At 66.1% G+C, this 51,311-nt stretch carries 43 protein-coding genes; 20 read left to right on the top strand and 23 right to left on the bottom strand.

What is annotated here, in order from left to right:
- Positions 1–73 precede the first annotated feature (73 nt).
- Positions 74–964, top strand: coding sequence for a polysaccharide deacetylase family protein (locus ABDB81_RS18120; protein ID WP_346812642.1), 891 nt, complete (start codon positions 74–76; stop codon positions 962–964).
- 90 nt (positions 965–1,054) lie between these two features.
- Here ABDB81_RS18120 and ABDB81_RS18115 read toward each other — a convergent pair whose 3' ends face one another.
- Genes ABDB81_RS18115 through ABDB81_RS18105 form a run of 3 tightly spaced genes read right to left on the bottom strand, consistent with a single transcriptional unit; the run spans position 1,055 to position 5,668 of the window.
- On the bottom strand, positions 1,055–3,448 hold the full coding sequence (locus ABDB81_RS18115; RefSeq protein ID WP_346812639.1) for a heavy metal translocating P-type ATPase: 2,394 nt from the start codon (positions 3,446–3,448) through the stop codon (positions 1,055–1,057).
- Between the two features lie 56 nt (positions 3,449–3,504).
- Positions 3,505–4,980, bottom strand: a complete 1,476-nt coding sequence (locus ABDB81_RS18110) for a heavy metal sensor histidine kinase (protein ID WP_171020491.1) — start codon at positions 4,978–4,980, stop codon at positions 3,505–3,507.
- A 10-nt stretch (positions 4,981–4,990) separates the two neighbouring features.
- A complete protein-coding gene (locus tag ABDB81_RS18105) occupies positions 4,991–5,668 on the bottom strand; it encodes a heavy metal response regulator transcription factor (protein WP_137927531.1) in 678 nt (225 codons plus the stop codon).
- Positions 5,669–5,900: 232 nt separating this feature from the next.
- Here ABDB81_RS18105 and ABDB81_RS18100 point away from each other — a divergent pair, with 232 nt between their 5' ends.
- The 4 genes from ABDB81_RS18100 (at position 5,901) to ABDB81_RS18085 (ending at position 9,512) form a co-directional block, all read left to right on the top strand.
- Positions 5,901–6,365 (top strand): hypothetical protein, encoded by a 465-nt coding sequence (locus tag ABDB81_RS18100; RefSeq protein ID WP_160473887.1) that lies wholly within the window; start codon positions 5,901–5,903, stop codon positions 6,363–6,365.
- Positions 6,366–6,472: 107 nt separating this feature from the next.
- On the top strand, positions 6,473–6,817 hold the full coding sequence (locus tag ABDB81_RS18095; RefSeq protein ID WP_346812635.1) for a hypothetical protein: 345 nt from the start codon (positions 6,473–6,475) through the stop codon (positions 6,815–6,817).
- 8 nt (positions 6,818–6,825) lie between these two features.
- Positions 6,826–8,211, top strand: coding sequence for a TolC family protein (locus ABDB81_RS18090; protein ID WP_237380546.1), 1,386 nt, complete (start codon positions 6,826–6,828; stop codon positions 8,209–8,211).
- Between the two features lie 2 nt (positions 8,212–8,213).
- Positions 8,214–9,512 carry a copper oxidase gene (locus tag ABDB81_RS18085; protein WP_346812631.1) on the top strand — a complete coding sequence of 433 codons (1,299 nt, stop codon included), beginning with the start codon at positions 8,214–8,216 and terminating at the stop codon, positions 9,510–9,512.
- A gap of 14 nt (positions 9,513–9,526) precedes the next feature.
- Here ABDB81_RS18085 and ABDB81_RS18080 read toward each other — a convergent pair whose 3' ends face one another.
- Positions 9,527–9,826, bottom strand: coding sequence for an H-NS family nucleoid-associated regulatory protein (locus ABDB81_RS18080; protein ID WP_137927535.1), 300 nt, complete (start codon positions 9,824–9,826; stop codon positions 9,527–9,529).
- A 362-nt stretch (positions 9,827–10,188) separates the two neighbouring features.
- Between ABDB81_RS18080 and ABDB81_RS18075 the strand changes: the two genes are divergently transcribed.
- The gene (locus tag ABDB81_RS18075) at positions 10,189–10,455 is read left to right on the top strand and encodes a copper resistance protein CopQ (protein WP_137927536.1); all 267 of its coding nucleotides are present in this window, start codon (positions 10,189–10,191) and stop codon (positions 10,453–10,455) included.
- A 27-nt stretch (positions 10,456–10,482) separates the two neighbouring features.
- On the opposite strand, the gene ABDB81_RS18070 is transcribed toward ABDB81_RS18075, so the two are convergent.
- Positions 10,483–12,555 carry an EAL domain-containing protein gene (locus ABDB81_RS18070; RefSeq protein ID WP_346812625.1) on the bottom strand — a complete coding sequence of 691 codons (2,073 nt, stop codon included), beginning with the start codon at positions 12,553–12,555 and terminating at the stop codon, positions 10,483–10,485.
- Between the two features lie 377 nt (positions 12,556–12,932).
- On the opposite strand from ABDB81_RS18070, the gene ABDB81_RS18065 reads away from it, so the two are divergent.
- Positions 12,933–13,115, top strand: coding sequence for a glycine zipper 2TM domain-containing protein (locus ABDB81_RS18065; RefSeq protein ID WP_137927538.1), 183 nt, complete (start codon positions 12,933–12,935; stop codon positions 13,113–13,115).
- Positions 13,116–13,403: 288 nt separating this feature from the next.
- Here ABDB81_RS18065 and ABDB81_RS18060 read toward each other — a convergent pair whose 3' ends face one another.
- The 6 genes from ABDB81_RS18060 to clsB all read right to left on the bottom strand — a co-directional run bounded on the left by ABDB81_RS18060 (position 13,404) and on the right by clsB (position 23,635).
- Positions 13,404–18,554: an AAA family ATPase gene (locus ABDB81_RS18060; protein ID WP_346812622.1), complete on the bottom strand. Its 5,151-nt coding sequence runs from the start codon at positions 18,552–18,554 to the stop codon at positions 13,404–13,406.
- Between the two features lie 96 nt (positions 18,555–18,650).
- Entirely contained in the window at positions 18,651–19,823 is a 1,173-nt protein-coding gene (locus ABDB81_RS18055; protein WP_160473889.1) for an acyl-CoA dehydrogenase family protein, read from the bottom strand.
- 11 nt (positions 19,824–19,834) lie between these two features.
- A complete protein-coding gene (locus ABDB81_RS18050) occupies positions 19,835–20,818 on the bottom strand; it encodes a tripartite tricarboxylate transporter substrate binding protein (protein WP_160473890.1) in 984 nt (327 codons plus the stop codon).
- 81 nt (positions 20,819–20,899) lie between these two features.
- Positions 20,900–21,310 (bottom strand): cupin domain-containing protein, encoded by a 411-nt coding sequence (locus ABDB81_RS18045; RefSeq protein WP_160473891.1) that lies wholly within the window; start codon positions 21,308–21,310, stop codon positions 20,900–20,902.
- 97 nt (positions 21,311–21,407) lie between these two features.
- Positions 21,408–22,394: a YbhN family protein gene (locus ABDB81_RS18040; RefSeq protein WP_160473892.1), complete on the bottom strand. Its 987-nt coding sequence runs from the start codon at positions 22,392–22,394 to the stop codon at positions 21,408–21,410.
- Positions 22,391–23,635, bottom strand: a complete 1,245-nt coding sequence (gene clsB / locus ABDB81_RS18035) for a cardiolipin synthase ClsB (protein ID WP_346812614.1) — start codon at positions 23,633–23,635, stop codon at positions 22,391–22,393. The genes ABDB81_RS18040 and clsB overlap by 4 nt, the downstream gene beginning before the upstream one ends.
- Positions 23,636–23,816: 181 nt before the next feature.
- On the opposite strand from clsB, the gene ABDB81_RS18030 reads away from it, so the two are divergent.
- Entirely contained in the window at positions 23,817–25,067 is a 1,251-nt protein-coding gene (locus tag ABDB81_RS18030) for an acyl-CoA dehydrogenase family protein (RefSeq protein WP_346812611.1), read from the top strand.
- A 309-nt stretch (positions 25,068–25,376) separates the two neighbouring features.
- Here ABDB81_RS18030 and ABDB81_RS18025 read toward each other — a convergent pair whose 3' ends face one another.
- Genes ABDB81_RS18025 through ABDB81_RS18010 form a run of 4 tightly spaced genes read right to left on the bottom strand, consistent with a single transcriptional unit; the run spans position 25,377 to position 29,439 of the window.
- A complete protein-coding gene (locus tag ABDB81_RS18025) occupies positions 25,377–26,441 on the bottom strand; it encodes a VWA domain-containing protein (protein ID WP_346812609.1) in 1,065 nt (354 codons plus the stop codon).
- Positions 26,438–27,451, bottom strand: coding sequence for a DUF58 domain-containing protein (locus ABDB81_RS18020; protein ID WP_346812607.1), 1,014 nt, complete (start codon positions 27,449–27,451; stop codon positions 26,438–26,440). Before ABDB81_RS18020 ends, ABDB81_RS18025 begins: the two co-directional genes overlap by 4 nt.
- A complete protein-coding gene (locus ABDB81_RS18015) occupies positions 27,429–28,442 on the bottom strand; it encodes a MoxR family ATPase (protein WP_346812604.1) in 1,014 nt (337 codons plus the stop codon). The genes ABDB81_RS18020 and ABDB81_RS18015 overlap by 23 nt, the downstream gene beginning before the upstream one ends.
- A gap of 16 nt (positions 28,443–28,458) precedes the next feature.
- The gene (locus ABDB81_RS18010; protein ID WP_160473898.1) at positions 28,459–29,439 is read right to left on the bottom strand and encodes a trypsin-like peptidase domain-containing protein; all 981 of its coding nucleotides are present in this window, start codon (positions 29,437–29,439) and stop codon (positions 28,459–28,461) included.
- A gap of 68 nt (positions 29,440–29,507) precedes the next feature.
- Between ABDB81_RS18010 and ABDB81_RS18005 the strand changes: the two genes are divergently transcribed.
- The gene (locus ABDB81_RS18005; RefSeq protein ID WP_137927463.1) at positions 29,508–30,572 is read left to right on the top strand and encodes a VWA domain-containing protein; all 1,065 of its coding nucleotides are present in this window, start codon (positions 29,508–29,510) and stop codon (positions 30,570–30,572) included.
- Between the two features lie 31 nt (positions 30,573–30,603).
- Here ABDB81_RS18005 and ABDB81_RS18000 read toward each other — a convergent pair whose 3' ends face one another.
- Positions 30,604–32,064: a hypothetical protein gene (locus tag ABDB81_RS18000; RefSeq protein ID WP_160473899.1), complete on the bottom strand. Its 1,461-nt coding sequence runs from the start codon at positions 32,062–32,064 to the stop codon at positions 30,604–30,606.
- 148 nt (positions 32,065–32,212) lie between these two features.
- On the opposite strand from ABDB81_RS18000, the gene ABDB81_RS17995 reads away from it, so the two are divergent.
- The 3 genes from ABDB81_RS17995 (at position 32,213) to ABDB81_RS17985 (ending at position 36,015) form a co-directional block, all read left to right on the top strand.
- A complete protein-coding gene (locus tag ABDB81_RS17995; protein ID WP_346812599.1) occupies positions 32,213–33,502 on the top strand; it encodes an MASE1 domain-containing protein in 1,290 nt (429 codons plus the stop codon).
- Positions 33,495–34,982 (top strand): acyl-CoA-binding protein, encoded by a 1,488-nt coding sequence (locus ABDB81_RS17990; protein ID WP_346812597.1) that lies wholly within the window; start codon positions 33,495–33,497, stop codon positions 34,980–34,982. Before ABDB81_RS17995 ends, ABDB81_RS17990 begins: the two co-directional genes overlap by 8 nt.
- A gap of 130 nt (positions 34,983–35,112) precedes the next feature.
- Entirely contained in the window at positions 35,113–36,015 is a 903-nt protein-coding gene (locus ABDB81_RS17985; protein WP_137927459.1) for a DMT family transporter, read from the top strand.
- A gap of 25 nt (positions 36,016–36,040) precedes the next feature.
- On the opposite strand, the gene ABDB81_RS17980 is transcribed toward ABDB81_RS17985, so the two are convergent.
- The 4 genes from ABDB81_RS17980 to ABDB81_RS17965 all read right to left on the bottom strand — a co-directional run bounded on the left by ABDB81_RS17980 (position 36,041) and on the right by ABDB81_RS17965 (position 39,821).
- Positions 36,041–37,300: a glutamate carboxypeptidase gene (locus tag ABDB81_RS17980; RefSeq protein WP_346812593.1), complete on the bottom strand. Its 1,260-nt coding sequence runs from the start codon at positions 37,298–37,300 to the stop codon at positions 36,041–36,043.
- A 145-nt stretch (positions 37,301–37,445) separates the two neighbouring features.
- Complete coding sequence (locus tag ABDB81_RS17975) at positions 37,446–38,774, bottom strand: HAMP domain-containing sensor histidine kinase (RefSeq protein ID WP_137927457.1); 1,329 nt, start codon at positions 38,772–38,774, stop codon at positions 37,446–37,448.
- The gene (locus ABDB81_RS17970; protein ID WP_137927456.1) at positions 38,771–39,442 is read right to left on the bottom strand and encodes a response regulator transcription factor; all 672 of its coding nucleotides are present in this window, start codon (positions 39,440–39,442) and stop codon (positions 38,771–38,773) included. Before ABDB81_RS17970 ends, ABDB81_RS17975 begins: the two co-directional genes overlap by 4 nt.
- Positions 39,443–39,446: 4 nt before the next feature.
- Complete coding sequence (locus ABDB81_RS17965) at positions 39,447–39,821, bottom strand: PepSY domain-containing protein (RefSeq protein ID WP_137927455.1); 375 nt, start codon at positions 39,819–39,821, stop codon at positions 39,447–39,449.
- Between the two features lie 86 nt (positions 39,822–39,907).
- Between ABDB81_RS17965 and ABDB81_RS17960 the strand changes: the two genes are divergently transcribed.
- Positions 39,908–40,090: a hypothetical protein gene (locus tag ABDB81_RS17960; RefSeq protein ID WP_137927454.1), complete on the top strand. Its 183-nt coding sequence runs from the start codon at positions 39,908–39,910 to the stop codon at positions 40,088–40,090.
- 24 nt (positions 40,091–40,114) lie between these two features.
- Here the strand turns inward: ABDB81_RS17960 and ABDB81_RS17955 are convergent, their stop codons facing one another.
- Entirely contained in the window at positions 40,115–42,121 is a 2,007-nt protein-coding gene (locus ABDB81_RS17955; protein ID WP_346812584.1) for an arylsulfatase, read from the bottom strand.
- Positions 42,122–42,336: 215 nt separating this feature from the next.
- Between ABDB81_RS17955 and ABDB81_RS17950 the strand changes: the two genes are divergently transcribed.
- The 6 genes from ABDB81_RS17950 (at position 42,337) to ABDB81_RS17925 (ending at position 48,508) form a co-directional block, all read left to right on the top strand.
- A complete protein-coding gene (locus tag ABDB81_RS17950) occupies positions 42,337–44,556 on the top strand; it encodes a catalase (protein ID WP_346812581.1) in 2,220 nt (739 codons plus the stop codon).
- Positions 44,557–44,598: 42 nt separating this feature from the next.
- Positions 44,599–45,144 (top strand): CinA family protein, encoded by a 546-nt coding sequence (locus ABDB81_RS17945; RefSeq protein ID WP_346812579.1) that lies wholly within the window; start codon positions 44,599–44,601, stop codon positions 45,142–45,144.
- 198 nt (positions 45,145–45,342) lie between these two features.
- Positions 45,343–46,365: an acyl-CoA dehydrogenase family protein gene (locus tag ABDB81_RS17940; protein ID WP_346812577.1), complete on the top strand. Its 1,023-nt coding sequence runs from the start codon at positions 45,343–45,345 to the stop codon at positions 46,363–46,365.
- The gene (locus tag ABDB81_RS17935) at positions 46,362–46,955 is read left to right on the top strand and encodes a class I SAM-dependent methyltransferase (RefSeq protein ID WP_346812574.1); all 594 of its coding nucleotides are present in this window, start codon (positions 46,362–46,364) and stop codon (positions 46,953–46,955) included. The genes ABDB81_RS17940 and ABDB81_RS17935 overlap by 4 nt, the downstream gene beginning before the upstream one ends.
- Entirely contained in the window at positions 46,952–47,662 is a 711-nt protein-coding gene (locus tag ABDB81_RS17930; protein WP_160473907.1) for a glycosyltransferase, read from the top strand. Before ABDB81_RS17935 ends, ABDB81_RS17930 begins: the two co-directional genes overlap by 4 nt.
- A 117-nt stretch (positions 47,663–47,779) precedes the next feature.
- Positions 47,780–48,508, top strand: coding sequence for a PIG-L family deacetylase (locus ABDB81_RS17925; protein WP_346812571.1), 729 nt, complete (start codon positions 47,780–47,782; stop codon positions 48,506–48,508).
- 251 nt (positions 48,509–48,759) lie between these two features.
- Here the strand turns inward: ABDB81_RS17925 and ABDB81_RS17920 are convergent, their stop codons facing one another.
- Both ABDB81_RS17920 and ABDB81_RS17915 read right to left on the bottom strand, forming a co-directional pair.
- Entirely contained in the window at positions 48,760–49,308 is a 549-nt protein-coding gene (locus ABDB81_RS17920; RefSeq protein WP_346812569.1) for a BON domain-containing protein, read from the bottom strand.
- A gap of 72 nt (positions 49,309–49,380) precedes the next feature.
- A complete protein-coding gene (locus ABDB81_RS17915) occupies positions 49,381–50,484 on the bottom strand; it encodes a flavodoxin family protein (RefSeq protein ID WP_346812567.1) in 1,104 nt (367 codons plus the stop codon).
- 205 nt (positions 50,485–50,689) lie between these two features.
- On the opposite strand from ABDB81_RS17915, the gene ABDB81_RS17910 reads away from it, so the two are divergent.
- Entirely contained in the window at positions 50,690–51,112 is a 423-nt protein-coding gene (locus ABDB81_RS17910; RefSeq protein ID WP_346812565.1) for a PRC-barrel domain-containing protein, read from the top strand.
- The last annotated feature ends 199 nt before the right edge of the window (positions 51,113–51,311 follow it).

Genomic DNA, 51,311 nt, shown 5'->3' with positions numbered 1-51,311 from the left:
GCGCCGGATCTTCGAAGCGTATCGCGACAAGGTGGTGGAAGCGCGCACGCTGGTCGACGGCAACTGATCCGGCATGGCTCGCATTGCCCTGAAGGTGGACGTCGACACGCTGCGTGGCACGCGTGAAGGCGTCCCGGCGCTGCTATCGATGCTGTCGGCCGTGCAGGCCGACGCCACGTTCCTGTTCAGCCTTGGCCCGGACCACACGGGCTGGGCGCTGCGCCGCGTGTTCCGGCCGGGTTTTCTGAAGAAGGTGTCGCGTACGTCCGTGGTGTCCAACTACGGGCTGCGCACGCTGATGAATGGCGTGCTACTGCCCGGTCCGGACATTGGCCGCAAAGCCGCTGCGGAAATGCGCTCGGCAGCGGCAGCCGGTCACGAGTGTGGCATCCACACCTGGGACCACGTCTACTGGCAAGACAACGTGCGCAGCCGCGACGCCGCCTGGACGCGCCGCCAGATGCAGCAATCGTTCGACCGCTTCATCGACATCTTCGGCGCCCCGCCTCCTACGCACGGTGCCGCCGGCTGGCAGATGAACGACGAGGCGTTCCGGCAGATCGATGACTGGGGCATGACCTACGCGTCCGATGGCCGTGGCACGGCGCCGTACATCCCGACCGTGGATGGCAAACCCTGCAAGCATGTGCAGATGCCTACCACGCTCCCCACGCTCGATGAATTGATCGGCGTGGACGATCTGACGGAAGAGAACGCCCACCACGCCGTGCTCAAACTGAGCGAAGGCGACGACGATCATATCTTCACGCTGCACACGGAAATCGAAGGCGGCAAGCTGGCACCGGTTTTCAAGCGGCTGCTGGCCGGATGGCGTGCGCAGGGGCACGAACTGGTGTCGATGGGTACGTACTACCAGCACATCGACCGGAGCCACCTGCCGCAGTTGCCGGTGACGTGGGGAGAGATTCCGGGGCGGAGCGGTGAATTGATTGTGCAGCCGTAGGGCTGACTGTTCCGACTGGGTTATTCCCCTCTCCCGCATGCGGGAGAGGGGAATTAAACAGGCGGAAGGGGAGCCAGCCAGTGGGGATTTCTAAACCGTCTCTTTCCGCGTCAACCGCAACCCATTAAACACCACCAGCAAACTCGCGCCCATATCTGCGAACACGGCCATCCACATCGTGCCCATGCCCATCACCGTCAGGGCAAGGAAGATGGCCTTGATACCGAGTGCCAGCGCGATGTTCTGTTTCAGGATCGACGAAGTTCGGCGCGACAGCAGCACGAACGCGGGAATCTTGCGCAGGTCGTCATCCATCAACGCCACGTCGGCCGTTTCGATCGCGGTATCGGTGCCTGCCGCACCCATCGCAAAGCCGATATCGGCACGCGCAAGCGCCGGGGCATCGTTGATGCCGTCGCCCACCATGCCCACCTTTTCACCACGGCCATGTGCCTGGGTGGCGAGCGCCGCCAGCGCATCGGCCTTGTCCTGCGGTAACTGATTGCCGCGCGCTTCATCGATCCCCACGGCACGCCCAATGGCCTGCGCCGTATGCGGGTTGTCGCCCGACAGCATCAGCGTCCTGACGCCCAGTGCATGCAGTTGCTCGATGGCCTGACGGCTGGTCTCTCTCACGGTATCGGCCACGCCGAACAGCGCCAGCGCTCGTGCCCCGCCATCGGGCGACACAGATGCCAACATGACGATGGTCCTGCCTTGCCGCTCGATGGCTTCGAGTCGAGCTTCGAGCGCAGGAGAGCAGGCGCCCAGGTCGTGGATCATGCGATGGTTGCCCAGGCGGTAAGCGATACCGTCCACGGTGCCGCGCACGCCCTGCCCCGCCACCGCCTCGAAATCCTGCACCTCGAAGCCGGCCACGCCGTCGGCCTCGGCCGCAATGGCCACCGCGCGCGAGACCGGGTGGTCCGAGCGTGCCGCGAGACTGGCCGCGATGGCGCGCGCCTGCGGCACATCGTCCACCAGCATCGCCATATCGGTCTGGGCAGGCTTGCCATGCGTGAGCGTGCCAGTCTTGTCGAGCGCGAGCCATGTCAGCCGATGGCCCTGCTCCAGATAGACACCGCCCTTGACCAGAATGCCCTTGCGCGCGGCGGCCGCCAGCCCGCTGACGATGGTCACGGGCGTGGAAATCACCAGCGCGCACGGACAGGCGATCACCAGCAGCACCAGCGCCTTGTAGATCCAGGCCAGCCACGGCTCGCCCATCCACAGTGGCGGCACCACCGCCACGCCAAGCGCGATGGCGAACACGACCGGCGTATAGATCTTCGCGAACTGGTCCACGAATCGCTGCGTCGGGGCGCGGCTGCCCTGTGCGGCTTCCACGGCATGGATGATGCGCGAGAGCGTGGAATCATCGGCTGGCGCCGTCACCGTATATTCGAGTTCGCCGGACTGGTTGATTGAGCCGGCGAACAGCGGATCGCCCGGCACCTTGTCCACCGGCACACTTTCGCCCGTGATGGGCGCCTGATCGAGCGCCGACTGCCCACGGGTAACGCGGCCATCTAGCGCCACACGTTCGCCGGGGCGCAGCCGCACGGTGGCGCCCACGCCAACCTCGGCCGCCCTGACGCCGAGCCAGCTACCATCCGGCTGCAACACTGTCGCCTGCTCCGGCGTCATCGCCAGCAGGCCGCGCACGGCGTTGCGCGCACGGTCGAGCGACGCGGCCTCGATACGCTCGGCCAATGCAAACAGCGCCATCACCATGGCCGCCTCGGGCCACTGGCCGATCAGCATCGCCCCAGTCACAGCGATGCTCATCAACGCATTGATATTCAGGTTGCCATTGCGGACGGCGATCCAGCCCTTGCGATAGACACCGAGCCCCGCGATCAGCACCGTGGCCAGCGCAAGCGCTGCGGGCAGATACGGCGTGGCAATCCCGAACCATTCGGCCAGCTCGGCGCCCAGCGCTGCCACGCCGGCCAGCGCCAGCGGCCACCAGGGCTTGGCCGGCTCCGCAACGGCAGCGGCTGCGCGGTCGTGGCTCAGCGGCTCGGCCTTCATGCCGAGCGAAGCAATGGCCTGCACGAACCGATCTGCCGACGGCAGCGTGTGATGGACGGTCAGCACGCGCTGCATCAGGTTGAAATCCAGCGCCGCCACGCCATCCATCCCGCCCAGCTTGCCGCGGATCAGCGTCTCCTCGGTGGGGCAATCCATGGCCTCGATGCGGAATGCTGACGACCGCGTGCCGGGCGGCGCTGCCACCGCCGGGGCCGAGACTGTCGTTGACGCGCAACCTCCACCGCTGCAGCAACTATCGATGGCTGGCGCGTGGGCATGGGGATGACCGTGGTCGTGGTGGTGCCCGTGGTCATGCCTGGCGTCGTGGGAATGGTCGTGCGGATCAGCCGCTGCGGGCGGGGCCGCAGCAGCATGAGAGTGTCCTGAGCAGCACGCGTCAGCCTTCTGCGGCGGCAGGGGCGAAGCGTGGTCTGGGGTGGAGCGGGCCATGACGGAATCCTCGAAGCATCTTGCCTGCCATTGAAGACCCTGTAGCCACTCCAGGGTCAAGCCCGGGCCAGGCGTGCTTCGCCGGACTCAGGCAACCCGGCGAGATCGGGAAACGCGAGTTCGAACCGGGTGTCGTCCTCGACGCTTTGCACCGACACGCTGCCACCATGCAGACGCATGATCGTGTCGACGATAGCCAGCCCGAGGCCCGTGGAGCTTGCCGAATTACGGCGCGACGGGTCGGCGCGATAGAAACGCCCGAACAGTTGTGGCAGCGCCTCGGCGTCGATTGCCGGCCCGCCGTTGGCAACCGTGATGGCCGTCCAGCCCGCCTTGGGCCGCGAGACCACCATCCGCACCGTGCTGCCGGTAGGCGCGTGGCGCACCGCGTTGTCCAGCAGGTTGATAATGGCGCGCCGCAGCAGGGTCTGGTCGGCCATCACCGTCGCCACGCCGGACACCGCCAGCGTGAGATTGCGGTCGGCGGCCACGGCCTCGAAATACTCGGCCACCTTGTCCAGCTCGGCGCGCGCGTCCAGCGAGCGGGCGCCGAGCGCCACCTGTGCGTTGTCCGCGCGCGCCAGGAACAGCATGTTCTCGATCATGCGCGACAAGCGCTCGTACTCTTCCAGGTTCGATTCGAGCACGGCCTCGTACTCGGCAGGCGTGCGGCGCTGGGCAAGCGCCACTTGCGTGGTGCCAACAAGGTTGCTGATGGGCGTGCGGAAGTCGTGCGCGAGATCGGCCGAAAATTGAGACAGCCGCGTAAAGCTGTCCTGCAGACGCGCCAGCATGGCATTGAGCGCACCAGCCAGCTCACGCAGTTCCTCGGGCGCGCCGCCGACGTCGAGCCGCGTTGCCAGCCGGCTCGTCGTCACGGCAGCGGCATCGCTGGCCATGCGGCGCAGCATCCGCAAGCCCCGTCGGGCCAGCAGGAAACCCAGTGCGGCTGCCACGATGGCCCCGCACAGTACCGCGCCGAGCAACTCGCTCCGATACTCGCGCATCAACGCCACGCGGTAACCCGCATCACTGAGCACGATGATTTCGACGGTACGGTCGGTATTGCCGATCTGTCCCAGCGCCGCCATGCCCCGGGATGGCACGCCATTGCGCGGATGCCAGGTTTCCAGATGGGATTTATCGGGAGCCGTGGCGGCAGGCAGCACACGCAGCGGTGGCAGCGTCTCGTTATGGGGATTGAGCGTCATCAGCGGTTCGCCGTCACGCGTGCGCACAACGAGGATCAGGCCCTCATGGCCCATCGCGATATCGGCAAACCGATGGGTATCGGTGCGAATCTCCATCTCGTCGGTTACTTCGCGCAGCAAGTGCCGCACGAGCAGGACTTCTCCGACCAGTTCGCTCTCGTCGCGGGATTGCAGCTGGTTACCGAGGGCGGTAGCGAGATAGGTAGCCACGCCGACGAGAATCGCGGCCGTGGTCAGGCCATAGGCCAACGCCAGCCGCGTGGTCAGCGAGGCCGGCATCCAGGCGTCGATGGCGCGGCGCAGGCGCAGCAGGCGCTTCATGCCTTGCTGCTCATGCTTCGTCCGATTCGTCCAGCACGTACCCCATGCCGCGCCGCGTGTGGATCAGCTTGTTCGGAAACGGATCGTCCACCTTGGCACGCAGGCGTCGGATCGAGACATCCACCACATTGGTATTGCTGTCGAAGTTCATGTCCCACACCTGCGACGCAATCAGCGAGCGGGACAGCACCTCGCCCCGGCGACGCGCCAGCAGTTGCAGCAGCGCGAATTCCTTCGACGTCAGGTCGATCTTCTGGCCCGCTCGCGTGACGCGGCGCCGGATGGTGTCGATCTGCAGGTCCGCCACTTCCATGAACTCGCTTTCGCGCAGCGGGCCGCGTCGCAGGATGGTGCGGATGCGTGCCACGAGTTCCGCGAATGCGAAGGGCTTGACCATGTAGTCGTCCGCCCCGAGTTCCAGACCCTTGAGCCGGTCCGACAACTCGTCGCGAGCCGTCAGGCACAGGACCGGGGTGTCCTTGTCGCGGCGGAGTTCGCGCAGTACCTGCCAGCCGTCCATGCCGGGCAGCATCACATCGAGCACGATCAGGTCGTAGTGCTGTTCGCGTGCGTGGGCCAGACCGTCCACGCCGTCGCGGGCCAGGTCGGCCACAAAGCCGGACTCGGTCAACCCCTTGAGCAGATAGTCACCCGCCTTGGGTTCGTCTTCGACAATCAGGATGCGCATGGTCTTTCACTTCGCGCGTCCGGCAGCAATGCCGGCGCACCATCTATCGGTTTATTGCAGAACCCCGACACTATCCGAGGTTGGCCGTAATTGGGCGATCATTGCACGATTGTCATCATATTTGCGCAAATTCTGATCGACAAACAAAGTACAATGCGCGCTTGCCCTGATCCCGGGCACCCATCCATTCTCGCCCCAATGCCTGCGCCCTGCAGGTCGCCTTACGGTTTCGATGAAACGCCTGCTGTCTTGCTTCCTGTTGTGTTTTGCCATGTTCGCGCTGCCCGTGCAGGGTGCCGTGGCGGCAGTCATGATGGTTTGCAGCGCGACCGAAGCCGCAGGGTTATCGATGCCCGAGCGACACGCCGCGATCAAGGCCGTGGCGGAAGCCGAGATTGGCCAGGACATCCATGCGCATTGCCACGAGGGCAACGCGAGCATGGACGACGCCGGCACCCCGGCTCGGCACGATATGTCGGCGCCCGCGGACATGTCGGCGCCCTCCACCGATCACACGTCTCACCATGCCGGCGTTTGCAGCGCCTGTGCCGCCTGCGCGGCCAGCGTCATGCTGTTGCCGGAAATCCCCCTCGTAGCGCTGCAGCACCATCGCCACGCGCTGCCGCTGGCTATCTTCACCAGCTTCGCCAGCCACGCCTCCCAGCCCGCAGACCGGCCGCCCGCGCGCCACTGCTGACACCCGAGGTGCGTCCATCGCACCCCTCGCCTTCCCGCAGATTCGCGTTGCCTTGCGGCCTGCCGCAGTAAGCCGCGCGTTCTCCTGACCGCTACCGAGAATTTCACATGCTTGCCATGCGTTGTATGGCATTGGCATCGCTGTTGACGCTGGTCCCGGCACTCGCCGTCGGCCAGGCGTCCGCGCCTGCCCTGCCCGATCCGACGGACCCCCACATCCCCGTTCCGGCCCTGCCCGATGTCTCGGCACTGGCTGGCTACGTCCCCTATCAGACGCCGCAAGTCAAGCCGTGGCGCGAGTCGAATGCCAGCGTTGCCCCGGCCGACGCAAGCCAGGCAACGGACCCGCACGCCGGCCATCACATGATGAATCATCCGGCGCCAGCCCCACTCGCAGAGCCAGCAGCACCGGCAGCGCCGGCTTCCGGCCATCCCCATCACCACGCGCACTGAGGCCGATCATGCAAATCAAGGCTTTGCTCAAGCGTGGCGCGATGCCCATCGCCTCGTTGATGGCCGCACTGCTGCTGGCCGGTTGCGCCGGCTTTTCTCCCGATGGCGGGTTCGATACCGTGGCCGATACCACGCGCGAACGCCTCGGCCAGCAAGCAACCTGGGTGCGCACCGATGCCGACCGCGCCGCCGTGCAGGAGCGCACGCGCGAACTACTGGCGCAGCCGCTGGACGCCGAGCGCGCCATCCAGGTGGCGTTGCTCAACAATCGCGGCCTGCAAGCGCAATACGCGGACCTGGGCATCGCAGAGGCCGACTACGTGCAGGCTACGCGCCTGCCAAACCCGGGATTCTCGTTCAGCCGCAAGACCTCGGGTGACGAGCTGAAGATCGAGCGGGCCGTCACGGTGGGCTTCATGAACCTGCTGGCGCTGCCTTTCGCAGCCCGTATCGAACAGGGCCGTTTCGCACAGACGCGGCTGGCTGTGGCCGACGCCACGCTGCGGCGCGCCGAATCCACGCGGCGTGCCTGGGTGCAGGCCGTTGCCGCCGAGCAGGCGGCCCGCTATGCCGAGCAGGTGCGGCGAGCCGCCGAGACTGGCGCACTGTTTGCCCGCGACCTGGCCCGCAGCGGCAACGTCAGCGCGCTCGATCACGCGCGCGAGCAGGGGTTCTATGCCGATGCCGCCGCGCAACTGGCGCGGGCACGCGAGCGCGCCCTGTCTGCAAGGGAGCGGTTGACACGCGAGCTTGGCCTCTGGGGCAATGACCTGGCGTTCCAGCTACCGGAGCGACTGCCCGACCTTCCGGCCAACCGTCCCTCGATGCAGGGCCTCGAGGGCTATGCCATCTCGAACCGTCTCGATTTGCAGGCCGGCCGCGCGCAACTGGACAGTCTGTCGCGGTCGCTGGGCCTTACGCGTGCCACGCGCTTTATCAGTGTGATCGATGCCAGCTACCTGTTCAATTCCGAAACGGGTCGTCCGCGTGAAACCGGCTACGGCATCGACATCGAGGTGCCATTGTTCGACTGGGGCGGCGCCCGCGTGGCCCGCGCCGAGAACATCTATCTGCAGGCCGCATCGCGCCTGGCCGAACAGGCGATCAATGCACGCTCCACCGTGCGCGAAACCTACGCCGGATATCAGGCGCGCTATGACATCGCGCTGCATTACCGCGACGAGGTCGTGCCGCTGCGCAAGCGCATCGGCGACGAAAACCTGCTGCGCTACAACGGCATGCTCGTCAGCGTGTTCGAACTCCTGACCGATGCACGCGAACAGATCAACGCCGTAAACAGCTATCTCGATGCACAGCGCGACTTCTGGCTTGCCGAATCCGATCTGCGCAGCGCCCTCGGCGGACGGCTGCCTCCCAACACTCAACCCCAATAAACATGGTCACCCGACGCAATTTCCTCGGCGGCTCGGCCGCCGCCATGCTGGGTACGGCGATGGTGTCCCGCGCGGGCGCCGCCGTTCTTCCCGAGGCCCCATTGCAATCCAGCGCCGCCACGCAGGCACCGTTGACACCTTCGAACGGGCGGCCATACCAGCCCGTGGTCACCCTCAATGGCTGGACGCTGCCGTGGCGCATGCGCAATGGCTGGAAGGAGTTTCACCTTGTTGCCGAACCGGTCGAACGCGAACTCGCGCCCGGTATGACCGCGCACCTGTGGGGCTACAACGGGCAAAGTCCCGGACCCACCATCGAATGCGTGGAAGGCGATCGCGTGCGTATCTTCGTCACGAACAAGCTGCCCGAGCACACCACCGTGCATTGGCACGGCATGATCCTGCCGGCTGGCATGGATGGCGTGGGCGGGCTGTCCCAGCCGCATATCCCGCCGGGCAAGACGTTCGTGTACGAGTTCGAGATGCGTCATGCCGGGACATTCATGTACCACCCGCATTCTGACGAGATGGTACAGATGGCGATGGGCATGATGGGGTTTATCGTCGTACATCCGCGCAACCCCGCCGCCATGCGCGTGGACCGTGACTTCGTGTTCCTGATTGCCGCCTATGACATCGACCCCGGCACCTACACGCCACGCGTGGCCGAGATGACGGATTTCAATATGTGGACGTGGAACAGCCGCGTTTTCCCCGGCATCGATGTGCTGCCGGTGCGCCTGGGCGATCGCGTACGCATCCGCTTCGGCAACCTCACGATGACGAACCATCCCATTCACCTGCACGGGCATCGGTTCGAAGTCACGGGCACCGATGGCGGCTGGGTACCGCCGTCCGCACGCTGGCCCGAAGTCACCACCGACGTCGCGGTGGGGCAGATGCGCGCCATCGAATTCATCGCGGACAATCCTGGCGACTGGGCCTTTCATTGCCACAAGTCGCATCACACGATGAACGCGATGGGCCACAACGTCCCGACGATGATTGGCGTGAAGCAGAAAGACCTGGCCAGCCGGATGAGCGCGCTGGTGCCCGACTACATGGCCATGGGCGAGGCAGGCATGGCCGACATGGGCAGCATGAAAATGCCGTTACCCAGCAACACGCTGCCGATGATGAGTGGCGAGGGACCGTTCGGACCCATCGAGATGGGTGGCATGTTCACCACGATCAAGGTGCGGGCGGGCATGGCACCTGGGGATTATCGCGATCCGGGTTGGTATCGGCACCCCAGGGGAACGGTGGCGTATGAATACGCGGAACCGGGGACGGAACGGTAATCGCGAGAAAACGATTATTCGACGCGATAGAAATCAATGGACTGGCCGGCGTTGACGGCACGCTGCAGCCAGTCCGGATATTCGCCGGTGCCGTCCCAGGTCTGGCCCATGGCATTGCGGTACACCACGCGCGGTGCGGCGGCAGGGGCTGGCGTGGCTGGAGTGGTTTCACCCTCCACTTCCACTTCTGCGGTTTCTTCGCTTTCGGCAAAGCAGCCTGCTTCGACCAGATGGTCGAAAGTCAGGCCATGGCGATCCATCTGCTCGCGGACCCATGCCACGGCGACGGTTTTGGCTGCTTCAGACTCGGACATGACGTATCGTGCGCGCCCGCCACCACGTGGAGCGGGCTGGAGAAAGGAGTTCGGGGGACGACCCGGGCGGGAAAAGCCGGCAGGTCAGAAACGGATTCTACAGCGTGTTGACCCGGTGCTCCCGGAATCGGCTGGATTCAATGTCCGTCATTATGCACCGCCGTGGATAACGGGCGGCATTCTAGCAAGCATCGTGCGGCCATGACATGGATGTCATGCGCGAGTCATGCTTTCGTCCCCGCTGGATTCCTAGACTTCCGTTCAAGGTCGCCCGACGACCGTTCACATAACCGCCCCAAGTTTCTCGACCCTCGATTTTCAGACAACCACTCAGACAACAGCTCAGACACAGGAGTCCACGAATGCTGAAGAAAGCCCTGCTCGCGACCGCCATTTCCGCCACGCTCGCCGGTGCCGCCGGCCTTGCCAACGCCGCACCGCGCAGCGTCGATCCCTTTACCGATGGTGCCCGCATCACCGCCCCGCGCGACGTCTACACCGATGGCGCCCGCATCACCGCCCCGCGCGATGTCTATACCGATGGCGCCCGCATCACCAGCCCGCGCGATGTCTACACCGACGGCGCCCGCGTGACCAGCCCGCGCGACGCGTTCACCGACGGCGCCTGATACGCATCCCCTGACGTCCTGTCACCTTCACGACAGCGTGGCGGCTTCAGTGCCCGCCGCGATGTTCGTGAACTGCGCTGCAGGCACGGGCCTGCCCAACAGGTAGCCTTGCAGCGTATCGCACCCCAGCCCGGCCAGGAAAGTCTGCTGCTCGGGCGTTTCCACTCCCTCCGCCACCACCTGCAGTTTCAGCGTGCGCCCCAATGCCACGATGGCTGAAACGATGGCCGCGTCTTCCGAATCCTCTACCAGCTCCCGCACAAAACCGCGGTCGATCTTCAGTTCGCTCGCCGGAATCCGCTTGAGGTGCAGCAGGCTCGAATAACCGGTTCCAAAGTCGTCGATGGCGATGCGCACGCCCATGGTGTCGAGCTGCGTCATGATGTCGAGCGTTTCCTCCACATCGCGCATCGCCGTGCTTTCGGTGATTTCCAGCGTCAGGTACTCCGCTGGCACGCTATGGCGCTCCAGCGCGGCGGCTACGGCGTCGATCATCCCCGCATTGCAGAACTGCAGGGCCGACAGGTTGACCGCCACGGACCAGTCCGTATGGCCCATTCCGCGCCATACGGCCAGTTGGCGGCACGCCTCGTCGAGTACCCAGTCGCCGATGGGCAGGATGGCACCCGTCTTCTCCGCGAGCGCGATGAACTGGTCGGGCATCATCAGGCCCCGTACCGGATGATTCCAGCGCAGCAGGGCCTCGGCGCCCACCACGCGATGATGGGTCGCGGAAATCTTGGGCTGGTAGTGAAGCTGCAACTGGCCATTGCGGATGGCCGCACGCAGATCCTGGATCAGCATCTGCTGCGCCCGGGCCTGCTGGTTCATCGACCGCTCGAAGAAGCAATACCCATTGCGGCCCGACGCCTTGGCGTGATACATCGCTGCATCGGCATTGGTCATCAGCCCGTCCTGATCCGAGCCGTCGGCCGGATACACCGCGATGCCGATGCTGCCAGAGACATGCAGCGCATGCCCGCTCACGTACACCGTCTCGCGCAGCGCCTCGATCAGCCGTGCCGCTACCACGCCGGCATCGGCAGGCTCTTCCACGCGCACGAGCATCACGAACTCATCGCCACCCACCCGGGAAATCGTATCTTCCGAGCGCGCCGAGGCGCGCAGCCGATTGCCGATTTCCACCAGCAAGCTGTCGCCCATCTGGTGTCCGTAGGTATCGTTGACGCCCTTGAAACCATCCAGGTCCACGAACAGCACGGCGAACATGTCGTACTGGCGCATGGCCTGCTGGAAGCGGTCTTCCAGCAGCACGCGGTTCGGCAGGTGCGTGAGCTTGTCGTGCAGGGCCAGGAATTCCAGTTCGCGATTGGCCACGTTCAGCGCATCCGCCAGCACGGCCGTGCGCATTTCCAGTCGCATATCGAGCACTGACGTAACCAGCGCCACGGCAATCACGCATACCGTGATGACGATAATCGGCAGCGCCATCGCGTGGCTGTCCACGCCCGAGCGCGCCGCGCCACAGACACTCCCCAGCGGGAAACGCGCAGCCGCCATGCCGATGTAGTGCATCGATGCGATGGCACCGCCCATCACCAGCGCAGCGCCCACGCGTAGCTGATGCACGCGCGGCATGCTCCGGCGCAGGCGGAAGGCGATCCACAGCGCCGCACCCGATGCGCCCACCGCAACGACCAGTGAAAGCAGAAATAGCCACGGGTCATAGTCGATGCCGGGCTGCATCCGCAGCGCGGCCATGCCTGTGTAATGCATGCTGGCGATGGCGGCGCCGAGGGTGACGGCACCCAGCGCCAGCCGTGCGGGTGGCAATTCCGTGCCGCTGACAAGCTTCAGTGCGAAGGCGGAGGCGAGCACAGCGATCAGCAACGAGACGCCCGTGATGGGCACGTCGTATCCGAGGGGAATCGGCAGGCTGAACGCCAGCATGCCTATGAAATGCATTGACCAGATACCGAGGCCCATGGCCATGGCACCGCCGGCCAGCCACATGCCTGCATAGCGGCCACGTGCGGCCGTGGAGATGCGCCCGGCCATATCGAGCGCCGTATACGACGCCAGCACGGCAACAAGCACGGAAAACAGGACGAGAGACGCGTCGTAGCTGGGGGAAATCATGGCAGGCGTGACGAAGCGGTGGCTTTCTGGCCCCCGCAAATTTCGATGGCATCTGGGGCTTGAGCGAAGGTTCTCGCCATCCGCTAGGGATAACGGCACCTGCAGCCCAGACTGAAGCGGGATTGTGCATCACGCCGCTTGGTGCCGCGACGAAATCCACCATAGGGCCCACCATAAGACGGCTTGACATGCGGCATCGAAGCCACACCTGACTCGTCCGATAAATTCCTACAGGGCAATCAGCGTCCGCCGGAAAGGCGGCGCGTGTGCGCCGATCTATGCTTGAGACGTGATGAACAGCAGCCCTCGACGCCACCTCGACGCCTTAACGCGGCAGACACGTCAGGCGATGACGGCTCCGGCTGGAGAATATGACCATGTGGAAACGAATCGCAGGCGCGCTCGCAGTGGGCGCATGTTGCTGGGCTTTCTCGGGCTGCACCGCAACGGGTGCAGTGGCGGGCGGTGTGGTAGGCCACGAAGTCAGTGACGGTAGCGCACTCGGAACCGTGGGTGGCGCAGTGGTTGGCGGCGTGATCGGCCACGAACTGGGCAAATAAGTTTTGTGCCGGTGGCCCTATGAGTAGGGCACCGGCCACGATTTCCGCGGCCTGGACGGCGGGCAGGGTCGTCCAGGTTAGCGCGGCATGGTTTCTTTGATGGGAAGGCCATGCCGCCGCGCGCCGCGCCGTGAGCGTCGGTTGCAAGTGTCCTTCAACGATGGCTTCGGACGTTGACATCGCTGAAAGACACCGCAGCATTCAACGATGTTCATGGCGCGGCAGCGGGAAACCTGCAGTGAGCAAGACGGAACAACCCCGGACGATCGAAAGTCGTCCGGGGTTTTTTCATGGCGCCGCCGGCAACGCAAACCCGAACACCGCCCCTGCTGGCCGGTTCGGCCATGCGTGGAGTTGTCCGCCGTGGCTTTCCACGATGGTCCGGCAAATCGAAAGGCCCATGCCCATGCCTTCTGGCTTGGTGGTGTAGAACGCTTCGAAGATCTGTTCCGGATCACCGGGCAGGCCCACGCCCACATCCTGCACCGTCACCAGTACCTCGCCTGACGCGCCCACGGAAGTGCGCACGGTCAGATCCCGCGAATGGTCGACGACATCGCGCATCGCCTCGATGGCATTGATTGCCAGGTTCAGGAACACCTGCTGCAACTGGACCTTGTCAGCCGCCACCTGCGGCAACACCGGTGCCAGTTCAGTCCTGAGCACGATGCGGTGGCGCGTCAGCTCGCCGCCGAACAACGGCAGCGACTCCTCGATCAGCGCATTGAGGTCGAGTTGCTGCGCGTCCGGCCCCGCCTTCCTGAGCATGGCCCGCATGCCGGCAATGACGCTGCGGGCCCGCTGCCCCTGCCGCGCGATACCGGAGAGCGCGTCGATGGCTTCCTCCACATTGGGCCGCTCACGCCGCAGCCAACGCAGCGCCGCGTTGGCCTCCAGCGTCATCGCCGCAATGGGCTGGCTGACCTCATGAGCAATCGAAGTGGTCAGCGCGCTGAGCGTCATGACCCGACCCACGTGGGCGAGGTCGGACTGCGCCTGATGCAATGCCTCGTCGGCCTGCCGACGCTCCTCGAACAGCCGGCTGTTTTCCAGCGCGCTGGCGGCCTGGAAGGCCAGCAGCTTGATGACCTCGGTGCGGGCAGGTATGAACACACCCGGCGCCAGCGCGTTTTCGAGATACAGCACGCCCGCCAGCTTGGCCTGGTTGAGTAGCGGCAGGCACAGCATCGAGCGCGCCCGTCGCTGGCGGATATAGGCGTCCGTGGAAAACGGACGCTGGACGGCGGCATCGTCGAACACCACATGCTCACGCGCCTGCAATACGTGCTGGATGACGGACAGCGGTATGTCGGCGGGGTCCAGCGCCCGGTCCGCCAGCGAGATCGTGATGGCGCCGTCCCGGATGTCGGCTTCGGCCACCACCTGATATCCGCTGGGGCAAGGCAGGATCAGCACGCCGCGCGAGGCGCCCGCCTGTTCGATGGCGGTGCGCATCAGCATCGCGATCAAGCGGTCGAGGCGCACCTCGCCCGAAACCGCTTCCGAAACGGCCATCACCGTGGCCAGGTCCAGATGCTGGAGCGGCGCGCCGATGGTGCCCATTCCCGCCGCCGATGCGGAAACCTGCGTCCCGGTTGCCAGATGGGGATACAACGTATCGAGCTGCCAGACCTTGGCGTCGGCACCCCAGTGCAGATAGCCGTGGCGGGCCTCGCGCAGGTAGACGACGGCCACCTTCTCCAGCCCGCGATCAGTGTAGAAGCGTCCGGCCAGTTCGCAGGCCAGCGCCTGCATGTGGATCAGGTCACCATCGCGCGCGGCAGCCATTGCGGTTTCATAGCTGCGCATCGCCTCGATGTCACGCCCTTCGATCCTTGCGATTTCCGCCTCCACCAATGCGGCGCGGTGGCCGAACGTGGATGGGCAATGCCGGGCCCATTGCGCAAGCTGCCGACGATGGGCCGCCAGCGCAGGCAGGTGCATCGCCAGATCGTCGTCCAGCCCCGGATTGCAGATTGCCGCACGCGCCAGTGCGGCATAGAAGTGGTATTCGGCCTGCTCGAAATAGGCGGGCGAGGTCCAAAGCAACTGCCCTGCCCGCTCGGCCGCCGCAAATGCGGCAGCGTAATCGCCGGCCAGATAGCGCGCCTGAAGCTTGCGGATCCAGTACCAGCACGCGGCCAGTTGCAGCCCCACATCCTCCTGCATGCGGGATTCGAATGCCTGCTCGTCGAAATCGTCGCCGTCCAGACAGCCGAAGACCGGCGTCAGGCCGCGCAGCGTGCGCACCAGTTGTCGTTGCGGCGCCAGCCTGTCGGCCACCAGTCCGTAGCGCGGCCCCCACGCATACACGCTGCCGGAATCCGCATCGTGCTGCACCCGTCCGAGCGGGTCTCCGATGGCCAGCGCATGGGTCATCAGGTTGCTGCGGAGGTATGCGGCATAGGTGAGATCGCCGATCTCCTGCGTCAGGGCCAGCCCCTGCCGCGCCACGCCGCGCGCCACCCGCAGCGGCTGCGTCCAGTGCAGCAGGTTGCCGCCGACGATCTGGTAGACGCGGGCGCGGATACGATCGACGCCGCGCCGTTCTGCCAGCGCCATGGCCAGCTTGCCGAACGCGGCACCGGCCGGATCGTCGGTAGACGCTGCCACGCGCAGCATCGCCAGCCATGCATAGCCCAGGCAAGATTCATCGCTGTTGCCACGTGCGAGGCTCAGGTTGACCATGCGCAGGATCACCAGCCAGCGCAGGTTGTCGTCGCTGTACCAGGCTGGTTGCAGCAAGGCCGTCAGCACGCAGAGGGTGGCCTGTGCACCGGGATCGGTCATCGCCGGCAATGCCTCCAGTTCGGCAATGGGCCTGCCGTCCATTTGCCGGGCCAGCAGTGCCTCTTCCTCCGCCACAGTCTCGGCACGGGGCGCTGCCGGCCACGCGATACCGGCGCGTGCGAGATAGGCCAGGCCAACCTCCACGGCTTCGGCGCGCCGGCCGCCGGTCATCAGCAACCCGATCTGCAGCTGGGTGACCACGGCACGCTCGGCCAGCGATACGGTGCGGACTGCAAGTTCGGCCAGCCGTTGCTCGGCGCGCGCGGAGTCGCCCGCCAGGAACTCGCACTCGGCCCTGTGCAGCGCCAGCGAGAACGCCAGCGCGTGGCGTCGCGTGAGCGCATCGTCATCCAGCATGGCCATGCCTGACGTCAGGTAATGCAGCGCGGAGGCATTGGCGCAGGTCGCGCGGGCGCGCAATGCGGCCGTCAGGTTCAGTTCGGCCAGCCGGTCGCGCTCATCCGGCGTGTCTATCAGGTCTGCCGCGCGGTTGAGCTGTCCGGCGATGGTAAATACGTTGGCCTCGATCGCGTCGGGTGGCATCCGCTCCAGCAGGAGACGGCCGATGTGCAGGTGGAAGGCCGCCCGGTCCGGTACGGCAATCCGCGCATAGGCGGCTTCCAGGATCCGGTCATGGCGGAAGCGCAGCATGCGGTCCTTGCGCGAGACCAGTCCGGAGCGCACGGCGTCCGCCAACGCGGCATCGAGTTCGCGCGCGTTGCCGTCCCAGGCGTACAGCAGGATATCCACGGACGTGTCGTTGCCAAGACAGGCCAGCCGCTTGAGTGCACGACGCGTGCTGGCAGGTAGCCGGCCAATGCGGCCGATCATCAGCGAGACCACGTTGTCGGTGAACTGCTTGGCCTGGATCTGGCCGATGTCCCAGGCCCAGCGCGCCGCGCCATGCTCGAAGCGCAGCAGTCCTTCCTCGGCAAGTTCGGTCAGGAAGTGCGTGGCGAAGAACGGGTTGCCCGCGGTCTTCTCCATCACGAGCCGGGCCAGTTGCGCGCTGGTTTCGGTGGAATCGTGCAGCGTATCGGCGATTAACTGGCGCAGGTCCGCAATGCCCAGGCTGCCCAGTTCAAGGTGCACGATGCGGGCGCCACGCTCGCGCAGGGTCACGATCCGGCGCAGCAACGCACGCGTGCCATCGTCATCCCCGTCGCGGTAGGTGGCGACGAGCAGCAGATGCCCCACGGCGGGGTCCGCCAGCAGTTGGCGCAGCAGCGCGACGGTTTCGGGGTCCAGCCACTGGATATCGTCGAGACACAGCGTCAATGGCCGCGCCATGTGCGCCAGGGCTGCGATCAGGCTTTGCAGCGCCAGCCGCAGACGAGCTTCCACCTCGCGCGAGGGTGTACCGGGCGTCCAGGGAACGGGGCCGAGCAGCTGTTCGAGTTCGGGCAGCAGCGGTGCCAGCAGTCCGGCATTGGGTCCCAGTGCATCCGCAATGGCCACGCGCCAGGGTGCGAGGTCGGTCTCGCCAAGCGTCAGCAGGTTGCGGAGCAGCCCGCGCAGCGCCTGGGCCAGGGTGTGGTAAGGCAGCCGGTCGCCATGTTCGTCGGACTTCGCGGCGGCATACACACCCGGCCGTTGCACGATCACGCGCTGGAGTTCCTGCATGACCGAAGTCTTGCCCGTCCCCGAGCGGCCCGACACCACCACGCCCTCGCTGTGTCCCACGGACGCCACGCGGTCGAATGCGCCCACAAGCGCGGCAATCTGCCGCTCCCGGCCGTAGAGGTACTCGGGAATCACGAGTGTGTCGGATAGATCCTGCTCGCCCGGGACGAAGGCCTCGATCTGTCCCTGCGTGGCCAGCGCCTGCTGGCAGCGCTGCAGGTCACGCAGCAGGCCGGCCGTGGTCTGGTAGCGCTCCTCGGCGGGCTTGGCCAGCAGCTTCATGACGATGACCGAGAGCATCGCCGGCACCGACGCCAGCCGCTCCGCCGGCGGCACCGGCATGCGCGCCAGATGGCAATGCACCCAGTCGATGGGCTCCACCGCGCTGAACGGCAGCACGCCCGTCAGCATCTGATAGAACGTGACGCCAAGCGCATACAGATCGGTGCGCGTGTCGATCGAGCGGTTCATCCGGCCCGTCTGCTCGGGCGCCATATAGGCCAGCGTGCCCGCGATCTCCTCCGCTGCGGAGAACGGCGCGGCGCTGCGCGGAATCCGCGACGCAATGCCGAAGCCCGTGAGCCACGTGCGGCTCAGGTCGTCCGCCACCAGCACGTGGGCCGGCTTCAAGTCCTTGTGGATCAGGCCGCGCTGGTGCAGATGGCCAACCGCCGTGGCAATGGCCACGGCAATGTCGAGGAACATCGAGGGGAGCATCGGCACCCCGATCATCGCGCTCAGCGGCGTGCCGCCCGGGTCTTCCAGCAGCAGCACGGTCTGGCCGCGCTCGCGCAGCACATCCAGCGGGCGGGCCGACCACGCGGGGTCGAGATCGTCGCGCAGCGCAAATTCGTGCGTCAGGCGGTCGACGGTGGCGGGCAGGCGATGATCGTCCGTGGCCCAGACGCCCATGGCAGGCGCCTTGCCGCCATCGGCATGCAACAGCCAGCCACGGCCGAACGTCCGGTCACCCGCTTCCCAGGTGGTATCGAAGCCGAGATCGATCTCGGCCTTGGGAAAAAGCATGGAAAGCATGAGCGGCGGGCGGGGACGGGGGCGGAAGACAGCCCACATCCTAATCGCTTGCGGCCACCGTGTCCCAAATGGTCAGCATCGCCGGGGTCAATACGACTTCGGCAACCCCAGCACGCGCTCGGCGATATGGCACATGATCAGTTGCGCGCTGACCGGTGCGATGCGCGGGATATACGACTCCCGCAGGTAGCGCTCCACGTGATACTCGCGTGCGTAGCCCATGCCGCCCAGCGTCAGCACGGCGGTCTGGCACGCCTGGTGCGCAGCCTCGGCGGCCAGGTACTTGGCGGCATTGGCCTCGGCGCCGCACGGCTTGCCGTTGTCGTAGAGCCAGGCGGCCTTCCAAACCATCATATCGGCGGCTTCCAGCGCCATCCAGGCCTGGGCCAGCGGATGCTGGATGCCCTGGTTCTGGCCGATGGGCCGGCCGAACACCGTGCGCTCCTTTGCATAGCGCGTGGCGGCCTCCAGCGCCGCGCGGCCCAGGCCCACTGCCTCGGCGGCGATCAGGATGCGTTCCGGGTTGAGCCCGTGCAGGATGTATTCAAAGCCCCTGCCCTCCTCGCCAATGCGATCACTGGCCGGCACCATCAGGCCATCGATAAACAGCATGTTGGAGTCCACCGCGCCGCGCCCCATCTTGTCGATCTCGCGCACCTCGATGTGGTTGCGGTCCAGCGGCGTGTAGAACAGGCTCAGGCCCTGCGTGGGCTTGGCCACGGCGTCCAGCGGCGTGGTGCGCGCCAGCAGCAGCATGCGCGTGGCCACCTGCGCCGTGGAGATCCAGATCTTGCGGCCATCCACCCGGTAGGCGCTGCCATCCGCATTGCGCACCGCCTGCGTCTTGAGGTGCGTGGTGTCGAGCCCGGCATCGGGTTCGGTCACGGCAAAACACGCTTTCTCGTGGCCGGCGATCAGCGGCGGCAGCGCAGCGGCCTGTTGGGCCTCCGTGCCGAACACTACCACCGGGTTCAAACCAAAGACGTTCATGTGGATGGCCGACGCGCCAGAGAATCCGGCTCCCGACGCCGACACCGTCTGCATGATCAGCGCGGCCTCGGTGATGCCCAGCCCCGCGCCGCCAAACTGCTCGGGCATCGCGATCCCCAGCCAGCCCGCGCCGGCCATCGCCTGGTGGAACGCCTCGGGAAACTTGTGCGCGCGGTCGAGCTCGGCCCAGTAGTCGGGTCCAAAGTCGCTGCACAGTTGCGTCACTGCCTCGACGATGGCGTTCTGTTCGGGTGTCCGTTCGAAATGCATGAGGCGGGTCCTTATTCCGGCTGGATGCCAGCGTCCTTGACGAGGCGGTTCCACTTCACCAGTTCGCTGTTCACAAAGGCCGTGAACTGCTGCGGCGTCTGGCCGAACGCTTCGAAGCCCAGCGCTTCGAACTTGGGCGCCACGTCCTTGCTGGTGGCGATCTTCGACAGTTCCTTGTTGAGCCGCTCGACCATCGGCTGCGGCAGCTTGGCCGGGCCGAACACGCCATTCCACGACGTGATGTCGAAGCCTTTCAGCTCGGGCGTATCGCCGATCGGGGGCAGGTCAGGCAGCAGGCGGCTGCGCTGCGCGGTGGTCACCGCCAGCGCGCGCATCTTGCCGGCCTTGACGTTGGCCGAGCCGGCCGCCACATCGACGAACATCATCGGCACCTGCCCGGCGATCACATCGGTCATGGCTGGCGGCGTGCTCTTGTAAGGTACGTGGAGCAAGTCGACCTTCGCCATGCGCCCCATCGTGGCGCCCGACACGATGCCGGTGCTGTTGCCGCTGGCGTACGACATGCCCGGATGGGCCTTGGCGTAGGCAATCAGTTCGCCCATGGTCTTCACGGGCAATTTGGGATTGATCACCAGCATGAATGGCAGGTTGCCCATGCGCGCCACCGGCGTGAAGTCCTTGATCGGATCGTAGGGCAGCTTCTTCATCAGCGACGGATTGGCCGAATGCGTCGTGTTGGTGGTCATGAAGAGCGTGTAGCCGTCCGGCGCGGCCTGCGCGACGATTTCGGCGGCAATCGCCCCGTTGGCACCGGGCCGGTTGTCCACCACCACGTTCTGGCCCAGCGCATCGCCCAGTTCCTTGGCCGTGATGCGCGCCACGGCGTCCGTGCCACTACCGGCCGCGAATGGCACCACGAGCTTGATCGGTCGGCTTGGCCAGGCATCGGCGGCCTGCGCCAGCATCGGCAAGGTAGCGGCGGGCAGCGCCAGGATGACGGCGGCGAGCGTGCGCCGCACGCGGAAATTCGGCATGGTGGTCTCCTCTGATTTCGATGGCGGCACCTGCCCCCGGCGGGCGGCACCCTGGCTGCTGGACTGCGGGATGACTCGGAATCAGGCCGGACGGATCACGCGATCCGGCGATTCCTCGTAAGGCGGGGCATAGACCACGAGCAGTTTCACAGGCTCGTCGCTGATCACCGTGAATACGTGCATCGCTTCAGCCGGGAAGAAGCAGCAGTCGCCGGGACCAAGTTCCTGCACCTGGCCGTTGACTTCGGCGCGTGCGCGCCCTTCCAGCACGTAGCAGACCTGTTCGATACCGGGGTGCGCATGGGGCAAGGCACCCTTGCCCCGCTCGATGGTGCCGTGGATGACTTCGAGTTGCGTGGCGCCGACGTTCTCGCGGCCAATGATGCGGCGATTCAGCGTGCCAACGTGGTTGGCGGGGTGATACCCCTCCACGTCCTCAGTGCGAACAAAATAGGTAGGAACCGCCTTGGAGGCGGAGGAGGATGCGGTCATAAGCGGGCTGTCTCCAACATTCGGCACCTGACCGGCTGGCCGGCACCTGTTTTCATGTTTGTGAAACAGATTTTATGCTTATGAAAACCACAGTCAACTAGGGGTTGCTCCCGATGGCGTCCGGGCGGTCACGCCGGGCGCCGCGCAATTCCATGCATCCATATACCGCCGTGGCAATGACCATCGGCAGCAGGTAGTACAACGCGCGGTAGCAGATCAGTGCGGCCACCACCGTGGATTCGGGCACGACGTGGCCGAGCATGACCACGAACACGCTCTCCAGCACCCCGATCCCGGCCGGGATGTGCGCCAGGGCGCCCGCCACCGCGCCGACAAGCAGCGCCGTCAGCGCGGCCGGCACCGTCACTTGCGGTGGCAGAAGCAGGTTGATCAGCGTGCCGAGCGTGACCCAGTTGACGATCGACAGCACGGTCTGCATGACGGCAAAACGGAAAGTCGGCAACCGAAAGCGGCGCCCGCGCACCTTGATACTGCGTTGCCGAAGCGTCGCGCAGGCCACCAGATAGGCCGCGCCCGACACCAGCATGCCCGCGCCAATCACCTGCAACAGCCACGGGCTGATGCCCCACGACTTCGGCAGCACTGGCGGCTGCCACACGAACATCAGGCCGGCCAGGATCATGTAGCCCGTCCAGTTGGTGACCACGGCAATCGTGTAGACGCCCGCCACCTGGGATGCGCTGACGCCGGATCGCGTATATAGCCGAAGCCGCATGCCGATGCCGCCGATCATCGCGCCCACATTCAGGTTGAACACGTAGGCCAGCCAGGCAATCAGCATCGTTCGCCATGCAGACAGGTGATGGCCCGTGTAGCGGCGGCCCAGCAGATCGAACGACGCGTGCAGCGTGAAGCTCAGGCAGGCCAGCCCGATGGCGGGAAGCAGTGTGACAAACCGATAGGACTTCAGCGCGCCCCACACTTCGTTCCAGTCGATGCCGCTCAGGCTGCGCCAGATCAGGACCACGACGATGGCCACGAACGCCAGGCCCGCAACACGTTTGGCGACTGACCAGCGCACCTGGCGCTTGCTGCGTTGGGGGGAATGAACAGTCGAGGTCATCGGCAATCCTGTCTTGCGCCCGGCGACACCTGCGGGCGCTGTTGCCAGTCCGGCGCGGTCTCCACGGTAGACACCACCAGCCTGGGAGTATGGGCGGGCAACCAGCCGGCCCACGACGGAAACTTGCGCAGGCAATGGAAGATCACCGCCGTGCGCAGCGCCTGCCACGTGCCCTGCTCGGTATCGGCCGGGTCAGACACCTCGGTGCAGCAATCGGCCATCAGCTTGCCGAGTCGCGCGTCGAGCGTGGAGACAAAGGCCGGGTCGCGGATGATCAGGTTGGCTTCGAGGTTGAGCGACAGGCTCAGCGGATCGAGATTGCTCGATCCCACCGTGGCCCAGTCGTCGTCCACCAGCGCCACCTTGCCGTGCAGGGGCCGCTCGCAATATTCGAAGATGCGCACGCCGGCCTCGCGCAGATGGGCGTAGAGCACGTCCACCGCGCGCTTCACCCACAGCATGTCAGGGCGGCCTTGCACGATCAGCCGCACATCGACGCCACGGCGGGAGGCATTGCAGATCGCGCGCAGCAACTGGTAGCCCGGCAGGAAATAGGCATTCGCGATGACCACCTTGTGGCGTGCCGCGCGAATCGCCATCAGGTAATGACGCTCGATGTCGCGCGGATGCTGGTCGTTGTCGCGCGTGACCAGAAGCGCGGCACCATTCCCGAATGGCAGCGCCTCACGCGGCAGCGGCGGCGGGCGACGGTCCCTGCGCTGCCTGCCGTGCGGCGTCTGCGCAGCAGCTTCCATGAAGGCGTGGATCTCCTGCGCGATCGGGCCCTGTACTTCCACGGCATAGTCCTGCTTGGCCAGCGGTCCCGTGGCAATCAGGTGCTGGTCCGACAGATTGATGCCGCCGATGAACGCCGTGGAGCCGTCGATGGCCACGAGTTTGCGATGCAGGCGCCGGAACAGGTTGGTCCGCATGCCGACCAGTCGCCGGCGCGGTGCAAACATGTTCAGCGTGACGCCAGCCTCCACAAGCCGCGCCACGAATGGCTGCGAAAGATCGGCAGAGCCGAAACCATCGACAGTCATCACCACGCGCACGCCACGCCGGGCCGCGGCCACCAGCGCATGGCTCAGTGACTCTCCCACCGAGTCTTCGAAAATGATGAAGGTTTCGAGCAGCACGCTCTCTCGCGCGCCCTCCACGGCGGCGATGAGGCGCGGGAAATAGTCCTCGCCGTTTTCCAGTAGCGTCAGGCGATTGCCTGTGGTCCAGTGTTGTCGCATCCCCGGGACCAAGCAGAATCGATGCCTGCCGATTTCAGGCCGCAGTGCCGTGTCCCAGGCACCCGGCGTTTGTCATTTTTACCGGCGTGCATCCCGAAACGCATATCGACCCGCCAAATTGTTCGTTCCCTTCTGTCAGACCCAGGCGTAGCTTCTTTCGGATACTCACCGATGCAAAACCATGGCAGAAGACAATCCGGGCGCCGCGCGCGCCGCCGCCCACAATCCTCATCCCGCCCCTGCCGGCCACCCGCAGGCGGCCGCCCCTGACGTCGCCACGCTGTTCCAGCGCGCCCAGACATTGCTGCCCGAGATTGCGCGCGATGCCGCACGGCGCGAGCAGGCGCACGAACTGCCCTATGCGCTGGCGCGACAGGTCGCCAATGCCGGCCTGCTGACGTTCCGCATTCCGCGCGCCTATGGCGGGCCGGGTGGCAGCGTGCGCGATGCGTTCCGCTTCCTGATCGATCTGGCAGCCGCCGACGCGAATCTCGCGCAGGCGCTGCGGCCCAACTTTGCGCTGACCGAGGGATTGCTGTTTGGCACGAACAACGAGGATGAACGCCGACGCTGGTTCGATCGGCTACTGGCCGGGCACATCCTCGGCAATGGCGGCATGGAGCGTGGCGGCAAACACGGCGACGTGCGGACCACGATCACGCCGCACGATGACCATTTCATCGTGCATGGCACCAAGTACTACAGCACGGGGGCCCTGTACGCGGACTGGATCACGTCGATTGCCGTGAACGAGGCCGGCGAGGAGACCCACTTCGCCGTACCGCGCGATCGTGCTGGTGTGAATCTCGTCGATGATTTCGACACCATCGGCCAACGCCTGACCGCCAGTGGTTCCACGCACTTCTCGCAGACACGCGTGGAGGCCGACGAACTCCGCCCCAGCCCGTTCTCGCGTGAACGGCGTAATCCGGTAACGCCGGTGCTGCAACTGTTTCTGGCGGCTACCGAGGCCGGCATCGCACGCAATGCGCTGAACGACGCCACATGGTTCGCACGCAACAAGGCCCGCCCGATCAAGCACAGCAGCGCCACGCGTTCGGTGGACGATCCCTACGTGCAGGAAACCATCGGCCAGATCGCCGCGCAGGTCTACGCGGCGGAAGCCGTGGTGCTGCGCGCGGCTGAAGCCATTGACGCCGCATGGGCCGATGACCTAAGCGAAGCGGCATTGGCGCGTGCTTCGGTGGAGGTCGCCCAAGCGCAGTACTTCGCCGTAGCAGCGGCGTTGAAGAGCGCGGAGTTTGTCTTCGATGTGGGTGGGGCTTCGACGTGCGACCGTCAGTACAACCTGGACAGGCACTGGCGCAATGCGCGGACCGTGGCGAACCACAACCCCCGGCAGTGGAAGGCCGCGGCTGTGGGGGCCTGGTTGCTGAAGGATGAACCGCCGCCGACTTCGGGGTTGTTTTGAGCCGAAGGAACATCGACCGCTGCTGGCTTGCTCCCCTCTCCCATGCAATGGGAGAGGGGCTGGGGGAGAGGGCCGGAGGCTCTGCTTGCCGACTTGTCGCAATTTGAACCGTGGGGGGGGGGGCCCCCCCCCCCACGGTTCAAATTGCGACAAGTCGGCAAGCAGAGCCTCGGGGCCCCCCCCCCCCCCCCCCCCCGGGGGGGGGGGGGGGGGGGGGCCCCGAGGCTCTGCTTGCCGACTTGTCGCAATTTGAACCGTCGGCCCTCTCCCCCGCCCCTCTCCCGCACGCGGGAGAGGGGAGAAAACCGATCAAACCACCCTCCCAAACCACCACAACGACAACATCCCCGCACAAGCCGCCAGCAGTGCCCCTAGCGCCGCGAAAAACGCGGTCACCTCCACTTGGTCGCGTTTGTCGAACGCCAGCCTTGTACCCAGCGAGCGGTAGACCTTCTTCATGCCGCTGGCGTCCTCGATGCGAAAGTAATCGGCGCCCGTGGCATTGGCCACCTGTTTCAACACCGTCTCATCCAGCTTGACGCGCGCGGACCAGCCATCGACGGACAGCACCACGCCTTCCGCGGTGCCCACGCCGACCGTGTAGACCCGCACACCGTGCGCGGCGGCAAGCTCCGCCGCCTGCATGGCGGCCGGGCCGGCATTGCTTTCTCCATCGGAGAACACCACGATGGCGCCGGGTGCATACGATCCGGGCGCGACGGCTTCCGTATCGGCGTTGATATCGGCGCCCTGCGGCTTGCGCGGCAGGTCTTCGTCATTCATCAGTCGCTGCACATCGCCAGTGGTCTGAGGCAGCAACGCGGTCAGTGCCACCAACATGCCATTGCCGAGCGCCGTGCCGCCCTGCGGTTGCAGGCGATCGATGGCCGCCGTGGCGTCCTCCTTGCTACGCGTGGGCGCCTGCGCCACCGCCGCCGTGCCGGCCATGGCCACGATGGCTACCTTGACGCCAGATGGCTGCGCGTCCACCAGATGCTTCGCGGCAACTTGCGCGGCGCGGATGCGGGTGGGCGCCACATCCTTGGCGCGCATGCTGCCGGAGAGATCGATGACCAGCACCACCGTGTCTAGCCGCGACGGTAGCGTCAGTACGGCCTGGGGTCGGGCGATGGCGAAGGTCAACGCGGCCAACGCCACAAGGAACAGCAGTGGCGCCACGTGGCGCCGCCAGCCCGCTCCACGCCGCGTCGCCAGCCCCACAGTCTTCAGCGCCGGATACTCCACTGCCGTGCGTCGGCGCCGCCCGTCGAGCCAGACGTACGCCGCCACGAGCACCAGCAGCAGCGCCATGAGCCACAGCATGCGCGGCCACAGGAAGCTCAGCACGGGCAATCGGTTGATGGCGTCGATCATGCCGCCCCCCTGGCCATGCCGGCGCTCGCCGCAGCCTTCGCGCCCGCCCCACCCTGCCGGTGCCGCCGCTCTCTTGCGAATTGCAGCAGCGCCATGTCCAGGCGCGCGTAGGTGGAGAGCGTGAGGCAATCCACCCCGGCCCGCGTGAAGCCCTCGCGCAATTCGGTCTCGCGCGCCTCGGCGGCATCGGCAAAGCGCTTGCGGAAGGCGGGATCGTGCGTATCGACAAACATCTGCTCGCCCGTTTCCGCATCCTGCAGCACCACCAGGCCCAAATCCGGCAAGGCCATTTCAAGTGGATCGACGAGCCGCACCGCCACCACTTCATGCCGCCGCGCCAGCATCGCCAACGGCGCCTGCCAGCCCGGCGAGCTGATGAAATCCGACACCACGAACAGCACCGAGCGGCGCGGCGCTACGGCACGGCCACGGTCCAGCAGATCGCTCAGACGGGTATCGCCCGGCGATGCGGCAGGCGTTGCCTGCATGCGGTCGATCAGGTGCAGCAGATGCCGGCGCCCAGCACGGGCCGGCACCACCGAGGCCGTGGCCTGTCCCGCGCCGCCGTCGAGCACGGCACCCACGCGGTTGCCGTAGCGCGTCAGCAGCATCGCCATGACGGTCGTGAAATCCGCCAGCACGTCGCGCTTGCGCACGGTGCCGGAGCCGAAGTCGATTGACCCGCTCAGGTCGAGCAGGAACCACGCGGCCACCTCGCGATCCTCCTGAAACTCGCGCACATGCGGCTGTTGCAGCCGCGCAGTCACGTTCCAGTCGATATGGCGCACATCGTCGCCGGGCCGGTACTCGCGCAGATCGGCAAGGTCCAGTCCGAAGCCCCGGAACAACGTGCGGTAGTCGCCTTGCAGCAGGCCGTCGAGCCGGCGCACGACCGTCCATTCCAGCCTGCGCAGCAGCGCGTCGGCGTGCCGGCCAGCCGGTGCGGCGGGAGCGGAAGGAACGGGGGCGTCGGGCTCGCGCCGGCGCTTATCGAGCCAGCGCCTGAACATGGGATTCCAGCGGCCGTTCTGGCATCGGCAGCGCCTGCAGGATGCGGTGGACAAGCTGGTCGGCGGTCACGCCATCGGACATCGCCTCGTAGGACAGCACCAGCCGATGGCGCAGCACATCGGGCACCAGATCCACCACGTCCTCGGGCAGCGCGTAGTGCCGGGCACGCAGGAAAGCCAGTGCGCGCGCCCCTTCGATCAGGCCGATGGTGGCGCGCGGGCTGGCGCCGAATGTCACGTAGCGGTCCAGGTCCTCCAGCCCATAGGCGCTGGGCTTGCGCGTGGCCGCGACCACGCGCACCGCGTACTGGATCAGCCCGGGATCGACGTAGACCTTGCGGCACGCCTCCTGCAGGCCCGCCAGCTGCTCGGGCGTGGCGATGGCCCCCACGCCGATACGGGGTCCCGTCACGCGGTTCACGATGACCACCTCTTCTTCCTCGCTTGGGTAGCCCACCAGCACCTTCATCATGAAGCGGTCCACCTGCGCCTCGGGCAGCGGATAGGTGCCCTCGGTCTCGATCGGGTTCTGCGTCGCCATGACCAAGAACGGTGTGGGTACGCGGTGGCTCTCACCGGCAATCGTGACCTGCTTCTCCTGCATCACCTCCAGCAGCGCGCTCTGCACCTTGGCCGGCGCGCGGTTGATTTCGTCGGCCAGCAGCAGGTTGGCGAACACCGGCCCGCGCACCGTGGAGAATTCGCCCGTGCCCTGGTTGTACATGCGCGTGCCGACGAGATCGGCAGGCAGCAGGTCGGGCGTGAACTGGATGCGCTTGAACGTGCCGCTCATGGTGCGCGCCAGCGTGTTGACCGTGAGTGTCTTGGCGAGTCCCGGCACGCCTTCCACCAGCAGGTGCCCGCCGGCGAGCATCCCCACCAGCACGCGTTCGAGAAAGTGATCCTGCCCCACCACCACGCGTTTCACCTCGAACAGCAGGCGTTCCATCAGGTTGGCGCTGTCCACAGCGTCCCGTGCTTGGTCGTTCATAGGCCCCCGCGTTTGTTTAGAAGGGTGAAGATCCGATGGCAGCGCCGGCGCTTTCGATGGTGATCGCAAAGCCGATGCCGATGAAGGTGCCGCTCTGATTCGGGTTGAGGATGGCAGTGACGATGCCCACCACCTCGCCATTCATGTTCACGAGTGGCCCGCCCGAGTTGCCGGGGTTCGCCGCAGCGTCGAACTGGATGAGCTTGTCGAGCTTTTGCCTGCGGTCCGGCGAGACGAACTCGCGGTCGAGTCCCGATACCACGCCCGCCGATATCGACGGCCCGATCCCGAACGGGAAGCCCACCGCCACCACCTCGCTGCCCGGCGCCAGGTCGTTGCTGGAACCGAGCACCGCAGCGGGCAGGTCATCGGGAATGGACACAGGCTTGAGGATGGCGAGGTCTTTCTCGGGAATGGCCTGCGCCAGCGTGGCGTCAGCCGTCTGGCCGTTGTGGAACCTCACCTGAATGCGCCGCGCATCGGCCACCACGTGGTAGCTCGTCATGATCATGCCGCTTTCGGTCACCACCACGCCGGAGCCGATATGGCCAGCCTCGTCACGTTCGGCAGGGCTTTCCTTCTGCGGATCGGCCTGTGCCGATTCCTCGCGCGGGGATGGTGCGGGGGCTGGCGCGGGCGCCGCCTTCTTCGACGGGCCGGGTGAGGCGCGCGGCGGCGACTTATGCTGCGGATAGGCTTGCGGCCCCTTGCGCGGGGGCGGCTCGCGCTTCGCCTCGGGGGACGGCGTTGCCTTGGCTGGCTTTTCCTTCGGGGAATAGCTCATGACCTCGACCACGGATTCGCGTACCGCTTCCGCCGCACGGGCCGGCCGCGATGGCAGGGTCTTGGTCTGTAGGGTGTGGAGCACGGCCGCGTCGATATCGGCCTGCGTCAGGGTCCGCTTGGCCGGCTGGGCCAGGTACAGGGAGGCGCCGCCGGCAGCGAGGGCAAGTGCAAGGGCTGCTGCGACACATCCGTAGATCGTCATCCGCTTCATGGCAGCCCTCCCTTCGTGCCCTGGAAAATACAGTACCATCCTCTTAACCACGCGCCAAGGAGCAGGGCATGCAGTTTCTCTGGCCACAAGTGCTCTGGCTGTTGCTGGCGCTCCCACTGCTGGTGGCCGCCTACCTGTATCTGATCGCCCGGCGCAAGAAGGGCGCCGTGCTCTATGCAAGCCTTGCATTGCCACGCGCTGCGCTGGGTCCGCGCCAGCGCATCCGGCGTCATATTCCTCCTACGCTCTGCCTGCTTGGCCTCGCCGCTGCACTGATTGCGTGCGCACGACCCATGGCGACGGTCACATTGCCTTCGGATGTCATCACACTGGTGCTGGCGATGGATGTCTCGCGCAGCATGGAAGCCACCGATGTGGCCCCGACGCGCATCACCGCAGCGCAACAAGCCGCGCGCGACCTGATTGTGGGATTGCCCGCCAGCGTGCGGCTGGGCATCGTGTCGTTTGCCGGCACAGCCACGGTGGTCCTGCCCCCCACGGGCAACCGGCAGGACATGATCGACGCCATCGACCGCTTTCAGTTGCAGCGCGGCACCGCCACGGGCAGCGGACTGATCCAGTCACTGGCCGTGCTGTTCCCCGATGACGGCATCGACCTGGAGACGATCCTGTTCAGCACCGAAGCGTCGCGCTTCGGCGCCCGCACCGGTCCGCTGGACGAAGCCGCCGCGGCCGATGCCGCCCGCAAGCGCGAGCAGGAGCGCCCGCCCGTGCAGCCCGGCTCCTATCGCCATGGCGCGATCATCCTGCTCAGCGATGGCCGCCGCACCACCGGCCCCGATCCCATCGACGCTGCCCGCATGGCCGCCCAGCGCGGCGTGCGCGTCTACACGGTAGGTTTCGGCTCCGCGCAGGGCGGCGCCGCCGGCGAGCCCAGCCTGTCCTACTTCATGCAACTCGACGAACCTTCATTGCGCGCCGTGGCGACGATGACCGGTGGCGAATACTTCCAGGCCGGATCGGCAGCCGACCTGTCGCAGGTGTACCGCCAACTCAGTGCACGCTTCGCACTCGAACGGAAGGAAACGGAAGTCAGCGCCCTGCTTGCAGCGGCGGCGGCCGCGCTGCTGTTGCTGGCGGGCGGGTTGTCGATGATCTGGTTCCGGCGCTAGGGGCCCGCTGTGGCCCGGATCGCATGCGCGGTCAGCCCGCCTGCCCCTCTCCGTCGTCGCGCCGCCATTGCCGGCGTTGCGTCCACAGCCGTTTCAGCACGGGCAGGCCCAGTCTCCCCAGACGCCACCCGGCCCTGGCGTGCCCGTGCGTGTCCACGAGCAGACTCAGCGCGCGTGCATAGTCGCGCACCAGTCCGGGTGTCCACGCCATGGTCTTGCCGCGCTTGCGGATCTGCGCCGCCAGCCATAACTCCGGCGTCAGCATGACCTGCAGCAGCAAGCCCCACGTGTGGCGATTGCCGCGCTGCCGCATCAGCGCCCCTTCCACCGCAGCCTCCAGCGCACGGGCCACGCTGACCGCACAGTTCCGGTAGGTCAGGTTGTAGGTGGTGTCAGCGCTCCACGCGTGCCAGAAGCGTTCCAGTCGCGCGGCGTCGTAGTTGCGCAGATGCACGCGCGCCGTGGACTCTCCGCGCCGGGCCGCCTCGGACGCGTAATCCGGCTCGAACATGCCGGCCACGTCGTTGTCCGCCGAGGCACGCAACGCCTGCGTCACGCTTTCGGGCGTACGGCTCAGCGGTTCTGCCGGATCAAAGCTGATGTAGATGCCCTCGGGAGACTCCAGCGCCGTGTGCCCTGTCCAGATCGCGCCATTCGCGTCCACAGCCGCGATATAGCGATCGATCAGCGGCCGGCGGCGCAGCCGCTGCCCGGCGCCCGAGGGCGTCCAGACATGAACGGTCAGTGCCGGCGCGCCCGTGTCGGCCACCGGGGGCACGTGGCGGGGCGGCGGAAACAGCAGCGTCTTGGTGACCTTGTGCACGGGCGCCTGTTCGGCATCGGCCGCCCAGAGCGGCGGCGCGGTACGGCGCTCCTGCGGCTCCACCCGGCCCTGGCGGCGACGCGGACCGTGCATCAGGCTTTCGATGGTGGCGGTCTCCGGGACGCGCATGGCCCGGTAGGCCAGCATGACCATGCTCCAGCCGCCGAACAGCAGCCACATCGACAGCGCATAGGGCACGGTGCCCGCGTAATGTGTGGGCCAGGGCTGATAGAAGAAGATGGCAATCAGGATTTCCAGCACGCCCATGCCCACGGCCCAGCGCCATCGCGGAAACCGCACCACGCTGGCCGAGACGCACTGCAGCAGGCCATCGACCAGGAACAGCGTGCCGAAGATCATCGACAGCCAGAAATTGCCGTGATGGTGGCCCGCCAGCACCAGCGATGCTGCCAGGCAGAGCGACAGTGCCTTGAAGATGCGCATGGCGCGCATGCCGCCGGCCCCGACAAAGGCCACCACAAGCGTGCCCACGCCGGCCAGGAGCAGCAGCATGGCGAATAGTTCCAGCGGAAAGAACCGCGCGCTGTCGAGGCCATCGACGAACAACGCCACGCCGGCCGCAAGAAACGCGATGCCGAGCCAGAACATCCCCCGCGCGCGCTCGCGCAGATAGTCGAACCCCAACAGGATCAGCACGAGGCGGATCATCGTTTCCCCAGGCGACGGTCTCCTCGCGGATTCTAGCCACAACGTTGCGCCTGCGCGACCTTGTACTACTATCGTCACATCGCCGCCGCCCGGCAGTGCCGGGCATGCCGGCCCTTCCGATGCAGGCCATCCGTCCCAGGAGAGACCCATGCAGTCAGCAGGCAGCCGGTTCATAGGGGTGGCAACGATAGTGACCGTGGCCTATCTCGCCGTCGGCGCCCTGTCGAGCGCGATGTCCGCCAGCGAGACGCAGGCCATCGCGGTCTGGCTGGCCTCCGGGGTCAGCTTCGGCGCCTGGCTGGCCTGTGCACCGGGCCGCCGGATGGCCGTGCTGGTGGGCACCGCCCTGGCGTCGCTGCTCTGGGGGCTGGCGGCCCATGACCTGGACGTGGTGGCCGCCGTCGTGTTCGCGGCCATCGAGACGGGCACCATTGCGCTGGGCGCGTGGATGGCCACGCGCGGCCAGCGCGAACCGCCACAGCCCTTGCTGCAGGCGGCCCTGATGGTGACCGGCGCCGTTGTCACCGGCGTGGTGGGCGCCACGCTGGCCAACGAGTTCTGGCGCTGGCTTCGGCCGGATACCCAGACCTTTGCCGCCGAGTGGCGCGCGTGGGCTTTCTCTACCATCGTCGGCATCCTGCTCGTCTCGCCCGTCATTACCGGTTTTCGTGGCTTTGCGATCAAGCGCTCAGGCGGCATGCCGATGAAGCAGTTCGGTGCGGGGGCGGCCATGTTTGCATTGTTCCTGCTGACCACGCTTGTCGTATTTCATCGGAGCATGCACTTCCGGTTCGACAGCATCGCCCCTACCCTGACCTACCTGCCGATGCCGTTCCTGCTGCTGGCGTCGATGTTCTGGGGGCCGCGCGGCGGATCGGTGGCCACGTTGGTGGGCGCGGTGCTGATCATCTGGCTGACCGCCAACGGCGGCGGCCCCTTCGCGGCCAACGAGGGATTCCAGGGCGAAGCCGTGATCGAGGTGCAGGCCTACGTCTGGGTCTGGGCGGTGCTGCTGCTCGTGGGGCGCGCCCTCAACGAGGCGCGCCGGCTGGCGCTGACCACGGCCCGCGAGTGGCAGTTGCGCTACGAGCGCACCTTGCAGGCTACGGGCGTGGCCAGCGTGGAGTTCGATGCCGTCACCGGTGCGGCGGTCGGGGGCGAATCGGCCCATGCAGTGCTGGGACCGGAAGCTACCCAGTTGCGCAATATCCGCGACTGGCTCGACCGTGTGGACGCGGCCAACCGCCCCTTCGCACAGGCGGGCTGGGACGCCGTGGCCAGCGGCCGGCACGACACCAGCAACGACGCCTACGAGGTGCATCTCGACGGCCGCAACCTGCATGTCCAGGCACGCCTGGCGCCGGTACGCGGCCCCGATGGTGCCGTGGAGCGCGTGGCCTGCCTGCTGCGCATGGCCAGCGGAGCGCAGCATGCGTGAACCCGGCGTGTTCCTGATCCATGGGCTCGGCGGCACCCAGTACGACCTCGGGTCCATGCACAAGCGGCTCAAGAACGCTGGCTTCGTCACCCACTCGCTCACGCTGCCGGGCCATGGCACGCAGCCCGAGGATCTGGCCCATGTGCGGGTCGAAGACTGGCTGGAAGCCGTCCGCGCGAAGTACCTGGAAGTGCGCGACCAGCACGACGTGCTGCACCTGATGGGCATGTGCATGGGTTCGCTGCTGGCCGTGGAGACCGCCAAGCGCGAGCGCCACGCCAAGGGCAAGCTTGTGGTGCTGGCGCCGCCGGTCTACATCGATGGGTGGGCCACACCCTGGTATCGCGCCGCACGCGCCCTGCTCTACCACGTACCCGGCGTGCCGGCGCGCATGAAGGTCATGGAGGAAGATCCCTACGGCATCAAGAACGAGCAGTTGCGCGCCATCGTCAAGGCCAAGTTCGAGCGTGGCGAGAACTTCCACTATGGCTGGGTGCCGCTGGCCTGTATCCGCGAGGTAGACCGCCTGCGCGCATTCGTGATGAGCGGGCTCGAACGGATCGTCTGTCCGACGCTGGTCGTACACGCGCGCGAGGACGAACTGACCAGCCTGCGCTCGGCGTCCTATCTCGTGGAACATATCGGCGGCAAGACGCGCGCGGGACTCGCCCGGATGGTGGTGCTGGAAGACAGCTATCACATGGTCTGCGTGGACAACGATCGGGAAATCGTGGCGCGCAACGTACTGGAGTTCCTCGATGCCACCACGGCAGCGTCGCTGGGCATGGGACCGGTGGATGCCGCCATGGCGCCTGCCGACATCGTGACGCTGCTCGGCACGGTGCGCCAGTGGCTGGAAGCCGGCGATTTTGCCGCGCTCTTTGCGGCAGGCATTCCAGACTTTGCATGGTTGCAGCCGGGCGCCAACCGGACCTCGGGTGCGTGGCGCGGCAGCAAGGGACTGGCACGGCTCAAGCGCTGGGCGCAGTCGGACCCGCCGCTACGCTTCAGCGCCTTCGGCATACCAAGCCTGAACGCCGGCGTGGCGGTGCTGCCCGCAACGCTGCAGGCCGGCAACGCACTGGCCTCGCCGGGCGTACTGGCCGTGGCGCTGCGCGCGGGCAAGCTGCTCGAAGTGCGATGGTTTCCGGACGACGTAGCGGCGGAAGACCGTTACTTCGGCGGCGCACCCGCCACCGACGGGCTAACGGCACTGGAGAAGGCGTTTGCCGATGCCGCCGCCGGCTCCAAAACGCTGCGCCAGGCGCCGGACAACGACACGCTGCTGGCGCTGTACTCGCTCTACAAGCAGGGCAGCGCCGGTGACGTCACCGGCGAGCGCCCCGGCATGATGGACATGGTGGGCCGCGCAAAGTGGGACGCGTGGTCGGCCCGCAAGGGCACCGATGCGACGGATGCCATGCAGAAGTATGTCGAGCTGGTAGCGGAACTGAAGGCGCGGGAGACGGTGGCGGTGTAGGGTTGGTTTTGTTTGCTCCCCTCTCCCACTTCATGGGAGAGGGGAGCGCATAACAAGCGGCTTTGGCTTTACGACACGCACATCCCCACAATCGCGGATAATGCCGAACCTCCTTCCCTCCCCTGCTGTCATGCCCAGCACCACCCGCCGCCGCATCGACCTCACCACGTTGTTCCTGCTGACATTCCCGCCGCTGGCCTGGGCTGGCAATGCCATCGTCGGACGCCTCGCCGCTGGCACCATTCCGCCCATCACGTTGAATTTTGTGCGATGGGTACTGGCCGGGCTGCTGCTGGCGCCGTATGCATGGCGCGGCGTGGTGACACACCGTGCCGCGCTCCGGCAGCATGCGGGGGTGCTCTGCGCCATGGGTGCGCTGTCGATTGCCAGCTACAACGCGTTCCAGTATCTGGCGCTGACCACCTCCACGCCGATCAACGTCACACTGATTGGCGCGTCCACGCCGCTGTTTTTGCTGATCATCGGCGCATTGTTCTTTGGCGAACGTGTGAAAGGCTGGCACGTTGCCGGGGCGCTGCTGTGTCTGGTCGGCGTGTCCTTTGTGCTGGTGCGGGGCGAACTGGGCCGCTTGGCGCAACTCGATTTCGTGGCGGGCGACCTGTTCATGCTGGCCGCCACGGTCACGTGGAGCGCCTACACATGGCTGCTGCGCAAGCAGCGCCCCGACCTGCCGTTGCCCGTACTGCTGTTCGCGCAGATCGTGGTGGGAGCCATCGTCAGCCTGCCGTTCACCGCGTGGGAACTGGCCACGCTCGATCATGCGCTGCACTGGAACCCGAAGGTCGCGGGCATCCTGCTCTATGTGGCCACCATCCCGTCGCTGATGGCGTACTTCATCTGGGATCGCGCCATCGCGCGGGCCGGTGCGCAGTTGCCGGTCTTCTTCATCACGTTGACGCCATTGTTTGCCGCCCTGCTTTCCACGCTGCTGCTGGGCGACTGGCCGCGCTGGTATCACGCGGCCGGACTGGTGTTCATTGCAGCAGGCATCGTCCTGGCGCAGCGACGGTAGCCGCGCCAGTCTCCGGACTAGCGGCTCAGCGGCCCAGACTCAGGTCCATGATCATTCGCGCGCCCAGGTAGAGGCGCCGCGGGATGGCATCGATGACGATGTACTCATCCGAGTTGGTGTGATAGCCGACGCCGGGCAGCCCCATGCTTTCCAGCACGGGCTTGCCTGACAGGGCCGCATAGGCGGCATCGCTGCCGCCGCCCGTGCGGACCTCCGAGACGGCGATCTGCCCGCCCACTTCGGCGTAGATGGACCGGCCCTTGGCCGCCAGCGCCCTGCCCGCGTCGGAAGCATTGAACGCCGGGCGTCCCCGCAGCACATCGATCGTGATCTCCGAGTCCGGCAGGAATTTCTGCTGCGCGCGCTCGTTCAGCATCGACGTGATCGCATCCAGATCCTGATTCCTGCCATAGCGCATGTCGGCGGTCAGCGTGGCCTGCGCGGGAATGGCATTCGAGGCCGAGCCCGCGGAAGCCAGTGTCCAGTTGAAGCGGATCTCGCGATCCTTGTTGTCGATATCCTGCGTGCGCAGGATCAGGCTGGCGGCTTCGGTCAGCGCGTTGACACCGGCTTCCGGTGCCACGCCTGCGTGCGAGGCTTTGCCGTGGATGGTAGCCGTGGCGTGGGCGATGCCCGAGGTGGCCAGACCGAAGCCTTCATTGGATGCCAAGGCTGGCTCGTGCGACAGCACGTAGTCATGGTCGGCCGACAACGTCTGGATCAGGTCGCGCGAGCCGAACGAGCCGGTTTCCTCGTCGGTATTGAACAGCACGGTCAGCGTGCCGTAGTCCCGGAAGCCACGCGCATTGAGCAGCGTCAGCGTGTGCAGGATGACCGCGATGCCGCCCTTGTCGTCGGCGATGCCCGGCCCATAGGCCCGGTTGCCTTCCACGCGGAACGGCGCATTCGCCAGGAAACCGGGCGGATAGACCGTGTCCATATGCGCCATCAGCAGGATCTTGCGCGTGCCAGTGCCTTGTAGTGTGCCGACGATGTTCTGGCCCGCGCTGCCATCGGCGGTCTTGTGGCGCGTTACGGTGGCGCCGAGCGCGGTGAGTCGGCCTGCAAGGTAATCGCCCATCGCCAGCAGGCCGGTCTCGTTGCCGGGGCCGCTCTCGATGTTGACCAGTGCTTCGAGCGTGGCGAGCGCGCCCGCCTGCTGGCCCTGCGACGCCGTGTCGAGTGCGCTGTCGTAGGTAGGCGAGGCGGCCGAGGTATCGCCGCACCCACTGGAAACCAGCACCGCTGCGCCGAGCGCCAGCGCACCGAGTATGTACTTCCGCATTGCTTTTCACTCCTTGTCGAACCCTGCACGCGGCAGGAAAACGGGAATGCCGGCGCCGTGGCGCGCGGTTTATCGCGCCGGCGTCGGCGCGGGGCATTTAGCCTGCAATGCGGAATTCGAAACTTGATGAGAAACAAGGGATAGGTCACGGACCCGGCAGATGCAACGTGGCAGCCAGACCGCCCAGCGACGACTTGCCCAGCGCAAGTTCGCCACCATACAGCGTGCAGATATCGCGCACGATGGCCAGCCCCAGGCCGCTGCCCTCTGCGGCTTCGTCGAGCCGAGCGAAGGGCTGCACCGCGTGGCGCATGGCGTCGGCCGGCATGCCAGGACCATCGTCCTCGATGCGGATGTGCATGCGCCCTGCATCGCCGTCCAGCGTCACGCGAATCTCGCTGCGCGCCCACTGCCAGGCGTTGTCGAGGAGGTTGCCGAGCATCTCCACAAGGTCCTGCCGATCACCGGAGAACGCCGCCTCGCCATCGATGCGCACACTTACCGGCCGCTCGGCATGCAGGCGTTCCAGCGCGCGCGCCAGCGACGCCACCGCCGGCCGCACCGGCACGGCCGTGCCTCGCGCGGCACCGCCCGCCCCCGCTGCGCGGGCTCGCGCCAGGTGGCGATCCACCTGCTGGCGCATGGCGTCGAGCTGCTGCTGCACACCGTGCGAGGCAGGTTCGGGCAACGCCGCCGCACTGTTCGACAGGATGGCCAGCGGCGTCTTGACCGCGTGGGCCAGATCGGCGGCCTGCCGCCGCGAGCGTTCCACGGCCTGCCGGTTGCGCTCCAGCAACGCGTTGATCTCGTCCACCAGCGGCTGCACTTCGGCGGGAAATGTTCCCACCAGCTCGGAACTGGAACCCGCATGCAGCCCGGCCACGGCCGCGCGCAGGCGCGACAGCGGGGCCAGCCCGAAACGGATCTGCGCCCACACCGCGCCGAGGATGCCCACCCCCAATACGCCGAGCGAGAGCCACAGCAGATGCCGGAACGAGCGTTTGGCGTGGCGCAGTTCGGTACGGTCCAGCGCCACGGTCACGTCGATGGGTGTATCGGTGCCCGCCAGTTGAAGCTTGCGCGACTTTACGAGCAGCGACTGTTCGCGCGGACCGATGCGGATGTCGGCATCGCCGTGGCCTACGGGACGCTCCACCTGCGTGGGGATGTCCACGTCCCACAACGAGCGCGAGCGCAGCGTCTGGTTGCCAGCAGATGCCTGCCAGTACGCGCCCGAATAGGGCAGGTCGAAGCGCGGCTCCGCGGGCTGACGCGTAAGTTCCAGCGTGCCGTCCGCACGCCATTCCAGCGCACCTGCCAGGCTGGCGAGGTCGCGGTCCAGTTCCACGATGTAGGTGCGATCCACATGGCGACCGAACAGCGCGTCGAGTATCCATCCGGTGGTGCAGAGCGTGCCGGCGATCCACAACGCTGCAATGGCGAGCAGACGCCACGCCAGCGACTTGCGTATCACGCCGAGGCCTCCGGATCGCGCAGGCGATACCCTAGCCCCCGCACGGTCTCGATCACATCGACGCCAAGCTTGCGGCGCAGGCGTCCAACGAAGACCTCGATCGTATTGCTGTCGCGGTCGAAATCCTGCGCGTAGATGTGTTCGGTGAGAGTGGTCTTGCTGACGATCTCGCCCTGGTGATGCATCAGGTAATCGAGCACGCGCAACTCATGCGCGGTCAGCGACACGGGCGCGCCGTGCACGCTTACCTGCCCCGTACCGGGCACAAGCTGCACCGGGCCACAACCCAGCGTCGGCGCCACGCGGCCCGCCGAACGGCGGATCAGGGCGCGGATACGCGCCAGCAGTTCCTCGACGCGAAATGGCTTGGCAAGATAGTCGTCAGCCCCGGCGTCGATACCTTCCACCTTCTCCACCCAGCTATCGCGCGCGGTCAGGATCACTACCGGAACGGTATTGCCCGCCTGCCGCCAGCGCCGGAGCACCGACAAGCCGTCGAGCTGCGGCAGCCCGAGATCGAGCACCACAGCATCGTAGGGGTACTCCGCGCCCAGGTGCGCCGCGTCGATGCCATCCGCAGCATGGTCGACGGCATAGCCGGCCTGTGCCAGCGCATGCGTGAGTTGCTCCGCGAGCACCGCTTCGTCCTCGACGATCAGGATGCGCATGGCGTCAGGGCTTGCGGGCGCTGTCGAGATCGCGGCCCTTGGCTTTGATCAGCTTGCCGTCACGGGCGTCGTATTCGAGCTTGGCCACGCTGCTGGTGGGCAGCAGGAGCTTGACTTCGTAGGTCCAGACGCCGTCGTCGCGATCGAGTTTTACATCGATCACATCGCCGGTGTACTGGCGCGCCACCGTATCGAGAATGCGGGACAGAGGAAGGATTTCGCCGGAGCGCAGCGCGGCGCGGGCGCGGTCGGCATCGGGGTCCGCATGGGCCGGGCCCGCCATGCCCGCCACGCCGAGCATGGCGACGAGCACGCCGGTACGAGCCAGGCGGCTCAGGCTGGATACGTGCGGAAGGAAGGAAAGGTGCGGGGACGTCATGGGGCGCATTGTCGGGGTCGCAACCTGAACAGTACCTGAACAGGCCGCTCAGGCGCCATTCAGGTTGATCCCCGCATCATGCAGCCATGCTCAACGTCCTGCCCCCTGCCATGCCTCCTGCCATGCCCTCTTCCACGACATCAGACCGCCCCACTCGCCATGGCCATCGCATGAACCGGCTGGGCGTGGCGCTTGCCCAGTTCATGCCGCTGGCCGTGGCGATGGCTGTGGCGGGCCTGCCATTCTGGTTCCAGACAGCAGGCTTCTGACGTGGCAAGGCTTCTGTCGATGCGTCAGTAGTAACCGCGCGGACGGGCCGGTTCCACGCCCCCCACGCTGGTCATGTACGTCTTCCACTGGGCAACCAATGCGTCGAGTACCGTCTGGTTGCTGGCGGACACGTCGGTGGTCTCGCCCCGGTCCGTCTTCAGGTCGAACAGCTCCCAGTGACCGTCCGCAGGACCACTCGGCGGCTCGGTCCACAGCGCCTTCCAGCGGCCATCGGCACTGCGCAACTGGGCGCGCCCATACGATTCCTCGCCAAACGCCGTGGTGCGCACCTCGCCCGCTACTTCGCCGCGCAGCAGCGGCAACAGCGACTGACCCGTGATGGGCCACACATTGCGGCCGTTGTAAACCACCTTGCCCTTGTTGGCATCCACGCCTGTCGAAGCATTGACGGCAGCCGGCGCGGCCTGCGTCGGCAACGCGACGCCCGCCACGTCCAGGAAGGTCGCGGTATTGTCGGTCACGTGCGTGAAGGCGTTCAGCGTCGGCTGTTGCGCGGTCTGCCCCGGCAGCTTGGCAATCATCGGCGTGGAGATACCGCCCTCGCCCATGTAGCCCTTCAACTGCCGGAACGGTGCGGCGCTGACCTCGGCCCAGCGCAGGCCGTACTGAAGCTTGGGCACCGATTGCAACCCGTTGTCCTTGCCCAGCGCGGAGAACGCCGGCTCCTGCGCGTTGGCCGTGTCGTAGGCGGTGGGGTCGGTGCTGTTGGGCCAGCCCTCGGCGCCGTTGTCCGACTGGAACATGATGAAGGTGTTGTCGTACTCCCCGATGTCCTTCAGGTGCTGTACCAGCAGGCCGATGTTGTAGTCGAGGTTCTCGACCATGCCCGCGTAGATTTCCATGTAGCGCGCCTGCACCTTGCGCTCGTCGGCAGACAGGCTGGCCCATGTCTTGTTGACGTAGCCGGGGCCGTAGTCCGAATAGCCCTGCGTGGGACCGTTCAGCGCGTTGATGTACTTCGCGCCAGCCGTGCCGTTTGCCGCGCTGCCCGCCGATGCGGCCAGCGTCTCCGGCGCGCCGCCAAACGCATTGAAGTCGGCGGGCAGGATGCCCAGCGTCTTCTGGCGCGCGATCCGTGCATTGCGGATGGCGTCATAGCCCGCGTCGTAGCGGCCTTTGTATTTGCTCAACCAGGGTTCCGGCACCTGCAGCGGCCAGTGCGGCGACGTGTACGCAGCGTACGCGAAGAATGGCTTGCCGTCGGCCTTGTTGGCATCGATGTACTGGATCAGCTTCTGTGTGTAGAAGTTCGTCGAGTAGAACGTGGCAGGCGAGCCACCCGTGCCGCCCGCCTGGCCGGGCTGCCCCGGCTGCACATACTGGCCATCCTCGGTGTAGTTCTTCGAACCGGCAGCCTCATGCGCGAAGTGATTCGACGCGGCACCGCCCAGCAGCGCGTAGCTGCGCTCGAAGCCCCATTGGTCGGGCGTTTTGCCCAGCGATGCGGCCGATCCGGCGATCCCGTTGCCCAGGTGCCACTTGCCGGCCATATACGTGTGATAGCCAGCGTCTTTCAGCAGTTGGGCCACCGACAGCGAGCTGTCGTTCAGGTAGCCCTCATAGCCCGGCAAGCCCTTGCGCTCGTCGTTTGGCGCGCCCATGGTGCCTTCCCCCACGAGGTGGTGATCCGTCCCGGAGATCAGCATTGATCGCGTGATGGCGCAAACGGTGCCCGTGTGGTGATTGGTCAGGATGCGGCCGGATGCCACCAGCGCGTCAAGGTTCGGCGTATCGATCTCGCCGCCGAATGCCTTGATGTCCGAATAGCCGAGATCGTCGGCCATGATGTAGAGGATGTTGGGGCGCTTCTGCGGCGTGGTGGGCGTTGGCGTGGCCGTGGTGCCGCCGCCATTGGATGCGATGGGCGTGTTGTTATCCGAGCCGCAAGCGACCAGCCCCGCCACTGCGGCAGCGCTGGCGGCGACGAGTGCCAGCCGGGTAACAAGCGGAGAAGCAAGCGGCGCGCGGCGGCTCGACCGCGCGGATGGGGATGCGTGATGGAATGTCATTGTTGTGGTCACGGCCATGGGAAAGAGCAGCGATGCTATGACGTGGCGGGGCGCCGACGAAGCAACATTTCCGCATGCCGATCTTCGAAAAACGTGCTTGGGGCAACGCCTGATGACGCGCTATGCTGGCGCCCCTGCTGCCCTTTCCTGCCGATGGCACGCAACCTGCAGCGCCAGGCTCTCCAGACCCATATCACCCACAGAGGAGAGTCCCCATGGCAAAGCAGTCAGCAGGCAAAGGAAAAGGCGCCACGACCCCCGGCGGCCAGCCGCAAAACCCCTCGCACGGCACCGGCAGCAATGACGATGGCACCTATGAAAAGGCCGTGGCAGACCGCCTTGCCGGCAATCCGGGCCATGTGGGGTCGCCCAGCGTCGGCACGCTGGTTTCGAACGCAGGCAAGACGCTGACCACCAATTCGGGCCTGCAAATGCCCGAGGACGACAACTCGCTCAAGCTCGGCCTGCGCGGCCCGACGCTGCTGGAAGATTTCCATCTGCGTGAAAAGATTACGCACTTCGATCACGAACGGATTCCCGAGCGTGTGGTGCATGCGCGCGGTGCGGCAGCGCACGGCTACTTCGAGCTGACCGAGTCGCTGGAAGACGTCACCACGGCCGATATCTTCACGCGCGTGGGAGAGCAGACGCCGGTCTTCGTGCGCTTTTCCACCGTGGCCGGCTCGCGGGGTTCCGCCGATCTTGCACGCGATGTGCGCGGCTTTGCCACGAAGTTCTACACACGTCAGGGCAATTTCGATCTGGTGGGCAACAACATGCCCGTGTTCTTCATCCAGGATGGCATCAAGTTTCCGGACTTCGTCCACTCGGTGAAAGCGGAACCGCATAACGAGATTCCGCAGGCCGCCTCCGCGCACGACACGTTCTGGGATTTCGTGTCGCTGCAGCCGGAATCGATGCACATGGTGCTGTGGACCATGTCGGGGCGCGCAATTCCCCGCAGTTTCCGCACGATGGAAGGCTTCGGCGTGCATACGTTCCGGCTGATCAATGCCAAGGGTGAAGCCACGTTGGTGAAGTACCACTGGAAGCCCGTGGCGGGCGCACATTCCCTGATCTGGGATGAAGCGCTGAAGATCAATGGCAAGGACCCGGACTTCCATCGGCGCGACATGTGGAACGCCATCGAGGCTGGCCAGTTCTTCGAGTGGGATCTTGGCGTGCAACTGGTGCCCGAGACCGAGATGCTCAAATTCGGCTTCGACCTGCAGGACCCGACGAAGATCATCCCCGAGGAACTGGTGCCGGTGCGCCGCATCGGGCGAATGGTGCTGAACCGCAATCCCGACAATTTCTTTGCCGAAACCGAGCAGGTAGCCTTCCACCCCGGCCACATCGTGCCGGGCATGGACTTCACGAACGATCCGCTGCTGCACGCGCGTCTGTTCTCGTACATCGACACGCAGATCACGCGGCTCGGTGGACCGAACTTTCATGAGCTGCCGATCAACCGTCCGCTCTGCCCCGTGCACAACAATCAGCGCGACGGCTTCATGCGGCAGACCATCGTGCAGGGCAAGGAGAGCTACCAGCCCAACTCGGTGAGCGGCGGCTGTCCGTTCCTCGCCGGCGACGCCGATGCGTATCACCACTTCCCCGCACCCGCCGAGGATGGCGCGGTAAAGAACCGCATCCGCGCCCATACGTTTGCCGATCACTTCTCGCAAGCCAACCTGTTCTGGCGCAGCCAGTCGGATGTAGAGAAGAAGCAGATCATCGACGCCTATACGTTCGAACTGTCCAAGGTCTTCTCTCCCGACATCCGCGCACGTGTGGTGGGACAGATCGTACATATCGCGCCCGAACTCGCGCAGGGGGTGGCCGACAACCTCGGCATCGCCGTGGAACCGGTAGGAAATCCTCCGCCCATCGACGACTACGGCATCGACGCATCGCCTGCGCTGAGTCTCGATTCACAGCCCAAGGGCGATATCACGGGCCGCAACATCGCGGTACTGGTCAATGATGGCGTGGACGATGATGCCGTGGCGTCCCTGCAATCGCTCGGCACGGCGGCGCGCGCCAACGTCAAGATCGTGGGCCCTCGCGCGACGGGTGTCACGACGGCTAGCGGCGCCACGTTGCCGGTGGACTTTGCACTGGCGTCGGTGGGTTCGGTGCTGTTCGATGCGGTCTACGTGCCCGATGGCAAAAGCCCGCCCGCCGAGCCCGATCCCAACGCACTGCTGTTCATCAGCGAATCGTACAAGCACTACAAGCCCGTGGGTGCAGGCGGATCTGGCGCGGCGATGGTCTCGGAAGCCGCACGGCGTGTGGGCCTGGCCGGCGGCTTTGCCGGACCGGGCGTGGTGATTTCCCCGACGGAAGACCCCGCCATGCACCAGGATTTTCTCGATGCGGTGGGGCAACACCGCTGGTGGGATCGGCCCGACGCATTGAAGATCCCGGTGTGATGCTGCGATGAAAGGGCCGCGTGTCTGGAGAGCGTCGCTGTCATGACTGCTGCCAATATCGCTCCCTCTGACGCGGCCCCGCAGGATGCGACGGACATGAAGGCGATCGCGCATTTTCTCAAGCGAAATGCGCTGACGCTATCCACTGCAGAGTCTTGCACGGCGGGCCTGATTGCCTCACGCATTGCCGAAGTGCCCGGCTGCGGCGCGGTGCTTCGGCTCGCCATCGTCACATACTCGCCCGATACGAAGACTGGCGTACTGCATGTGCCGCAGGAAACCATCGACCGGCACGGTCTGACCAGCGAGCCCGTGTCGCTGGCGATGGCGCGCGGCATGGCGGACTACACCGATGCCAGTCTGGTCATCGCCAATACCGGGGTGGCGGATGACGGCGCCGACGACGGCACGCCTCCCGGCACGCAGTGCTTTGCGTGGTGGTTCCGCCAGGGCGGCGCCGTGCCGCACGATATCGAGTTCAGCGAAACGCGCCGCTTCGGCGGCGACCGCAATGCCATCCGCATCGCTGCCGCCAGCTATGCGCTATCGCGCGTGCAGCACTATCACGCCCTCGCCGTACGCCGATGACGCCCTGCCCCACCGGGCATTTCGGATAAAAGCAGTAAAGATTGCCGTGCCGCCATGGGAGCATTGCGGCGGCATGACATCCGCCACATACGCCGCCAAGCCTTGCGGGACGCGGCAATCGCGCCGCGCACGTTGCTGGCAGGGAACTTGCGGACGTGGGGCATATCCGCAACACGCTTCCTGGACCCGGATGCCCCCATGAATCCGCGCGAAACCCTCGACACCATCATCGACCAATGCGTCGATGCGAGCGGCATCCCGCTCCCCGGCAAAGGCGACACACTCGCCCGCTGGCAGTTACTGGCGACCATTGGCACGGAGTTCGGCGCCGTAGGCATCAAGCTCTTCGAGGCCCATGCCGATGCCCTCGCCATTCTGGCGGAAGTGGCCGATGTCACGCCGCCCTCGGCTACGCGCTGGGCGGTGTGGGCTGCAGAACCGCCCGACGCGAAAGTTCTCTGCGAAGTCTCTGTCGATACCGATACGCGTGCGCTCGCTGCGTCCACCCGCATGCGCAACGGTGAGCCGGTATTGCTCAATGGTCGCAAGGCGTGGTGCTCAGGCGCCAGCGGCGTGACGCATGCGCTGTTGACGTGCCATGACAGCGAAGGCGCATCGCGGCTCGCCGTGATCGACCTGCACGGACCCGGCGTGACAATCACCACCGATGGATGGCTCGCCGTGGGCATGGCGGCAACCTGCAGCGGCGATGTGTTGCTGGAGAACTGCCCTGCCCTCTGCATCGGCGGCGATCGTGCCTACCTGGACCGCCCAGGCTTCTGGCACGGCGGCGCGGGCATTGCGGCATGCTGGTATGGCGCGGTGTTGCCACTGGCCGATGCGGTTCGTCGTACCGTCAGCCAGCGCAAAGACCCACACGCTGCAGCACATCTCGGGGCTATCGATGGCGCGCTGGAGTCCGCCGCTGCACTGCTGCGCGAAACCGCCGCGTGGATCGACGCGCATCCTGCCGACAACGCCTTCGTGCCTGCCATGCGCCTGCGCACCGTGGTCGAGGCCGCTGCGCAAACGGTCTTGCACCGCGCGGGCCACGTGCTTGGCGCGGGCCCGTTGTGCCGCAATGGCCGTTTGGCCGCGCTCTATGCAGACCTGCCGGTCTTCCTGCGCCAAAGCCACGCCGAGCGCGACCTCGCAGCTTTAGGGCTTGCCGTGGCCGAACCCGTGACCGAGCCCGAAGCCCTTGACAGGTATCGGCTATGAACGCGACCACGAACTTCGACGCCATGTTCGAGCAGGCCGATCCGTGGGGATTCGAAACGCTCTGGTACGAAGCCCGCAAGCGCGACCTGCTGATGGCGGTCCTGCCCGAGAAGCATTACGGACGCGCGCTGGAGGCCGGCTGCGCCACGGGCCGGCTGACCGCCGAACTCGCCAAGCGTTGCGACGCGCTGCTGGCTGTCGACCTGGCCGAGCGCGCCGTGCGCCGCACGCAGGCGCGCATGGCTGCGCATCCGCATGTGAACGTGCGCCGCGCCACGCTGCCCGCCGACTGGCCGCCCGGTTCGTTCGACCTGATCGTGCTGAGCGAGATTGGCTACTTCTTCCAGCGCGACGACTGGCTGGCCACGGCGCGCCATGCGGGCGCCGCATTAAATCCGAACGGCACCATCGTGGCCTGCCACTGGCTGCGCCCCTTTGCCGAGCGCCAGATCGGCACGCGGCAGGTACACAGCGACGTGGCACGCCAGCCGGGCCTGCATCGCCACGTGCGGCATGTGGAACCGGACTTTGTACTCGAAGTCTGGTCACGCAATCCGCAGGCGCTACGGTTCAGGGAGGACATGCCATGATCGGCGTCGTGGTACCCGCGCATAACGAGGAAGATTGTCTCGCGGCATGCCTGACCGCACTGGGTGCGGCGGCGGGCCACCCGGGGCTGTCTGGCGAGCCAGTACTGGTAGTGGTTGTGCTGGACGACTGCACCGACGCATCTCATGCCGTAGTGCAGCGCCACGCCACGACGGGCGTGGCTTGCCTGGCCATCGCGGCCCGCAATGTCGGCGTGGCTCGCCATCACGGCGCCGAGCACCTGCTGGCGCTGAACGCCCGGTGGCTCGCATTCACCGATGCCGACACGTGCGTGGCACCAGACTGGCTGGTCGCCCAGCTCGCCCTGCGGGCGGACGCGGTGTGCGGTCTCGTCACTGTCAACGATTGGAGCCAGCAGCCCGGACACGTGCCCGCGCAGTTCGCCGCGCGCTACTGTCGTGAAGAGAATCACCGGCATATTCATGGCGCCAACCTCGGCATCTGCCCGCGCGCTTACGCCCGCGCAGGGGGCTTTCCGCCGCACGAGAGCAGCGAGGATGTGGCGCTGGTGCAGCGCCTGATCGCCATCAACGCGCAGATCGCATGGAGCACGCAGCCACAAGTGACCACCAGTGCGCGGCGCGAGGGTCGTGCACGCGGCGGCTTTGCCGACCATCTGGCGATGCTCTCCGCGCTACCCGTAGAAGGCGACGCAGGCGTGGTTGCCGCTTCTACACCGCACCGGTAAGAACGGCCGCCGGATTTGCAACGCCGGTCGGTGGCAGGTCGGCACGAACGTCTGGCATGCATCGTGCGATGCAGTCACGTCCGACCTCCCGTTTCTCCCACCAAGCCGAGCGCCAGCATGCCCCAGATCCCCGGACCATTGACCGTCATTTCCCCGCACCTCGATGACGCCGTGTTCAGTTGCGGCGGCCTGATCGCGGCGGCGGCAGACCCTGTAGTGGTCACGGTGCTCGCCGGCATTCCCGATGCAAAGCTTGAAGTACCCGAGTGGGATTGCGCGGCAGGTTTCGACAGCGTCTTGCATGCTGTCATGCATCGACGGCGCGAGGATGCGCGGGGGCTGGCCACGCTCGGCGCACGTCCTGAATGGCTCGATTTTCTCGACGGCCAGTATGGCCGGCCCTACACACCGAATCAGTTGCTCGGTGGCCTGGCGCGGACAGCAGCGCTGCAGCGTGGCGGCACGGTTGCCGTGCCGATGGGCCTGTTTCACAGCGACCACGTGCTGGTGGCCAACGCCTGCCTGCGCATGCACGCCATGGCGCAGGCGATGCACGCGGTGCACTCGGGTGGAGACGGCCAGCCCGATGCGGCACCCGTGCCGCCGCTCCAGTGGATTTTCTATGAGGAAGCCATCCACCGGCGCGTGCCTGGCGTCGTGCAGCGCCGGCTGCAGCACTGGCTGCAACAAGGGCTGCTTGCCACGCCAGTGACGTTTCCGCTCGCGCGTCACCACGTCATCAAGATGCGCGCGGTGGAAGCCTACGAAAGCCAGTTGCCATTGTTCAGCGCGGAACAGCTAGCGGACATCGGCGCGCCGGAACGGTATTGGACGCTGACGACGTAAGCATTCCTTGCTCCCCTCTCCCATGAAATGGGAGAGGGGTTGGGGGAGAGGGTATGAGGCTCTGCTTGCCTAACGCATCGCAATTTGCACCGCCGAGCCCCGCCCCCCCCCCCCCCTCCACTGGGGCGTGGGGGGGGGGGCCCGGCCCCGAGGCTCTGCGTGCCTAACGCATCGCAATTTGCACCGCCGACCCTCTCCCCCGCCCCTCTCCCGCACGCGGGAGAGGGGAGAAAACCACGGGGAAAACCCAATCAACTCCGATTCAGCGTACGTTCGGGCGACGGCGTGTCCATTGCGTCCGAACCACTGCGCTGCTGCACGCGAATACCGTTCTCGATGTCCCGCACGCCTGACACCGACTCTACAATTTCCTCGATGGTCCGCCGCTCATAGCGGTCTTCCACCGTGCCACCGAGCTTCACCACGCCAGCGGCCACTTCGACCGTGACCTCCGACACGTCGACGTCGGACTCCACGGCAAGCCGATCGCATACGTCGCCCAGCACACGGTCGTCCGGACGGTCGTAACCCTTCATGCCGCGCCACCCGCCTACGCTGGAGGAATGCACCGGTCGCGTGGGATGCGCACGATAACCGGGATCGCCGGGATAGAGCCGTTGTGCGCCGTTGTACGACTGGCCGCCGCTATCGCTATTGCCGAAATAGCCATTGCCGCCATAGCCATTGCCTCCATAGCGCGGATCGTTGTCGTTGTCGCTCTCGTCGTACCGCTGGGCGCCTCGATCACGACGGCCATCGTCGGCGCCAAAATCGAAAACGTTCTTCAGGAATTCAAACATGGTGTGCTCCTTGCCATATGCCACAGGGGGCCCCAGATAGTCCCGCGCAAGATCCATGCCGCGAGGAAAAGCCTACTTCGGACGCGGCCGTTTCAACGCATCGCCTACCTCAGGCAACTTACCGTTACGCCGCAGCACGACGGCCTGCGCCACGGCCGCTGCCACGTTCTCGACTTCGCGCTGCACATGGGTATCCGCATCCAGCGTGCGATGCGAGGTGGCATACGGTTCGTAATAGCCGATATAGCGGTCGAGTTGCGACGGCGCTCCGGCCTCGATCAGTCCCATCCATTGCAACCAGTCACCAAGCGAACGGCGCACGCCTTCGATGCCCGCCACATCTCCATGCACGACGAGCCCGAATACGCGGCCATCAAGATGCTTGGGATAGTCCCATCCATCGAGTTCGAGTTGCTTCGCTTCCGCAACAGTCTTGCCATGCGTGCTGCTGGGGTCCGGATTCCCGCCATCGGCACAGACCAGCCGGTCCATCATCAACTTGAGCGGACTCGTAGCCTGATACCAATACGTGGGCGTCACGATCATCACGCCATGCGCAGCCACCCAGCGCGGATAGATCTCGTTCATCCAGTCGTTGACCTGCCCCAGCGAATGGTTCGGATAGCAACTGCACGGCCAGTGGCAGAGGGGCATGGCCGTGGACACGCACCCCTTGCACGGGTGAATGTTCAAGTCCGGCTCCGAGGTCAGACGGCTGAGGTCGAGCGTATCGACCTGCATGCCCAGACCCTCCATGCGTGTGAGCGCCAGTTGGGCCATGCGCCACGACTTCGACATTTCTCCGGGACACGTGAAGTCGTTGCGCGACGCCGCCACGATCAGCAACACGCGCGATGGTGCCTTGGCATCATCGTGTTCGCGCTGCGCGCGCTCGATGGCATTGCGTGTGTCGATCCATTCCACCGCAATCTCGTAGGCAGGATCGGCAGCACCCGCCCCTGCCCGGGTCGTCATCGGCGCCTTGCGGCTATCGCAGTAGGCCTGCCATGCGATCTCTTCCAGCCGATCGATGGCGGCGTCTTCGGTGCGAAAAGCAGGATCGTCGAAGCGTGCGCGGAACCGCTTGCGAAAGACTTCGCGCGAGCACTTCTCGGTCACCTGTCCCTTGCGGATGTCGTGCGCTGCCGCAGCGACTTGTGGTTTCGTGGGTGTCATGTCATGAGGCGGCGTAAGAATTACCACCCGACCTTGCGCTGCGTTGTAGAAGCACCGACGCCAACCGGTATGGAGCCGGGTCGTCGACACGCCATTTCCATGGATGCAACGTTACGCGCAAGTTGCTTGCCAGCCCTGGGCACAGCCGGGCATGCCGGTTGCACGACAGCGGTTTCCCCCACCACTATCAGCAAGGAGTGCTTCCATGCAACCGATGACATCAGACCAGGGCGCCGGCATCGTCGGCACCGGCATAGGTGACGGCCCCGGCCCCGAGGTAATGGCCGCGTCAAGCCTCGACAGCACGAAAGTCTATTCGTCCGACGACGAACATGTTGGCGAAATCAAGGAGATCATGATCGACGTGCAGGCCGGCCGCGTGGCCTACGCCGTACTGACGACAGGCGGATTCCTGGGTATCGGCGACACGTTGCACGCCATCCCGTGGAGCGCGCTGGTCATGGATACCGACGCCAAATGCTTTCGCATCGGCCTGACCGCCGACCGCATCAAGGACGCGCCGGGATTCAACAAGGACAGTTGGCCATCGATGGCCGATCCGCAGTGGGGGGCTGCGGTGTACAAGTACTACGAGAGGGACCCGTATTGGACGGGGGCGGCTTTATGAGATGCCCCTCTTCCGTGTCCTGCTCCCCTCTCCCATGAAATGGGAGAGGGGTTGGGGGTGAGGGCATGACGTTGACATTGCGACGTGTCGGTGATTGCACCGCGGGCCCTCACCCCCAGCCCCTCTCCCGCAAGGCGGGAGAGGGGAGAAAACAAACGCATGGCAGCGATACGGTCAGCCCTTCAAAAACCCCACCACC

This window comes from Cupriavidus sp. DL-D2, from assembly GCF_039710735.1.
In the GTDB taxonomy this organism is placed as follows: Bacteria; Pseudomonadota; Gammaproteobacteria; order Burkholderiales; family Burkholderiaceae; genus Cupriavidus.
The sequence above is the reverse complement of the archived record's forward strand: the minus strand, read 5'-3'. Positions and strand labels throughout refer to the sequence as shown.

Bases quoted from the DNA above. Each gene is read 5' to 3' on its own strand.
- ABDB81_RS18120 (WP_346812642.1), top strand. From the start codon at position 74: ATGGCTCGCATTGCCCTGAAGGTGGACGTCGACACGCTGCGTGGCACG.
- ABDB81_RS18115 (WP_346812639.1), bottom strand. From the start codon at position 3,448: ATGGCCCGCTCCACCCCAGACCACGCTTCGCCCCTGCCGCCGCAGAAG.
- ABDB81_RS18110 (WP_171020491.1), bottom strand. From the start codon at position 4,980: ATGAAGCGCCTGCTGCGCCTGCGCCGCGCCATCGACGCCTGGATGCCG.
- ABDB81_RS18105 (WP_137927531.1), bottom strand. From the start codon at position 5,668: ATGCGCATCCTGATTGTCGAAGACGAACCCAAGGCGGGTGACTATCTG.
- ABDB81_RS18100 (WP_160473887.1), top strand. From the start codon at position 5,901: ATGAAACGCCTGCTGTCTTGCTTCCTGTTGTGTTTTGCCATGTTCGCG.
- ABDB81_RS18095 (WP_346812635.1), top strand. From the start codon at position 6,473: ATGCTTGCCATGCGTTGTATGGCATTGGCATCGCTGTTGACGCTGGTC.
- ABDB81_RS18090 (WP_237380546.1), top strand. From the start codon at position 6,826: ATGCAAATCAAGGCTTTGCTCAAGCGTGGCGCGATGCCCATCGCCTCG.
- ABDB81_RS18085 (WP_346812631.1), top strand. From the start codon at position 8,214: ATGGTCACCCGACGCAATTTCCTCGGCGGCTCGGCCGCCGCCATGCTG.
- ABDB81_RS18080 (WP_137927535.1), bottom strand. From the start codon at position 9,826: ATGTCCGAGTCTGAAGCAGCCAAAACCGTCGCCGTGGCATGGGTCCGC.
- ABDB81_RS18075 (WP_137927536.1), top strand. From the start codon at position 10,189: ATGCTGAAGAAAGCCCTGCTCGCGACCGCCATTTCCGCCACGCTCGCC.
- ABDB81_RS18070 (WP_346812625.1), bottom strand. From the start codon at position 12,555: ATGATTTCCCCCAGCTACGACGCGTCTCTCGTCCTGTTTTCCGTGCTT.
- ABDB81_RS18065 (WP_137927538.1), top strand. From the start codon at position 12,933: ATGTGGAAACGAATCGCAGGCGCGCTCGCAGTGGGCGCATGTTGCTGG.
- ABDB81_RS18060 (WP_346812622.1), bottom strand. From the start codon at position 18,554: ATGCTTTTTCCCAAGGCCGAGATCGATCTCGGCTTCGATACCACCTGG.
- ABDB81_RS18055 (WP_160473889.1), bottom strand. From the start codon at position 19,823: ATGCATTTCGAACGGACACCCGAACAGAACGCCATCGTCGAGGCAGTG.
- ABDB81_RS18050 (WP_160473890.1), bottom strand. From the start codon at position 20,818: ATGCCGAATTTCCGCGTGCGGCGCACGCTCGCCGCCGTCATCCTGGCG.
- ABDB81_RS18045 (WP_160473891.1), bottom strand. From the start codon at position 21,310: ATGACCGCATCCTCCTCCGCCTCCAAGGCGGTTCCTACCTATTTTGTT.
- ABDB81_RS18040 (WP_160473892.1), bottom strand. From the start codon at position 22,394: ATGACCTCGACTGTTCATTCCCCCCAACGCAGCAAGCGCCAGGTGCGC.
- clsB (WP_346812614.1), bottom strand. From the start codon at position 23,635: ATGCGACAACACTGGACCACAGGCAATCGCCTGACGCTACTGGAAAAC.
- ABDB81_RS18030 (WP_346812611.1), top strand. From the start codon at position 23,817: ATGGCAGAAGACAATCCGGGCGCCGCGCGCGCCGCCGCCCACAATCCT.
- ABDB81_RS18025 (WP_346812609.1), bottom strand. From the start codon at position 26,441: ATGATCGACGCCATCAACCGATTGCCCGTGCTGAGCTTCCTGTGGCCG.
- ABDB81_RS18020 (WP_346812607.1), bottom strand. From the start codon at position 27,451: ATGTTCAGGCGCTGGCTCGATAAGCGCCGGCGCGAGCCCGACGCCCCC.
- ABDB81_RS18015 (WP_346812604.1), bottom strand. From the start codon at position 28,442: ATGAACGACCAAGCACGGGACGCTGTGGACAGCGCCAACCTGATGGAA.
- ABDB81_RS18010 (WP_160473898.1), bottom strand. From the start codon at position 29,439: ATGAAGCGGATGACGATCTACGGATGTGTCGCAGCAGCCCTTGCACTT.
- ABDB81_RS18005 (WP_137927463.1), top strand. From the start codon at position 29,508: ATGCAGTTTCTCTGGCCACAAGTGCTCTGGCTGTTGCTGGCGCTCCCA.
- ABDB81_RS18000 (WP_160473899.1), bottom strand. From the start codon at position 32,064: ATGATCCGCCTCGTGCTGATCCTGTTGGGGTTCGACTATCTGCGCGAG.
- ABDB81_RS17995 (WP_346812599.1), top strand. From the start codon at position 32,213: ATGCAGTCAGCAGGCAGCCGGTTCATAGGGGTGGCAACGATAGTGACC.
- ABDB81_RS17990 (WP_346812597.1), top strand. From the start codon at position 33,495: ATGCGTGAACCCGGCGTGTTCCTGATCCATGGGCTCGGCGGCACCCAG.
- ABDB81_RS17985 (WP_137927459.1), top strand. From the start codon at position 35,113: ATGCCCAGCACCACCCGCCGCCGCATCGACCTCACCACGTTGTTCCTG.
- ABDB81_RS17980 (WP_346812593.1), bottom strand. From the start codon at position 37,300: ATGCGGAAGTACATACTCGGTGCGCTGGCGCTCGGCGCAGCGGTGCTG.
- ABDB81_RS17970 (WP_137927456.1), bottom strand. From the start codon at position 39,442: ATGCGCATCCTGATCGTCGAGGACGAAGCGGTGCTCGCGGAGCAACTC.
- ABDB81_RS17965 (WP_137927455.1), bottom strand. From the start codon at position 39,821: ATGACGTCCCCGCACCTTTCCTTCCTTCCGCACGTATCCAGCCTGAGC.
- ABDB81_RS17960 (WP_137927454.1), top strand. From the start codon at position 39,908: ATGCTCAACGTCCTGCCCCCTGCCATGCCTCCTGCCATGCCCTCTTCC.
- ABDB81_RS17955 (WP_346812584.1), bottom strand. From the start codon at position 42,121: ATGACATTCCATCACGCATCCCCATCCGCGCGGTCGAGCCGCCGCGCG.
- ABDB81_RS17950 (WP_346812581.1), top strand. From the start codon at position 42,337: ATGGCAAAGCAGTCAGCAGGCAAAGGAAAAGGCGCCACGACCCCCGGC.
- ABDB81_RS17945 (WP_346812579.1), top strand. From the start codon at position 44,599: ATGACTGCTGCCAATATCGCTCCCTCTGACGCGGCCCCGCAGGATGCG.
- ABDB81_RS17940 (WP_346812577.1), top strand. From the start codon at position 45,343: ATGAATCCGCGCGAAACCCTCGACACCATCATCGACCAATGCGTCGAT.
- ABDB81_RS17935 (WP_346812574.1), top strand. From the start codon at position 46,362: ATGAACGCGACCACGAACTTCGACGCCATGTTCGAGCAGGCCGATCCG.
- ABDB81_RS17930 (WP_160473907.1), top strand. From the start codon at position 46,952: ATGATCGGCGTCGTGGTACCCGCGCATAACGAGGAAGATTGTCTCGCG.
- ABDB81_RS17925 (WP_346812571.1), top strand. From the start codon at position 47,780: ATGCCCCAGATCCCCGGACCATTGACCGTCATTTCCCCGCACCTCGAT.
- ABDB81_RS17920 (WP_346812569.1), bottom strand. From the start codon at position 49,308: ATGTTTGAATTCCTGAAGAACGTTTTCGATTTTGGCGCCGACGATGGC.
- ABDB81_RS17915 (WP_346812567.1), bottom strand. From the start codon at position 50,484: ATGACACCCACGAAACCACAAGTCGCTGCGGCAGCGCACGACATCCGC.
- ABDB81_RS17910 (WP_346812565.1), top strand. From the start codon at position 50,690: ATGCAACCGATGACATCAGACCAGGGCGCCGGCATCGTCGGCACCGGC.